We start from the raw sequence: 57,671 nt of genomic DNA, 5'->3' as shown, positions 1-57,671 counted from the left end.
GATAAAAACGTAACAGAAACCTGTTACGAATGCGGATTTGAAAGCGTATCGTATTTCAATCGCATCTTCAAAAAAGTCGTTGGCGAAAATCCTTTGGAGTTTAAAAAGAAGTAGATTTTTAGTTCGTACTATCCAATCCTGCTACATAATAATTAGCATCAATGGTCAATTTTGAGTTGGTAGTAGCTACAGTGATTACTTTCCATTCCTTTGTAGGCTGAATTCGCAATGATTCTCCATTTAAGTCAACTTGAACTGGCATAGTAAATCCATCCACACAATTAATCCATCGGTAGGTCAATTGCTTTTCTTTGAAATAATACTCCAAGGTAGGCACTCGTGTATCTCTCAAATATTGATTAAAAACGGGTGCTAAGTCAATACCTGCTTGTTCGCTAATGTAGTTTTCAATTTGTTGGGTAGTAACCGTTTGATGGTAAAACGTACTATTCAAACCTCTTAGAATTTGTCTCCATTTCTCGTCATTATTAATGATTTGACGAATGGTATGCAACATATTCCCTCCTTTGTAATACATATCGCCAGAACCTTCGTTATTCACATCATATTGACCAATAATAGGTTGGTCATTTTGAATATTTTTTCGGGTACCACGAACGTACGCCGCTCCGGCTTCCTTGCCATAATAGTATTCTACAAACAAACTTTCAGAATAGTTGGTAAAACTTTCATGAATCCACATATCGGCAATGTCTTTGTACGTGATATTATTGGCAAACCACTCGTGTCCCGATTCATGAATAATGATAAAATCGAATTTTAATCCCCAACCGGTACCGCTCAAATCACGTCCGCGATAGCCATTTTTATAGCCATTCCCATAGGTAACACTACTTTGATGTTCCATACCTAAATACGGCACTTCAACGAGTTTATAACTATCTTCATAGAAAGGATAAGGACCAAACCAATGTTCGAAAGCTTTGAGCATTTTAGGAACATCTTGAAATTGTTTTTTGGCTTTAGCCAAATTATTTCGCAACACATAATATTGACAATCTAAATCCCCTTTTTCACCTTTGTATTTTTCTAAAAAAGCTACATAATCACCAATATTAATATTTACCCCGTAGTTATTAATCGGATTGGTGACTTGCCAAGTGTAAGTTGTCGTATTGTCTTTTAATTGTTTGGTACTAATTAAACGACCATTAGAAATATCCATTAGGCCTTTTGGAACATTCACACTAATCAACATGGATTCGGCTTCATCGTACATGTGGTCTTTGTTAGGCCACCAAACACTAGCTCCCAAACCTTGACAAGAAGAGGCTATAAACGATTTTCCATTTTCATCTTTCTTCCAACTGATTCCTCCATCCCAAGGCGGATTAACGGCTATTTTTGGCTTTCCTCCATAAAAAATAACAAGCTGCTTCTTTTCTCCTTTACTTTGATTGGCTACCAAATACACATGATAGACATTACCTTCCCTTTGGTACTTTAGGTTAATGCCGTCTTGTACAATTTTGGTAATTTGCATCGGCTCTTGCAAGTCAATTTGCATTACATTGTATTTTTCGACTACTTGATAATCAATCGTATTAGAACCAATAATGGTACTATCCGAAGGATTCACTTTGATGTCTAAATGGTATTTTTTTAAGTCCCACCAACTTCTTTCTTTGGTAATACTACCACGTAAACTGTCTTGTCTAGTGAATTTTTGAGCTAAAATGGTATTGGTAACTAAAAATACTACGAAAAGACATATTGTTTTCTTATTCATAATTCAGGATTTAATATTGTTGAATATGTTCGCCTAATAGTTTATTTTCTAGTCCGCGAATTTGCATGATGACACGATTGTTGGTAAAATCAAATTGTAATAATCCAAAATTTTTCTCTGCTACAACTTTACCTATTTGGTAGGGATTTTCTTCTCCCGAAAAACTTGAATACACGTGAGTCAATCCGCTAGAAGTAAAGTCAACTAAAGGATAATTTAAATTCGGAATTTTTTTAGAAGAAAAAGTGGCTATATGACGATCGCCTGAAATAATGAAAGTCCCTTTTGCTTTCGATGCGACAATCATTTTTTCTAGTTTATCAATCTCATGCGGAAAATTACCCCAACATTCAAAGCCGTGTTGGTCTGATAGCAACTGAACACTACTCACAATTACATTGAATTGAGCGTCAGAAGAGTTCAACTCTTCTGCTAACCATTTCCACTGCGCTTCTCCTAAAATAGTTCCTTGTCCATATAAATTGGGTTGAAAACGCTTTTTTGAATTTTTAGCTTTAGTTAATGATGTTCTAAAAAAACGGGTGTCTAATACGATAATTTTGACTTTATTACCGTCTTTATCTAATATTCTAGAATTATAAACACCATCTCTAAAACGTTCAGGCGCCTTTTTTGGAGTTCCTAAAAAATCCAACAATAGTTGTTGACTGGCTCTTTTATAAGGATATTCTTCTCCTCCATCATTTCTTCCAAAGTCATGATCGTCCCAAGTTCCTATAATCTGTTTGTTAGCTATGAATTGTAAATAATCGCTATTATTTTTTTGAATGGCGTAATTTTCTTTAAGCTCATTCATGTTTTCGGTATCTGAATAGACATCATCTCCTCCCCAAATCCAAGCTACAGGATGATTTTCATCAATAGATTTCCATAACTCATTTTTGAGTCTTTGATTGTCACAAGAACCAAAAGCAATAGAAAAATTTTTAGTTTGGGAATACGTGGAAATAGCAATTAGGTAGAAAATCAACCCTAGTTGGTATGTGAATTTAGGAAGTATAAACATCTTTTTCTTCAATTGAGATATCAGAAGTAAATGTAAATGAATTTATTTATAATAAAAACAAAACCCAACAGAATTGAATCTATTGGGTTTGCTCTTGGAAGATTTTTTGTATTCTTACGAAATACATTTCATCCCTATGGGACTTTTGTATTCCAAGCCTACTTTTTTACCAGTATATTGTCCCTACGGGACGGATTGAAAATGAAGAAATATATTTGTCAAACTATTATTAGTTGGAATTGTCCCGTTAGGGACTACATTTTGGTAATAAACAAAGAGGCTCCACCTCTCAAAATGTCCCGTAGGGACTATATTTATTGAGATTATTTTTATTTTATAGTATCACAATGATTTCAATTAGAATGAATTTATTTCTGTCTTTTCTTCAAAACTTCAATTACATCATTCATTTGAAAACCTTTGGCTTGAAGTAAAATAAGGTAGTGAAAAAGTAAATCAGCGCTTTCGCTCAAGAACAAATCATCGTTAGCATCTTTGGCTTCAATCACTACTTCTACCGCTTCCTCTCCTACTTTTTGAGCAATTTTATTGATCCCTTTTTCGAATAAAGAGGCAACATAACTTTTTTCGGCATCCGCATTTTCACGACGGGTATTGATGGTTTGTTCCAAAGTTGAAATAAAACCATAATTCGGTTGATTCTCTTCAGCCCAACAGGTATCGGTGCCATTATGACAAGTTGGTCCCTGCGGACGTACTTGAATCAATAAGGTATCATTATCACAATCGTTCTTGATACTTACTAGATGTAAGAAGTTACCACTTTCTTCTCCTTTTGTCCAAAGACGCTGTTTGGAACGACTATAGAAAGTTACTTTTTGAGTAGCTTGTGTTTTGGCGAAAGCCTCTTCGTTCATGTAGCCCAACATTAATACGGCTTTGGTTTCACTATCTTGAATAATGGCTGGAATTAATCCGTGAGCGCTTTTTGAAAAATCGATGTTCATGTTTGTAATGATGAATTATGAGTTTTGAATTATTTAAATTCTAACTTCAATATGATTATTTTTTAATTCTTTTTTTAAGGTCTTAATTTCAATCTCTTTGAAATGAAAAACACTGGCTGCTAAAGCGGCATCTGATTTTCCTTCGACAAAGGTATCAATAAAATGTTGCATATTCCCTGCTCCTCCTGATGCAATAATAGGAATGTTTACCAATTGCGAAAGTGTTGCCAAAGCTTCGTTAGCAAATCCATTTTTAGTTCCGTCATGATCCATAGACGTAAACAAGATTTCTCCTGCTCCACGTGTTGCTACTTCTTTGGCCCAATCGAAAAGTTGGATATCTGTAGGTACTTTACCTCCTACTAAATGCACCATCCATTCGCCATCAATTTGTTTGGCATCAATAGCAACGACCACACATTGGCTTCCAAATTTCTGAGCCAAATCTGTAATCAATTGCGGATTTTTTACCGCCGAAGAGTTGATAGATACTTTGTCCGCGCCGTTTTGCAATAAGATTTCTACATCTTCTACCGATGCAATTCCACCACCCACAGTAAACGGAATATTAATCGTTGCAGCAACTTTGCGAACTAAATCAACCAAAGTTTTGCGGCGTTCTTCTGTGGCAGAAATATCTAAAAAAACGAGTTCGTCAGCACCTTCATCGGAATAGATTTTTGCCAATTCTACAGGATCTCCAGCATCACGTAAGTCAACAAAATTGACACCTTTGACCGTTCTTCCGTTTTTGATATCCAAACAAGGAATGATTCTTTTTGTAAGCATAGTGTTAATGTAGCAATTGATTAATTTGTAAATTGATCAATTGTTTAATTATGTATTTAAAATGTAGTTTTCTAGTTGTTTCAACGAGATTCTTCCTTCGTAAATCGCTTTTCCAATGATTGTTCCTTCGCAACCTAATTCGGCTAATTGCGGCAATTCATCAAATGTAGAAATACCACCTGAGGCAATTAATTTGATTCCTTTGGCTGCTGCCAAAATTTTAGCATACAAATCAAAACTAGGCCCAGCCAACATGCCGTCTTTGGCAATATCGGTACAAATAACATACTGAATTCCTTTGCTTTGATAGTCTTGAATGAATGGCACTAAGTCTTCATTAGAGTCTTCTAACCAACCCGAAACCGCCACTTTTTCATTATTGGCATCGGCTCCCAAAATGATTTTATCCGAACCATATTCGGCAATCCATTGCTCAAAAATAGCTCTGTTTTTTACAGCAATACTTCCGCCTGTGATTTGGTTAGCCCCCGATTCGAAAGCAATTTTTAAATCGGCATCGGATTTTAAGCCACCTCCAAAATCAATTTTTAATTTTGTTTGTGTAGCAATCTGTTCTAGAATTTTGTAATTCACGATTTTGCTTGATTTAGCACCATCTAAATCAACCAAGTGTAAATACTCAATTCCGTGTGCTTCAAACGATTTGGCCACTTCAAGCGGATTCTCATTATAAATAATTTTAGTGTCGTAATCTCCTTTGGACAAACGAACACATTTTCCGTCTATGATATCTATTGCTGGTATTATTCTCATTCTATTTACGATTTACGATAGTTGAAATTTATAATTTCAAGAAATTAGCTAAAATTTGTTCACCCACATCGCCACTTTTTTCTGGGTGAAATTGGGTTCCATAAAAATTATTTTTTTGCAAAGCCGACGCATATTCTACATCATAATTGGTATTGGCAATGGCTTCACTGCAATTGGGAACATAATAACTATGTACTAAATACATGTATTCATTATTGTTAATTCCTTCAAATAAAGGTGATTTCAAATTGTAAATCTGATTCCACCCCATTTGAGGTACTTTCACCTGAGTAGAAAACCGAATAACATTCGCATCAAAAATTCCTAATCCGTCTGTATTTCCTTCTTCAGAATGTTGGCACATTAACTGCATCCCTAAACAGATTCCTAATACGGGTTGTTTCAAGGTTGGAATCAAACTATCCAAACCACTTTCTTTTAGTTTTTGCATAGCATAACTCGCTTCTCCAACTCCCGGAAAAATGACTTTATCCGCTTGCTGAATCTCGGCTGGATTATTAGTTAACACGGCTGTATATCCCAAACGTTCTATAGCAAACAGAATACTTTGAATATTTCCCGCGCCGTAATTGATGATGGCAATTTTCATTTATTTTTTAACCATTAAGAAATTAAGATTCGTTAAGATTTTTATACTTAACCATTCATAATTTACAATTCATAATTATTAAAGCATTCCTTTGGTACTTGGTAAAATCATTTTTTCGGTATCCCGTTTTACAGCTACTTTAATCGCTTTGGCAAAAGCCTTAAAAATAGCTTCAATCTTGTGATGTTCGTTAGTTCCTTCTGCTTTGATGTTAATATTTGCTTTGGCACCATCAGAGAATGATTTGAAAAAGTGGTAGAACATCTCTGTTGGCATTTTACCTACCATTTCGCGTTTGAATTCGGTTTCCCAAACCAACCAGTTTCTTCCTCCAAAATCAATGGCTACTTGGGATAAGCAATCATCCATTGGCAAACAGAAACCGTAGCGTTCAATCCCTAATTTATTGCCTAATGCTTTCGCAAAGACTTCTCCTAAAGCAATCGCTGTATCTTCAATAGTATGGTGTTCATCTACCTCTAAATCGCCTTTTACACTGATTTCTAAGTCCATTTGACCGTGACGTGCAATTTGGTCTAACATGTGGTCAAAAAAGGCAATACCGGTATCGATTTTGCTTTTCCCAGTTCCATCTAAATTGAGGTTGATAAAAATATCCGTTTCGTGCGTTTTTCTTTCGATAGTAGCGGAACGGGCTTCTAATTTTAAAAACTCATAGATGGTTTTCCAATCGGTGGTTTGTAATGAAATAACATCGCTAAAATCTTCGTTTTCCTTGATTTCGTCACTTCCTAAACCTTCTTGTTGTTTTAGATAAATGGCTTTGGCTCCTAAGTTTTTTGCTAAGGCAACATCGGTAATTCGGTCACCTAATACAAATGAATTGGCTAAATCATACTTCGGATTATCAATATATTTAGTCAACATTCCGGTACGAGGTTTGCGTGTAGGTGCATTATCTGCTGGAAACGAACGATCTATGAATATATCGTCAAATAGAACCCCTTCGTTTTCAAACGCTCTTAAAATAAAGTTTTGTGTAGGCCAAAACGTATCTTCAGGAAAACTATCCGTTCCCAAACCATCTTGGTTGGTCACCATTGCCAATTCGTAATCCAATTCGTTAGCAATTTTAGCCAAGTACTGAAACGCTTTTGGGTAAAATTCTAATTTGTCTAAACTGTCTAATTGAAAATCGGTAGGCTCAATAACGATGGTCCCATCACGATCTATAAATAATACTTTTTTCATTTATTTTTTGTCAAAAAGTTAATTTTAATATTCCATTCCTTTGCCTTGTTTGATAGTAGGAATCCATTTTTCTACGCGAGACAGCCTAGTTTTTGACTGTTTAGCTTGTGAAAAGAAAAGCAAATAGGCTTTCTTTCTACCTGGTGTTAATCCCTCAAAGGCAATTCTTAATGCTTCGTCTTCATTTAATTTTTGTTGAAACTCCTCAGGAATTACCATTTCATCAGGTGTTTTGTATTGAATTTTAATCCCCGATTTTTCTATTTCAATGGCTTCAAAAATATAAGATCTAATACTCATTTCTATACTTGCAATTTGATCAATACTTGTAAATTGTAATTGTCTTGTTGCTTGCATATTTTCGGTTTGTGTTACTAAAATTTGTTGGGTGTCTGCAAGTAAAGCGCCTTTGAAAAAACTAATCGCACAAAAAGCTTTAGTAGTGCCTAACATAATAATATTCTTATTTTGAAAGGTATAACACGGGTGACTCCACTTCAACTCTTCTACTAGCCCACATTCTAGAATAATACTTCTTAACAATTGTAATTCTTTTTCCCAAGTTCGCACACGGCACAACGGAGTCGCCATTTTTGAACAGCGTCCGCAACCTTCATTAAAATACGTTTCTACATTAGGAATCATAATTATCTACAACTTAATCCAAGGTTTTTAAAGCAGCCATTAATTTCTTGTTTTCCTCTTCCGTTCCAATAGTCAAGCGCAAAGTATTTTCGCATAAAGGTTGTGAAGTTCTATTGCGAATCACAATTCCTTTGGCGATTAATTCATCATAACGTTGATTAGCATTGTCAACTTTAATTAAGATAAAATTGGCCTCAGTTGGATATATTTTTGTTACAAAATTTACTTCATTTAATACTTTAAGTAATAACTCTCTTTGTGCTATTATTAAGTTAATCTCTTCTTTTATTTGAGTTGGGTTAGCCAAACGATGTAACGCTCTTTGCTGTGTTAATTCATTCACATTATACGGTGGCTTAATTTTGTTTAAAACCCCAATAATTGCAGTAGATGCATAACAAATTCCTAATCGAATTCCAGCCAAACCATACGCTTTAGACAAGGTTTGGGTAATAATTAAATTAGGATATGTATTGATTTTTTGAATCCACGACGCTTTATCTGAAAAATCAATATAGGCTTCGTCAATCACCACTAATCCATTGAAATTATCTAGTAGATATTGTACGCTTTCTTCAGAAAACGAATTCCCTGTTGGATTGTTGGGCGAACAAAGGAAAATCATTTTGGTGTTATTATCTACCGCTTTCATTATTACTTCTAATTGCGGTTGAAAATCCTCCGAAAGTAAAATTTCTCTGTTTTCAATGGCATTCAGATTCGCCAAAACACCATACATTCCGTAAGTTGGTGGCAAAGTAATGACATTATCTATTTTTGGTTCGCAAAAAGCACGAAACAATAAATCCAACACTTCATCACTTCCATTTCCTAAAAGAATTTGATTTTTTTCAACACCATTTTGTTGGGCTAACACCGATTTAACCGTCGCTTGTTGCGGGTCTGGATAGCGATTCACACCGTTCTCAAAAGGATTTTCATTGGCATCCAAAAAAATCATATCGGCTGTATCAAAATCTTCAAATTCATCACGTGCCGAAGAATAGGGCTTCATGGCTTTGACGTTTTCTCGAACTAAATTGTTGATGTTAAATTTATTTTCCATTTTCAATCGCTTTTAAACGTAATGTAACCGCATTTTTGTGTGCTTGTAAACCTTCTTTCTCTGCCATAATTTCAATGGCTTTACCAATGTTTTGAATGCCTCTTTCTGAAATCTTTTGAAATGTCATTGATTTCATAAAACTATCCAAGTTGACTCCGCTATAATTTTTAGCGTATCCATTCGTTGGTAAAGTATGATTGGTTCCAGACGCGTAATCTCCAGCACTTTCTGGTGTATAATTGCCTATAAAAACCGATCCTGCATTTTCAATATTATCTACATAAAAATCGTCATTTTCAGTACAAATAATAAAGTGTTCAGGGCCGTATTCATTGATTAAATCTAAGGCAATTGCTGCATTTTCAACAAAAATCAATTTGGAATTAGCAATGGCTTTTTCGGCAATTTCTTTTCTTGGTAAAACTGCTAATTGTGATTGTACTTCTTGCTCAACCGCGGCTATCATCGCTTTAGAAGTCGAAACCAAAATTACCTGACTATCTGTTCCGTGTTCGGCTTGACTTAATAAATCAGAAGCTACAAAAGCAGGTACAGCACTATCATCGGCTACAACCAACAATTCAGAGGGACCTGCTGGCATATCAATAGCAACACCAAATTGAGTCGCTAATTGTTTGGCTACCGTTACGTATTGATTTCCTGGTCCAAATATTTTATAGACTTTAGGAATGGTGGTAGTACCAAAAGTCATTCCAGCAATCGCTTGGATTCCGCCTACTTTTATAATTTTGGTTACACCACATAAATTCGCAGCGTACAAAATAGCAGGGTTTAAATTGCCATTTTTATCGGGTGGCGAACATAGAACCACTTCTTTGCATCCCGCTATTGTAGCAGGAATAGCCAACATCAACACGGTTGAAAATAAAGGAGCGGTTCCTCCAGGAATATACAACCCTATCTTTTGAATAGGTCTTTTTTCTTGCCAACATTGTACCCCTTCTGCAGTTTCAACACTAACACGAGTTGTTTTTTGGGCTGCGTGGAATTTTTCGATATTTGATTTGGCTAATTGAATCGCTGCTTTCAATTCGTCAGAAACAGCAGCAATAGCTAGTTCTATTTCGGTATTGGAAACCAAATTATTTTCCAAAGCAATTCCGTCAAACTGAGTGGTATATTGTTGTACCGCTTCGTCTCCTTTGGATTGTACTGCTGCAAAGATTTCTTTTACCGTTGCTTCAATATCGTCCACAGTTTTAGTGGGTCTTTCTAATAAAGAAGCCCAATTTTCCTGTTTTGGATTGTATATTTTGTTCATTTTTTAGATTTAAAGATTGAAAAATTGAAAGATTCAATTGTACTTCAATTTAGCTATTTAGTCTTTCCCCCTTTGGGGGTTAGGGGGTTTACAACACCATTTTTTCAATTGGGCAAACCAAAATACCTTCGGCACCAGCTGCTTTTAACTCGTCAATTACTTCCCAAAAACGATCTTCTTCGATAACGGTGTGCACACTTGACCAACCTTCTTGTGCCAATGGCATTACCGTTGGGCTTTTTAATACAGGCAAAATCGAACTAATTAATTCAATTTTATCGTTAGGTACGTTCATCAAAATGTATTTTGATTTGCGCGCTCTTAAAACCGATTGGATTCGGAACTGCAATTTGTCTAAAATTACTTTGTTTTCTGGAGTCATTTTAGGTGAAACAGCTAAAACGGCCTCGCTCTTAAAAATAACTTCTACTTCTTTTAAATTGTTTTTAAACAAAGTACTTCCACTGGAAACTATATCTACAATGGCATCGGCCAAACCAATGTTAGGTGCAATTTCTACCGAACCTGAGATTTGGTGCAAATCAACATTTACATTTTTGGAATTGAAGAAATCTAAAACAGTATTGGGATACGAAGTGGCAATTCGCAATCCGTCCAAATCTTTCACCGAATTATAGTTAAAACTTTTAGGTACAGCGACTGAAACTTTACATTTTGAAAATCCTAATTTTTCTGCAACTTGAATGTTTTTCCCTTTTTCGACCAAAAGATTATCACCTACAATCGCTGCATCTACTACTCCATCGATCAAATATTGAGGAATGTCAGAATTTCGTAGGTACAAAACTTCTAACGGGAAATTAGATGCGGTTGCCTTTAATTGGTCATTTCCATTGTTAATAGAAATTCCGCAGTCTTTTAAGATTTGGATACTGTCTTCGTTTAAGCGTCCTGATTTTTGAATTGCAATTTTTAAAGTACTCATTGTTTTGTTGTTTTTGTTTGTTGTGATTTGAGTACAACAGATTTTTAATAAAAAACCCGCTTGATGTACTCAAACGGGTTTTTAAATATGTGACTTACACGCATACCATTAACACATCGCTTGAGAGCAATTTTGTAAATGATGATGATGCAATTGATTTGATAACATAATTATTAATTAGAAATTTTCTTCTATTTCGAGTGCAAATATAAAGCAAAATATAGTTACAACCCAATTATTATTTTAACTTAAAGCTATATTATTGTTAAAATACAAATTACATTAACTCAGTTTAGGTCCTGCACTTACTAATCGTTTTCCTTCTTCAGTATTGGTATATTGTTCAAAGTTTTTGATATAACGAGTGGCTAGATCTTTAGCTCTACGTTCCCATTCTGCTTTGTCCTCATACGTATCTCTTGGGTCTAAAATACCGTCACTTACATTAGGCAAAACGGTTGGTATAGTTAAATTTAAGTAAGGAATAGCTCTAGTTTCCGCCTCTTCAATTTCGCCACTAATAATGGCATCAATAATGGCTCTGGTATTTTTTAATGAAATTCGTTTACCCGTTCCATTCCATCCCGTATTTACTAAATAAGCTTTGGCACCGTGTTCTTTCATTTTTCCAATTAAGGTTTGAGAATAACGTGTTGGATGTAATGTCAAGAAAGCCTCTCCAAAAGCGGGTGAAAACGAAGGTACAGGTTCTGTAATTCCTCTTTCGGTACCTGCTAATTTTGAGGTATATCCACATAAAAAATGGTATTGTGCTTGGTCATCATCTAAGATAGAAACGGGAGGTAACACCCCGAAAGCATCTGCCGATAAATAAATGATTTTTTTAGCATGTCCCGCTTTTGATGGCAAGACAATCTTATTAATATGATAAATTGGATACGAAACTCTTGAGTTTTCAGTGATAGAATGGTCATAGTAATTAATTTCACCGTATTCATCAACAATTACATTTTCTAAAAGCGCATCTCTTTTGATAGCTCTCCAAATGTCTGGTTCGTTTTTCTCTGATAAATCAATTACTTTGGCATAACATCCACCTTCAAAATTGAAGACTCCATTATCGTCCCAACCGTGTTCGTCATCACCGATTAAATATCGTTTTGGATCTGCTGAAAGTGTGGTTTTTCCAGTACCCGAAAGACCAAAAAATATGGCTACATCTCCTTCTTCACCCACATTAGCAGAACAGTGCATTGAAGCCATTCCTTTTAGCGGTAAATAGTAGTTCATCATAGAGAACATCCCTTTTTTCATTTCGCCACCATACCAAGTTCCACCTATGATTTGAATTTTTTCAGTAAGATTAAATACTACAAAATTTTCTGAATTTAACCCTTGTTTTTGCCAATCTGGATTAGTGGTTTTAGACCCATTCATGACCACAAAGTCTGGTTCACCAAAATTTTCTAATTCATATCCTGATGGTCTAATAAACATATTAGTTACAAAATGTGCCTGCCATGCCACTTCCATAACAAAACGCACTTTCAATCTTGTATCGGGATTGGTACCGCAAAAAGCATCTACTACATATAATTTAGGAGAAGTTGATAATTGTTTTAATACTAATTTTTTTAAATCACGCCAAACCGATTGCGTGGTTGGAAAGTTGACTTTATCGTCCCAATAAATCGTATCTTTAGTTACATCATCCTTTACAATATAACGGTCTTTTGGAGAACGCCCTGTAAAAATTCCTGTCTTTACTGCAACGGCACCTGTATCTGTCAATGCGCCTTTTTCAAATCCTTTTCTACGGTGTGACATTTCTGCCTGATACAATTCTTCATAAGAAGGGTTGTATGATACTTCGTGATATCCTGTAATTCCTAAATCGTGTAATTCTTGAATGATTTTGATGTTTCTCATCTTGTCTGTAATTAAAAAAATATACTATTTAATGGTATTCAAAAGTAAGTTATTTTGATTAGTTAGAAACTGATAAAAATCATAAATACAACATTTTTAAGCAAAAATGTTATTTTTAACAAAATAGCTTCCATTCATTTTATTTAAAATGAATGGAAGCTATTTATTTATCAAAGAATAAGGACTTAATCTTCGTGTTCTTCACTAAACTTTTCTGTTTTTGCAGGAATTGCTATTGTTGAATCTGTTCTAATCTCAGTATGACGAATTTCACCCCCAGAGGTTCCTACTTTTTGAACAACAAAAAGACTCGCAATACCTATCCCTAAAATAAAAAAGGAAACTAATTTTTCTTTGGTATTCTTTTTAAAATTTAGATACAAAGCTACTACCGAAAGTAATCCTAAGATATACAATAACAAGGCTAATTTTTCGGCGATTTCTTCGTGTTCGTGAATAATTTCCCAACCTACATTGGGCATATCTTTTACTAATTCTTCTGCGCCTTCTCCAGTCCCCATGCTGAATGCACCAAAAATAGCTGCAATAATGAATACGAAATAAGAGGTATTTCTTATTGTACTATTTTTCAAAACTAATCCTGCAATTAAAATTCCAATTGCTAAAATGGTTCCAATGATTGGAAAATGGTTGACTACCATGTGTAAATGCGCTTCGTTCATAATTGTTTGTTTTTTATGGTTGTTAATTTGACTTTTAGTTCACTAAATCAAAAGCCCCTTTGGTTAATATCTTTGAAGAAACTTTAATTTCACTATTAGGAATTATTTCAACAAAATCTTTATTCTTTTCTCCAATTCCAACGGCCACTTTTTTAAATGAATAGTTATTGTTTTTATTACTGTCTAATAAAAGTACGAAATTTTTATTGTTTTCAGTAACTAAAGCTTCAGAAGGAATAGCAAGTCCTTTTTTTGAATTTGTCACAATCTTGGCTTCGACAAACATACCAGTTAATAGTTTTTGTTTGATAGATTCATCTAAGTGTCCGTGAACATTGATAGTTCTATCATTTCCTTCGATAGATTTTCCAACCAAATGCACTTCGGCAGGAAACACTTCTTTAGAAGCTTCAGGAACCGTAAAGTCTATTTTCTGACCTACTTTCACTTTTAAAATATCTTTTTCAAAAACGGCTAATTCCAGATGTAAATGTTGGGTATCCACAATTTCTAAAATCACAGCCGATGGAGCAATATACATTCCAACATTGGCATTCATTACTACAATATCTCCAGAAATAGGTGACGAAATAGTAACGGTAGAAGTTAATTTACCTTTTTCTACATTGGCTGGATTAATTTTCAATAGCAGTAATTTTTCTCTTAAACTCTGGTACATCCCTTTCGTTTTTCGGTAATCACTTTCTGCTTTTAAGTAATTTTTTTGCGAACTGATTTTTTCGTCAAATAAGGTTTTTTGACGTTCGTATTCTGATTTCAAATACTTGATTTGTTCTGCCACTTCTAAATATTCTTTTTGAATATCTAAAAATTCGGTGCTCTCTAAAGTAACTAAAGCTTGACCTTTACGAACCTTATCCCCCACCAAAAGTGTTGTAGATTTTACATAACCTCCAATAAAAGTAGTGACCTGTGCTCTATTTTGAGGTGGAACATCAATTGTACCAGATGTTTTTATACTAACATCAAAGTCTTGTTCTGTCGGATTACCAATACCCATTCCTCCTGATTGAAATTGAGTTTGAGTCAGATGAATTAATCCATCTTCCTTTGGTGTTTTTTCTTCGGTTTTGGTTTCTTTGCAGCCCACTAAAATAGTAGTTAGAGCAAGTGTATATACTATTTTCTTCATCGTAAACGGATTAAAAATTAGGGTAATATAATTCCAATTGAGTGTTGTTGTATTGCAATAAGGTATCTAAATAATCGACTTGAATAGCTGTAGCATTTTCTAAACTTTGAATGTATTGAAAGAAATCAATTTCACCATTTTTATAACTCAAATTGGCCACTTTACTAATTTCTTCAGATAGTTTTTTGCCATACTGGTTATAATAATCAATAGCTTCTTGATATTTAGTCAATTCATTTTCTTTTTGACTTAAGTAGCGTGCTATTTTTTGTTCTTCATTTTGTTTTTGTTGTTCCCAACTTTTTAAATCCAATTGCGCTACTTTAATTTTAGAAGTTGTTCCTGAAAATAAAATAGGAATAGCTAACCCCACTTGAAAACCATACAATGATTGTGATAATCCATTATTTCTACCTTGGAAATAATCAACATTAATATCAGGTAACCAATGTTGTTTTTGTAACGCTAATTGTTTTTTATATGTTTCTGTAATTTGTTCTAAATAAGTGGAATGAAGTTCTTTTCCTGAACTACTCAATGAAATAGTAAGCGGACTCATTTGAGTATTCAATACTATAATTTTCTCTTCGGATTGCACTAAAGAATTCAACAATTCATATTGCGCAAGTTTGTCTTTTTCAATTTGAGATTTCTTGGTTTGAATTTGCCCTGCTTTGGCTTGAGCCATAATCTTTTCTAAATAATTAGTTTCTCCCAATTCAAAACGACGGTTACTTGCTTTAGAAAAATTTTGGTACAAACTATCCAAATAAGCGTAACGCTTTTCTTGATTTTGCAAATAAACAATGTGTTCATAGACTTTAGAAACAGTCAAAGTCAATTTGTTTTTTTGCAACTCGAACCGAGCTTTTTCTTTCTCATATTCTGAAGCAAGAACGTTTTTCTTGGCTCCATAAACAGTAGGAAATTCAAATTTCTGCTGAATACCAAAAACGCGTAAAGGCTCATTGTTTAAGGCTAAATTGTTTTGGTCGTAACTATAATACACATTGGTTTTATCAAACGAATAGGCAGTTTGTATTGTAGCATTGGTCTTCTCCAATTGCAGCTGAGACGCCTTAATTTCTTTGTTGTTTTCTAATGCTAAATTAATAATGCGTTCGCGTTCTGAAGTCGTATTTTGTGCCATTACAACGGTAGTACTCAATAAAAACAATACTAAATACGTAGATTTATGATGCATTTTAAATTTTGGTTTTTTTAATTCTTTTTCAGCCAACACTTTAAAAAGAATAGGTAATACAATCATAGTTAAGATGGTTGCTGTGAATAAACCACCTATTACTACTGTAGCTAATGGACGCTGTACTTCGGCTCCTGCAGAAGAAGAAATAGCCATAGGTAAAAACCCTAAAGCAGCTGCAGCAGCTGTCAATAATACAGGACGCAAACGATCTGTAGTTCCTTTTAAAATTAATTCGTCCATATCTTTCATTCCGTGGTGTTTGAGTTCTTTAAAATGCTCAATCAACACAATTCCATTTAAAACTGCAATTCCAAAAAGTGCAATAAATCCAACTCCTGCAGAAATACTAAAAGGGAGGTCACGTATCCATAAAAATAGGATGCCACCCACGGCAGAAAGCGGTATTGCTGAATACACCATCAAAGCCTCTTTAATAGAGCCAAAAGCAAAATACAATAGGATGAAAATTAAAAATAAAGCAATTGGTACTGCAATCAATAAACGAGCTTTGGCAGATTGAAGATTTTCAAATTGACCTCCATATTTTACGGAATAGCCTGCAGGAAGTTTAATTTTAGTATCCACTATTTTCTGGATATCGGTTACAACACTTTGTAAATCGCGATTTCTTACATTAATTCCAACTACAATTCTACGATTGGTATTGTCTCTCGAAATTTTTGCCGGTCCTTGGGTGTATTCAATAGTTGCTAACTCACTTAACGGAATTTGTTGACCATTGGGAGTCGAAACATATAAGTTTTTTAAGTCTTCAATATCATGACGATTACCTTCATTTAAGCGCACTACCATATCAAAACGTTTTTCTCCTTCAAAGACATTACCTACTGTTTTTCCTGCAAAACTTAAAGCAATCATCTCGTTCAAATCAGTAATATTCAATCCATAACGAGCAATTTTAGAACGATCATATTGCACAAACATTTGTGGTAAACCTTCTGTTTTTTCGATAATAATGTCTGATGCTCCTTCTACATTTTTGATAGCTTTCTCAATTTCGTGTGCTTTTTGTGCCAAAACATCTAAGTTTTCTCCAAATATTTTTACTGCCACATCCGAACGTGTACCTGAAACTAATTCGTTAAAACGCATTTCGATAGGTTGTGTAAATTCAATTTCCATATTCGGAATTTGAGCTTCTAATGCCAATTTGATTTTATCGGCTAATTCGTCTTTGGTGGTAGCCGAAACCCATTCTGATTTGGGTTTTAATTTTACAATGACATCACTTTCTTCCATGGACATTGGGTCGGTTGGAACTTCGGCAGCCCCTATCCTACTGACAACTTGATTTACTTCGGGGAAATTTTTCAAGATAATTTTTTCAATCTTAGTCGTGGTGGCAATTGTTTTTGTCAAAGAAGTTCCTGTTTTTAAAACGGGTTGAATCACAAAATCGCCTTCGTCTAGTGTTGGAATAAACTCGCCTCCCATAGTACTGAATAATACGATAGCAAAAACCAAAAGCCCAAAAGCACCGTACAAGACTTTTTTGGTATTGGCCAAAGCCCAAGTGATTATAGGCGTATACCACGAATTCAATTTCTGAATCAGTCTGTGCGAAAATGAATTTGGATTTTCTTCCTTTGGTTTCAAAAATAAAGAAGAAACCACTGGCACATAGGTAAAACAGAATAACATCGCGCCAAGCAAAGCAAAACTAAATGTCATTGCCATAGGCTTGAACATTTTACCTTCAATTCCGGATAAAGACAAAATCGGGATAAAAACGATTAGAATAATCAATTGGCCAAAAACAGCCGAATTCATCATTTTAGAAGCACTTTTGAAAGTGATTTGGTCAATTTCAATCTGCTGTTCTTCTTTTGGAAGCAAAGCTAAATGAGCCGACTTGTGTGCTATTTGAAATGCAATAAATTCTACAATAATTACAGCTCCATCAATGATAATTCCAAAATCAATGGCTCCTAAACTCATTAAATTGGCATCAATGCCAAAAATATTCATAAAAGAAATGGCAAATAATAAACAAAGCGGAATAACGGATGCCACCACTAAGCCAGAACGCCAGTTTCCTAATAACAAGACTACTACAAAAATTACAATAAGACAGCCTAAAATGAGGTTTTCAGCTACAGTAAAAGTAGTTTTACCAACCAATTCGCTTCGTTCCAAGAATCCATTAATATAGACCCCTTCAGGTAAATGCTTTTGAATTTCGGTTACTCGATTTTTAACATCTGTAATGACTTGTTTGGAGTTCCCTCCTTTTAGCATCATTACTTGTCCTAACACCTTCTCTCCTTCTCCATTGCCAGTAATAGCGCCAAATCGGTTAGCGTGACCAAAGTTTACTGCAGCAATGTTTTTAACATAGACAGGCATTCCATTGGTATTCTTCACCACAATGTTTTCAATATCTTCTAAAGATTTTACCTTTCCTTCTCCACGAATGAAATAACTTTGGTTCACTTTTTCGATATAAGCTCCTCCCGCAATACTATTGTTTTTTTCCAAAGCAGTAAAAACCTCCGTCATACTAATATTCATCGCTTTTAGACTAGCTGGACTAATGGCAATTTCATATTGTTTCAAATAACCACCCCAAGTATTGATTTCAACTACTCCTTTAATTCCAGATAATTGACGTTTTACTAACCAATCTTGAATGGTTCTTAAATCGGCAACAGTATAATTGTGCTTGAATTCAGGTTTAACTTCTAATGTATATTGGTAAATCTCTCCTAAGCCCGTTGTAATAGGTCCCATTTCTGGTGTTCCAAAACCTTCAGGGATTTTCTCAGAAGCTGTTTTTATTTTTTCAGCAATTAATTGTCTTGGTAAATAAGTACCTAAATTATCCTCAAAAACAATCGTTACTACTGATAAACCAAATTTTGAAATCGAACGAATTTCTTTCACGCCAGGTAAATTGGCCATTTCAATCTCTACTGGATAAGTAATGAATTGTTCAATATCTTGTGTGGAAAGATTGCGCGAAGTGGTAATAACTTGAACTTGATTATTGGTTACATCAGGAACAGCTCCAATTGAAATTTGGAATACAGAATAGATTCCAAAACCAAATACTCCAAGAGTAAATAGCAAAATAATGAGTTTGTTTTTTAAGCTAAAGGCTATGATTTTTTCGAGCATCTTGCAGTTCTATTTATAATCTTCAAAAATAGAACATAAATAGTTGTCTTTTCTTAAGAATTACTTAAGTCTTTATTTGACATAGTTAGGATAACTTTTGTACCAATACCTTCTTCGCTGGTTATTTTTACCACTATAGAAAGTAAAGAGCATAAACGTTGCACAATAGACAAACCGATTCCAATTCCTTTAATTTCAGGATGGTGTATGGCTTTTGAACGAAAGAAAGGTTGGAATACTTTTTCTAAATCAGCTTTTGGAATCCCAATTCCAGAGTCTGAAACAATACATTCTATTTGATTGTCTCTTTTTTTCAACTGAATTTCTGTCTTGCTATTTTCTTTAGAATATTTCAGTGCATTGGAAATCAAATTATCAATAATTATAGAGAATAAATGAAGGTCTGTATCAAAATAAATATCTCCTTCAAATGAAGGGATGATTTGAATTCCCTTCGATTCGATTAACACCAATTGTCTGGCTATAGCATCTTCCAACACTCTATTCAAATGAACAGATTCTATTTTTAACGATTGATTTTCATTTTCATAGCGAGCTAACAACAATAATTGGTCTACTAAATGATTCAAGCGATCTACTTCGGTCACACAGAAATTAATTTTTTCTTCGTATTCTACTGTAGTTCTTGGTTTTCTAACTAAGACTTCTAAAGTTCCTTTTATCACTGTTAAAGGTGTTCGTAGTTCATGAGACGCATCAGAAGTAAATTGTTTTTCACGTTCAATAGCAGTTTCTAATCGATTCAATAAGTTATTGATTGTTTTAGAAAGAACATATAATTCATCTTTTGTTTTTGGCAAAGGAATTCGGGACTTCAAATTATCTTTTGTAATGGCATTAGAAGTAGTTATTATTGAGTTAATAGGCTTTATACTTCTACCCGCAATTAATCGTGCTATGATAAATAAGATGGCTAATATCGATGGGTAAGCAATTAGTAACACTTCTAATAGATCATTCAATACCATGTATGAGTTTTCTAATGACATGGCTACCATTAAATATCCTACAATCTTTTGCTCTTGATAGATAGGTAATTGAATTTGGCGAATCGATTTTCCTTCTAATTTATAATCAAATAATTGGCTAAAAGGGATTTGCGAGTTGAATTGAAGATTACTTCGCTTTAAATTAGGTGACTTTTCGACTAATTGTTTGTTCTCATCAATAAATTGTACAAAAACAGGATTCACATCTATGGTATTGTGTTCTCTTTCCATCCACTCCTCTTTATGAATTAAGTGGAAATTAGTATCACTTACCGCTATTTCTGTTAAGTGCTTTGCCGATTCTGATTGAATATCATCATTTACGTGACTATATACGCTAAAACTTACACTAAAATAAATCACAAAAAAGACCACTGCGATTAACAAGGCAGTTGTAATGATATAAAGTGAAGCAATTCTATTTTTGAAAGAAAGTTGTTGCATGAATTAGTCGTTTGCTATATACCCTACACCACGAATAGTCTTGATATAATCGTCTTCTTTTTTTAAATTTAATTTTTTGCGAATGGAATTCATAAAAACATCAATTACCCCTGTGTCATAATCAAAATGAATGTCCCAAACATCTTCTATTATTTGAGTTCGGGTACAAACTGTCCCTTTATTTTTAACTAGATAACACAATAATTCAAATTCACGATGTGTTAGAGTCACCTCATTATTATAAGAAGATACTAGGTGTTTATTCAGGTTAATTTCAATTGGACCTAATGATAAAATTTGAGTTGCTTCACTATTTCGAAAATGAATTTTAATTCTTTCTACCAATTCGTCAAAACTAAATGGCTTTTTGATGTAGTCATTGGCTCCTGCTTGAAGACCTTCAATGGTTTCTTGAACGGTGTCTTTAGCGGTCAAAAAAATGACAGGTGTTGTTTTATCTATTTCCCGAAAGCTTTTACAAATTTCTATTCCTGTTATTTTTGGTAACATCCAATCCAATAAAACCAAATCAAAATCTTCGTTCAAAAGTAATTTTAAACCCAATTCTCCATCAGATGCAGTAGTAATAGAATAGCCTTCTTCTTCCAATCCTTGTTGTAAGAATTGAACAATCCCGGCTTCGTCTTCTACTAGTAGTATGCGCATTAGTTAAAATAGATTTATTGCATAATAAATTTAAAAGCAATTGTGGCTATACTCGCCTTGAGTCTATCAGTCCGTTCGTATTGATGGAATCTAAAATCGATATTTTTAAGTCCGAATTGCCAAATTTTAGCTGAAGCAAAAATATCAGTATAATTAATTCCAAATCCGAATTGCTTGGTATCAAAGGTAGCTAAATCTGGGTCAGATGTATAATATTGTTCTGTAGAAAAGTGTTTTTCGTATGGAGCATAAAACTTGGAAGCCGTTTGTTTATAATAGCGAAATGTTGGAAACACAGTAAATTTGTCGGATAATTTGATTGGTAATTCTACACTTGCTGTATGGGCTTGTATATCCCAATCATCTGAATAATATCTGTAATACGTACGTAATACTAAATATTCATTAATATAATAATTAAGACGAGCTCCAATAGGCAATTTAAAACGGGTATCTGGCAATCGTTCTATATCGTCGGCTAATTTAAATACGCCGGTATTAGTAGTGTTTTCATAATTCGCTATATACTGTGATTGACCAATAAAAAAATTGGTTTTATCGGCAAAATAAATTCGGTGGTAAGGTGTTGACAATAATCCTTGTTGTTGCAAAACATCAAAGAAAACTGAAAACTGGAATCGTGTAGTTAGGATTTGAGAAAAGCCAATAGAAGCCGAATAGGAATTTCTATTGGTCAAAGCTAAATCCTTAAATTTAGTAGGAAGATACGTTTCTGTGGCTGAAATCCCGTTTTCATTGTAGACAGTTACTCCGCTAAAATAACCTTGATTTAAAAAGTTAGTGCCATATTTTGAATACTCGTGAAGTTCTGTTGGATAAATGGGGCGCCATTGGTCTAAATATACATTCGCTTTTATATTTATCTCTGTATTTTTTTCATTAAAAAGCGCTGCAATTCCTCCACCAAATCCAGCAGAGGTATAATCGTATTCATTTGAAAATGAAACGTCAGCATTCCAAATAAAATTCCTTGAATCACTACTATGACTATAATTTGCCATGACAGAAACTAATTGATCACTTTTAGAAGCTCCTGAAGATGCTTGCCATGGTGTGCCATAAGGTCCTGTAGCTGACGTTGCTTTAGTATTAGCTCTTTTGTCGTCATCGTCGTCATTTCCTGAGGCACCGGAATTATTACTATTTCCAGAAGCACCTGAAGCATTGAACGGATTTATATTGCTTGATGACGCTGAAGAATAGGCTGAAATTCCAGCATCAATGGTCAAAACATCGTCATCATTCAAAGGCATTGCTACAGTAATATTAGATGCAACATCAGTTAGCTTTTCTGTTCCAATTCCTCCTGTAACAGATGATTTTGAACCGTCCTGTTTATAATAACTAGCCAAGAAATCTACTTCCGTACTTTCTAACACCCTTTTTTTGAATGTGGGTTGCTTACTTCCTTGCGAATAAATACAAGTGATAAAAAACAGAAACAAAATTGTAGTATATTTTTTCATTGATAAAGTCATACCAAAATTAATAATTAGTTGCAACCGCATCCTCCACCCGACTTTCCTCCATTAGCTCCAGCTGCAGCTTCTCTATAGACTTGAAAAGTAGTTTCATATTTTTCTGCGGTTCGAGCGGCTAATTTCATATCGACATCGTTGATTTTTTCTTTTTCATATTCTTTAACAATAGTACAAGACTGCATTAATAAAAGAATAAACAAGGCCAAGCTTATATTTTTCATTTCTTATTTGTTGTATTTTTTAATATCAATTCCTTTTGACGAATGAATTTTTCCTTTATCATCGACAATGATACATTCAATTCCTTTTAATTGGTTTACTAAATTTAATCCAACTTCGACTCCTAAGACAAAGATCCCTGTGGCTAAAGCATCAGCAATTTCAGTTTGTTTGGCAAATACAGAAACGCTCACCACTCCTTGTGCTGGATAACCCGTTCTTGGATCAATAATGTGCGAATAACGAATTCCGTTGAACATTACATATTTTTCATAATTCCCTGAAGTTTCTACAGAACTGTTTTCTAAAGGAAAAGTGGAAAACACTTTATTTTTGTTCATTGGATTAATGATTCCAATTGTCCAGGGTTTTCCATTGATTTGTTTTCCCCAGGCATTAATATCGCCTGATACATTTACAATACCAGACTTACAACCATTAGTCACTAATAAATCTCTAACTTTATCGGCAATATAACCCTGTCCAATTCCGCCAAGGCCTAATTTCATTCCTGCTAGTTGTAAGAAAATTGTTTGATTGGATTTATCCAAAATGATGTTTTTATACCCAATTTTAGCCACCGATTTTTTAATCATTTCCTCTGTAGGCATAGTGGTCATACTTCCATCAAATTTCCAAATTTTATCCATTGAGGCATACGAAATATCAAAAGCTCCATCAGTTAGTTGTGAAATTTTAATGGCTCTTTCTACTAAATCAAATACTTCTGAATCTACTTTTATAGCTTGTATTCCAGCATTTTTGTTTACCAATGAAATTGGGGTAGTTGGAATCCAATCGGATATTTGGTTTTCAATACGTTTCACTTCAGCTATGGCTAAATCTGTGAATTGTTTACCTTCTACAGAGTCTTTGGATACCACTGTAATCTCAAAAGGGCTTCCTAACATAGACACCTTTCGTTTGTATTCTATTTGTCCAAAAGAATAGAAACTGACAATTAAGAAAGCTAATACAATACTATTTTTCATTATTTTTCGAATGAATGAATTAATTTGATGTATTCTGAAGCAGTATAATTTTTATAGCCTTCAACTCCTAAAACGGCTCCTGTTTTATCTAATAACATTACCAACGGAAAATTACCCGATGCATTGTATTTTTCAGCTAACTTTTTATTTGTTTCGGTTAAAGTTGGGCTTAATTGGTTTGCTTTTTTCTTTGGAAAATCGGCTTTATAAATTACCCAATTAGTTTCTGATTCTTTTTTAAACTCGGCAGATTGCCAAACGGTTTTTTCTAATTTTATACAAGGCGCACACCAATCAGATCCCGAAAAAACTAAAACGATATTCTTATTTTCAGCTAAAGCTTGGTTTTTGGCTTCTTCAAAAGAACTTTTCCAATTTTGAGAATATCCTAAGGCAGTAAAAAATAATAGAAATAAAACTGTTTTTTTCATTTGATATACGATAGATTATGAAACAATTACACAAAAGTAACTCAAAATCAACTGTTTTATTTTTGTTGCAATTTAATTTAAGCGAACCTTAAGTTTTAATTTCTTGAAATTGGCACAGTCAATACAATTATTAAGTATAAATTAAGCCTGCGTATTTTACACCAGTTTGTATTCCTTTCAAATTGCTTATTTTTGCAAAAAATAAATTAATTATGTCTTTTCTAAAAAAACTATCTCCTTTTTATACCCTTACTTTATTTTATATCATTGTAAGCTTTGTTTTAAGAGTTACATTATTATTTCATCCTATCACACAAGCTACTTTTTCTTGGATAGATACAATTAAAATTTTTACTCTAGGAATTATTTCAGACAGTTTAGTTTTTACAGTATTAAGTGGTTTTTTATGGTTGTATTTGATTTTTATTTCCAATTCAAAATACCTAAAACCAACAGGATATATCATTTTTGGACTACTCGTTTGTTTGTTTTTGTATGTGGCTTTTGGAAATACTATTTTGAATGAATACGGAGGTGCTTTACCTGAAATAGGAATGGCATTTATTGGTATAAAAACACTTCTTTTTGGATTGCTGTTATTTCTGCCAAAATATAGAAACACCATTCGTTTTTGGTTGTTCTCATTTGTTATATTTCTTTTTGTCACTTTGATTCTTCAAAATGCGATTAGTGAATTTTTCTTTTGGAATGAATTTGGAGTAAAATACAATTTTATTGCTGTAAATTATTTGGTTTACACCAATGAAGTGATTGGAAACATCATGCAGTCTTATCCTGTTATTCCAATCTTTACGACACTTTTTTTAATATCAGGAACAATAACTTATTTCATTATAAAGCGTTCTAAAAACTACATTGAATCCATTCCTTCTTTTGCTGAAAAAATAAAAATTTCAGGATTGTATTTGGTTATGTTATCGCTTTCATTGGCTACAATTCCTTATTTGGCGGCTAAAGAAAATTCTCAAAACATCTTTACCAATGAATTGCAGTCGAACGGAATTTATAAATTCTATTTAGCATTCATTCATAGCGAATTGGATTACTTTAAGTTTTACAAAACGATGCCAAGTCAAGAAGCGTATGCTACTTTGAAAGAGCAAATACCTGGCATTACTGATGAATCAACGTCTAGACAAATTATTGGAAAAGGCCAAGAAAATCATAAAAATGTAGTACTGATTACAATTGAAAGTTACAGTGCTGATTTTATGAAAGCCTACGGAAACGAAAATAACATCACGCCGTTTTTAGATGAGTTAGCGAACCAAAGTTTACAGTTTACCAATTTGTATGCCGTTGGAAACCGAACGGTTCGTGGACTAGAAGCCGTAACGCTTTGCTTTCCTCCTACGGCGGGTGAAAGTGTGGTAAAACGAAAAGACAATAAGAATAAATTCTCTACGGGGAATGTCTTCAAACAAAAAGGATACAATGTAAAATACTTGTACGGTGGAGATGCTTTCTTTGATAATATGGAGGACTTCTTCTCAGGAAATGGGTATGCTATAGTCGATAAAAAATCATTGAATCCAAGCGAAATTACCTTTGCTAATGTTTGGGGTGTTTGCGATGAAGATATGGCAAACAAAGCCATTCAGGTTATGAATACCGAGGCACAATCAGGTAAGCCTTTCTTTAATCATTGGATGACGGTAAGTAATCACAGACCTTTTACTTATCCAAACAATAAAATCGATATTCCAGGTGATGCCAAATCAAGAGACGGCGGAGTTAAATATACTGATTATGCTTTGAGACAATTTTTTGAAATGGCAAAAAAACAGCCTTGGTTTAAGAATACGGTTTTCGTAATTGTAGCAGACCATTGTGCATCTAGTGCCGGAAAAACAGAACTGCCATTAGACAAATACAGAATTCCAGCTATGGTATATAGCCCTGGTTTTATTGTACCTCAAAAATACAACCAGTTGATGTCTCAAATTGATCTAATGCCAACGGTAATGGGATTATTGAACTTCAACTACCAAAGTAAATTTTACGGACAAGACGTACTTCAATCTGATTATAAACCAAGAGCTTTGATTGCTACTTACCAAGATTTAGGTTTAATAAAAGACAATGTGTTGACTATTATTTCGCCAAAACAACAAGTCAAACAATTCCAATTAAGTTTGAAACCCGACCAAAAAATGACTCCTGAATACCAACTCTATTATGACCAAGTCTTGTTGAAAAAAGAAAGAACCGATTTAGTTAAAGAAACCGTTTCGTATTATCAAACGGCTTCGGATATGTTGAAGAAAAAGAAATACCAAAAAAACTAAATAAAAAAGGTGCGATTTAAATCGCACCTTTTTTATATTTAATCGAAATCTTTTTCACTTTCTAAACCAAATAATTTTCCTTGGCTCCAAAGCTTTAAATCAGCTTTTAAATTTTCTTTATTGCGTTCTGTTTGTTCTGGAGTATCTAAACTGGACAAATCCGGTTTTCCAGCATTTACCCATGCCGTATACCAATAACTAGACGTCATTACTATTGCTTTTCGCAATTGTTTTTCCACCATTCCATTCAAGGCTTGATTGTATCTTTTAACATAGTCATCTGTGTGAATTACATCATTAAATTTATTTTTCGCAATCGCTCCTTTCACATCTAAATTATACATCTTATCAACTCCAATAGCGTCTCTTAAATTTTTATCGGCTAATAATAAAGGTGCAATCAAGCTATGAGAATCATTGATGATAGACCAAGTTGTTGCTTCAATATTGGTAATATATTTTGCATCTTCAGTATGAAAATTATAATCCTTCCCAAACATTTCAGGGATACGCGCTTCCCATAAAGCATGAATTCCTTTTTGATTGGTCAATAAACCATCATGATTTACTGCAGTGTGCAAAGGCATGTGGGCATCTCCAATATAATGACCTAAATCAGCTGCTAAGAATAGAATTTCTGTTTTACGTTTATCTTTAAATGCTTTGGTTAATTTTACCATTACATCTTGAATGTACCATGGTAAAATTCCATTACTGGATAAGAATTTTTCATCGTATTTTTTCTTAGCTAATTCTAATGTTTTTGGAATCGTATCAGAAGCACCATAATTCTCTAAATCAATGAAATGTCTGGGTTTTTCTGCATTATCTCTCAGAGTATATTTTCTCAAATCTGGAACTGTTGATTCTTGTGTAACAAAATCAATATGATTGTAAAAAAAGGTACGAACAGGATCCGGAAGTGCCAAGACGGCAGCTTTATTAATGTGTTCGTGACCAAAAGGTCCCCATGAGATAGCCAGAAAAGTCACCCCTGCTACAGTTAGAGATACAACAACTGTTTTAATAGATTTTAATTTCATAATAGTGAATTTAGAGTGTAAATATATTCATAAAAAATAGAAACGTATATTATAACAAACCATTATATTTTCTAACAAACCACTCTGTAGCAAGTATAGAAACTATAATAACTAATAACCAAATCCAATCAATCAAGGGAGTGTTTTTAATTACATTTTTTTGTACCGCTTTGTACTCTTTATTTTTTAAAAGTTCTTGTATCAAATCGTCAACTTGATTGGGTAAATATACTTTCCCATTTGTATGAGTAGCTAATTGACTTAATTTATCAAAATTGGGATTTACAAATTGCTTTTCGATATCAAAATCTAAGACTTCAAAATGATTCCAATAACGCTCTTTTGAATTTAATTCAGTGATCGTAAAATTATATTTCCCCGCTGGAAGTCCGTCAAGATTGACTTTGTATGAATTACTTCCTTTTAGTAAATCATAATTTTTAACTACTTTACTTTGTGTGTTTTCAATAGTAATACTCAGTTTTGCTTTCTCATCAAATTCATAATTCTTATTAAAATACTGGGCGCTAATTTCTATTTTATCTCCCGAATTATAAAATAACTCATGTGCAACGACTAACGATTTTTTAGAAGTATTAGATGCTAAAAACTGAATAATCTTGTCTATAAAAACATCATATTTTTCAAAAGACTGATTGTCTATAAAGCTTTGTAAACGCCATTTCCAGCTATTTTCACCTAAAAGAAAAGCAGTTCGTTTCCCTTGATTTTCTGTAAAAGCAAGCAAAGGTGATTGCGTATCGATATTTCTAATTTTTGAAGAAAGTAAGACAGCAACATTTCCTTTAAGACTGATGTTTCCAAAACTATTTTGCAAGGGAGGAAAAGATTCAAATCCCATATTGTTTATTACAAACAAGTTAAATTGAGTATTGAAACCGGCAAAATAATCTTCGATTTGACTTCCCATTTTAAATGTTAAATCATTTTGTTGTTGGTTCAAAAATGTAAAATCAGTTGAAGTTCCTGTAATAATAAAAGAATTGATCCCCGCTGATTTTATCGTATCAAAAGCAGCTTTAAAACTAGAATTAGGTTGATATAAAACAACAACATTGTATTTTTTTAATTCATTGATTTCATTAGAGTTAACTAAAGTAGCTTTACGTTGTACATTAGACTCAATAGCGCGTTTTAAAGAGCCAATATCCGGATGGTTAATTGCTGAAACTAAAGCAATATTGGTCTTTTGATCCATTACTTCAATAGCAAATTTTTTAATATTGTTGAATTGATTTTTTTCTTTTTTAGAAGATGATATAGTAGCTTGATACAACTGTAACCCAATTTTATTTGCTGGTAATACCAAATTAACAACAGCGGTTTTCTTTTCAGGTAAAAAAGAAAGGACTTGTTGAGAAATTGTAACTTTTCCTTGTTGAATACTGAAGTTAGCAGTTGTTTTTTTGTTTCCAGAATAGTGAACGAACACTTCTACAGGAAACTTATTTTTGTAAAAAGCATATTTATTGACATTGATCTGATTGATTTTTAAATCAAAGACTTTTGTCGTATCCCCTAAAGCAATGGGATATACTTTGTTTTGGGTATTAAAGCTATATTCATAATCATTCCCAGTAGTCTGATTTCCATCAGTAAGAATAATGGTGGGATAGGTTTTGTGCTTAAACGTATTTTGTAAACCTTGTGCAACCACATCTAAATTGGTTTGTTTACCCTTAAAATTAAACGTTTTTGATAGTTGTATATCGGTATCAAATTGATACGATTGAATATCAAATTTTTCTTTTAAGGCAGTATTATCAACTAATTTTAGATAGGTTTCTTTAGCGTCTTTATTAGAATTAAAAAAAGGAATTGAACTGGAATTATCCATTGCTACCACTAAAGGTGTTTTTTCTACTTCAAGCGTATTTCTGGTAATCGTAGGATTAATTAACAAAAGAAAAATTCCTAAAAAAGATAAAAAACGTAAAAAAGCCAAAAACAAATTCAATCTAAATTTGTTTTTGGCTTTGTATACGTATTGAAAAAAGGCTAAACCAGCGGCAATCAAAACAGAAAGAATCAGTAATAGGATTGAGTTGGTGTCCATTTTATATAAAAATTACAGTTTGAATAATCAAACTATTGGCAAACGATTATGTTAGCATTCCACCACAAACGTTAAGTACTTGACCAGTTACGAAAGCACTCATATCTGAAGCGAAGAAAAGACAAGCATTAGCTACATCATCAGTAGTTCCACCACGTTTCAACGGAATTCCATCTCTCCATCCTTGGACTACTTCGGGACTTAATTTGGCCGTCATTTCTGTTTCAATGAAACCTGGAGCAATAGCATTACAACGAATATTTCTTGAACCTAATTCCAAAGCAATTGATTTAGTAAAACCAATAACTCCTGCTTTAGAAGCTGCATAATTGGCTTGACCTGCATTTCCCTTCACTCCTACTACACTACTCATATTGATGATAGAACCTGAGCGTTGTTTTAAGAAAGTTTTTTGAGTGGCTTTAGTCATATTAAAAACCGATTTCAAATTCACATCAATTACTTGATCATAATCGGCTTCTGACATACGCATTAACAAATTATCTTTTGTGATTCCAGCATTATTGATTAAAATATCAACCGTTCCAAATTCTTCAATCACAGCATCTACAAAAGCCTGAGCTTCGTTAAAATCAGCTGCGTTGGATTGGTATCCTTTGGCTTTGATTCCCATTGCATTTAGTTCATTTTCTAAAGCCAAAGCTGATTCTACAGATGAGCTATAGGTAAATGCGATATTAGCACCGTGTTGAGCAAAAACTTCTGCTACTCCTTTACCGATTCCACGGCTTGCGCCAGTAATAATGGCTACTTTTCCTTCTAATAATTTCATAGTATACACTAAATAGTATTTAATTCAAATTGGTCTTGATAGAATATTATCCTTCATCTTTGATGATAACTAACAGACACCAAATATAGGAATAAATGTGGATTGAAAAAAAGTGGCAATTAAATTTAAAGTTAAACTATTTTGAAAAAATAATTTATATCAAATCATAATGATTTATTAAAGTTTCATTTTGCCCAAAGACTAATCACAATTTTTTTTATTTATTTACGTTTTAAATCAATCTCAAATCTTAAAAATCCAAATCTATGAAGAAATCAACTTCTCTTTTATTTCTAGGAAGTATTATGACTCTTTTTTCTTGTAGCAATACAAGTGAGAGTGTATCAACAGAAACTTATCCCAATGTTGTAGCAACTTTTGCAGGAAAAATTGATCTCAATAATTTAAGTAATTATGCTAATCAAACCAAACCTGCCTACATTACAAAAGATAACACTGCTGATAATCCAATAACAGATAAAGGAGCTACTTTAGGAAGAGTGTTATTTTATGATAAAAATTTATCTTCAAATAATACTATTTCGTGTGCTTCTTGTCATATTCAAGCTAATGCTTTTGGTGATGATACTGATGCAAGTGATGGAGTTAATGGTACAACTACTCGACATGCTATGCGATTAATCAACTCCAGATTTTCAAATGAGCGAAAATTCTTTTGGGATGAAAGAGCCACTACTTTAGAAAATCAAACCTCCCAACCTATTCAAAATCATATTGAAATGGGATTTAGTGGAACAAGTGGTGATGGTTCAATAACTACTTTAATTACAAAATTGCAGAGTATTGGATATTACAAGGAGTTGTTCAAATATGTGTATGGTTCAGAAGAAATAACCGAAAATAAATTGCAATTAGCTTTAGCTCAATTCATAAGAAGTATTCAATCTTTTGATTCTAAATACGATGCTGGACGTAGCACTGTACAAAATGACAATCAAGCCTTTCCTAATTTTACAGCTCAAGAGAATCTAGGAAAAAATTTATTTTTAACACCGCCTGTTTTTGATACTAATGGTGTTAGAACTTCAGGAGGTTTTGGTTGTGCAGGATGTCACGCAGCACCTGAATTTGATATTGATCCTAATACTAAAAATAATGGGATAATTGGCATTTTAAACGGAACCGGAATTGATATTACAAATACTAGAGCTCCTTCTTTACGAGATTTAGTAAATACCAACGGTATTCCAAATGGTCCCATGATGCATACCGGAAGTTTTGCTACTCTACAAAATGTTATTGGCCATTACGGAAATATAACTATAGCACCAAGAAATACAAATCTTGATCCTCGATTAACTCCGGGAGGGATTGGACAACAATTGAATTTTCAGCCAGGAGAAGTAAATGCACTAATTGCTTTTATAAAAACACTATCAGGAACAAATGTATATATAGACCCTAAATGGTCTAGCCCGTTTAAATAATAAAATAAGCGCCAATTAGGCGCTTTTTTTATTTTATATGTAAGTATTAGAATGCTACATTCCATCTAGGTAAACTTCCATTTTCATCTAAGAAATTTTGTAAAACCTGACCTTCTATAAAAGTAGGGATCACTTTTACCTTATCGTTGAAAGTATCGTACCAAGCCACTTCTAAGCGTGCTATGTTTTCTAATTTCATTTGTGCTGGCCAAGAATATTTTCTACCTGTTTTGGCAAATTGATGACCATTCACAATTTTGTCATATAAACCCCCATTCTTGCTTTTTAAAGTTCCGTTATTTTGAACAGTTCCTGTAGAACCTACCATAATCAATTCTTTTTCTTCACCATCAATAGCATAGACCAAGAAAATTCCACTAGCGCTTTCTGGAGCATTACACACTTCTTCTAAACTATCTTCTTGACCAAAAGTAAAACTCTTTGTTACTTTAAACTTTTTTAATTCTTTGTACATTCTTATTACTGTATTTATTAAACAAAATACCCCACGAAACCGTGAGGTATTTTACATGCTATATTGAATTTAGGACTAACCTAAAACTTCTTTTACTTTTTTACCAATTTCTGCTGGAGAGTCAACCACGTGAATTCCGTTTTCTCTCATAATTTGTTTTTTAGCTTCAGCGGTATCATCAGAACCTCCTACAATTGCACCTGCGTGACCCATTGTACGTCCTGCTGGAGCAGTAACTCCTGCAATAAATCCAACTACTGGTTTGCGGTTTCCATCAGCTTTAATCCATTTAGCAGCATCAGCTTCTAATTGACCACCAATTTCACCAATCATAACGATACAATTTGTTTCAGGATCATTCATCAATAATTCAACAGCTTCTTTTGTTGTTGTTCCAATAATTGGATCTCCACCAATTCCAATTGCAGTAGTAATTCCTAATCCTTGTTTCGCTACTTGATCAGCTGCTTCATACGTTAAAGTTCCTGATTTAGAAACAATACCTACAGTTCCCTTTTTGAAAACAAAACCTGGCATAATACCCACTTTAGCTTCATCTGCAGTAATGACACCTGGACAGTTTGGCCCAATTAATCGTGCATTTCTATCTTTAACATAACTATTGGCTTTAATCATATCTGCTACAGGAATTCCTTCTGTAATAGCAATAATTACTTTGATTCCTGCATCTGCAGCTTCCATAATTGCATCAGCTGCAAAAGCTGGTGGTACAAAAATAATTGAAGTATCAGCACCTGCTTGTTCAACAGCATCTTTTACTGTATTGAAAACAGGACGATCTAAATGCGTGGTTCCTCCTTTTCCTGGAGTTACACCACCTACAACATTTGTACCATATTCAATCATTTGAGAAGCGTGAAACGTTCCTTCGCTTCCTGTAAATCCTTGAACAATTATTTTGGAATTTTTATTAACTAAAACACTCATGATATATTTTTTATATGATTTTAAAAATTGTTATGCAAAAGTAAGGTTTTGAAATTATTTTTGAACTTTTTAATTGAAAATAAATTAAGAAATTTGACTCATTTGATACCCTCTGTATAATTTATTGTCCTTTAGTTGCCAAATTACTATAAAATTTGCTAAAAACATTTCTTCTCTTGGATTTTCGATAGTCTTCACATAGTGAGAATAACGAACTGAAACTAAATCATTTTCAGTAAGAATATGACTAATTCTAACTTTAGAACGAACATACGCTTTACTTAATTCATTCGCTAAATTAAGAATGGATTCATAATTCATTTGAACAAATCCTTTGCTGCTGTTCCAATCTAAAATAATTTCAGGATGCAGGAAATCTTTCATGACTTCGACATCGATTAAAGCATCCGATTTGTAAAAATTTTGCACTAATTTTTTCGCAGACATTATTTCAATTTATTTAATAGTTCAGGTATTTTTTTGATATTGGCTAATTGTTTCAATTTCTCTCTAGATTCTTCTATTGGTGTGCCAAAATACGATTTTCCACCTTCAATAGATTTGGTTACACCAGTTTGCCCCATTACAACAGCTTTGGTACCAATAGTAATTCCGCTAGTGGTTCCAACTTGTCCCCACAGTGTTACTTCATCTTCAATAATCACACACCCTGCAATTCCTGTTTGAGAAGCAATTAAACATTTTTTCCCAATTACGGTATCGTGACCAACATGCACTTGGTTGTCTAATTTACTTCCTTCTCCAATAGTAGTATCTCCTGTAACTCCTTTGTCAATCGTGCAAAGTGCTCCAATACCAACATTGTTTTCAATAACCACTCTTCCTCCCGAAAGTAATTGATCAAAACCTTCTGGACGTTTTTTGTAATAAAAAGCATCTCCTCCAATCACTGTCCCAGCATGAATAATCACATCGTCACCAATTATGGTATGATCATAAATGGCTACATTAGAATGAATTAAACAATTATTTCCAATAACCACATTATTTCCAATGAAAGTATTGGGCTGAATTATCGTTCCGTGACCAATTTTTGCCGAAGGCGAAATAGACACATTTGAGGATTGAAAAGGCATAAAATGTCTTGTCAATAGATTAAAATCTCTGAACGGATCATCCGAAATTAATAAAGCTTTGCCTTCTGGACAATCCACTTCTTTATTAATTAAAATAATAGTGGCATTGGATTGTAATGCTTTATCGTAATATTTAGGATGGTCTACAAAGACAATATCTCCTGGCTCAACTACATGGATTTCATTCATACCCAAAACAGGAAAATTCGCTTCACCCACAAAATTACAGTGAATTAAGTCGGCAATTTTTTTTAGAGTTTGAGTGGTAGAAAATTTCATGTAGTATTAATTTAAAAAAAATAAAGGTTGATAGTCCAGAGACAACCAACCTTTTGTAATTAATTTATTTATTCTTTTACACGTTCCATATAAGAACCTGTAGCCGTATCGATTTTAATTTTGTCTCCTTCGTTAATAAACAAAGGTACGTTTACTGAAGCTCCAGTTTCAACTGTCGCTGATTTAGTAGCATTAGTTGCTGTATTTCCTTTTACACCTGGCTCAGCATAAGTCACTTCTAAAATGATAGAAGCCGGCATATCTACAGAAAGCGGCGCTTCAGTTTCAGCATTAATCTGGATCATTACATTCGTTCCTTCTTTCAATAAATCTGGATTATCTAATACATTTTTATTTAAGGTAATTTGTTCAAAAGACTCATTATTCATGAAATGAAAATCGTCTCCTTCTGCATAAAGATATTGAAATGTATGCGTTTCTACACGAACTTCATCAATTTTATGACCTGCAGAAAAGGTATTGTCCAATACTTTCCCGTTAGTTAAAGACTTTAATTTTGTTCTCACGAAAGCAGGACCTTTACCTGGTTTAACGTGAAGGAATTCAATAATTTTATAAATATCGTTATTGTATTTGATACATAATCCGTTTCTAATATCTGATGTACTTGCCATTTTAAATTGTATTTGTTGTTTTATCTAATTTTTATTAATAATTGCCACTATAGCCTTTCATTACCCCTCTAGAAGAATTTCGAATAAAATCTAAGATTTCATCACGTTCTGGAGTAGCTTCCATTTCAGCCTCAATAATACCAATAGCTTGAGTAGTGTTGTAATTTTTTTGATATAGAATACGGTAAATATCCTGAATTTCTCTAATTTTTTCAGTTGTAAAGCCTCTTCGTCTTAATCCAATAGAATTAATTCCAACATAAGACAAAGGCTCTTTTGCGGCTTTTGTAAAAGGTGGAACATCTTTTCTTACCAATGAACCTCCAGAAATCATAGCGTGGTCACCAATGTGTATAAATTGATGTACCGCAGCTAATCCACCAATTACTGCATAATTACCTACAATAACATGTCCTGCCAAAGCCACTCCATTTACAATGATGGCATTGTTTCCTACAACGCAATCGTGAGCAATATGTGCATAAGCCATTACTAAACAATTATCGCCAATGACTGTTTGCCCAGAAGCAACAGTTCCTCTATTGATGGTAACACATTCTCTAATGGTACAATTGTCTCCTATAATTGCTAAAGAATCTTCACCTCCAAATTTCAAATCTTGAGGTACAGCTGAGATAACTGCTCCGGGGAAAATATTACAATTTTTTCCAATTCTGGCACCTTCCATAATGGTTACATTGGAACCAATCCAAGTACCATCACCAATCACTACATTATTATGAATAGTTGTAAAGGGTTCAATAACCACATTTTTGGCAATTTTTGCGCCAGGATGAACGTATGCTAACGGTTGATTCATCTGTTTTGTTTTATAATTTCTATTAATTAGAAAATTCGCAGTAAAACTACTGCGAATTTTCTAAATTTTATTGTTTTCTAGCAATTTGCGCCATTAATTCTGCTTCTGCTACTAATTTACCATTAGCATAAGCATTGGCTTGCATATGACAAATTCCTCTTCTTATAGGAGTAATCAAGTCACATTTAAATATCAAAGTATCTCCTGGAAGTACTTTATGTTTGAATTTGACATTATCCATTTTCATGAAATAAGTCAAATAATTTTCTGGATCTGGAACAGTACTTAATACTAAAACCCCACCTGTTTGTGCCATAGCTTCTACAATTAAAACACCCGGCATAACTGGTGCTTCTGGAAAATGTCCTACGAAGAAATTTTCGTTCATAGTTACATTTTTCATTCCTACCACATGATTTTCAGACATTTCGATAATTCTATCAATCAATAAAAAAGGAGGCCTATGGGGTAATGTTTCCATAATTTTATGAATATCCATCAATGGTTCTTGATGTAAATCATACGTTGGAACAAAATTACGTTGTTCAATTTTTATAATCTTAGCTAATTTTTTAGCAAACTGCGTATTGACATAATGACCTGGTTTATTCGCAATTACTTTTCCTTGGATTCTAGTCCCAATTAAAGATAAATCACCAACAACATCTAATAATTTATGTCTTGCCGCCTCGTTAGGATAATGCAATGTAAGATTGTCTAAAATTCCATTTGGTTTCACGGTTAATTCCTCTTTTCCAAATGCTTTTTTTAGATTTTCCATTGTAGTTGCTGATATTTCTTTATCAACATATACAATAGCATTATTCAAATCGCCACCTTTAATTAGTCCGTTATTTAAAAGAGATTCTAATTCGTGTAAAAAGCTAAAGGTTCTTGAATCTGAAAATTCCTTTTTAAATTCAGAAAGACATTTCATTGTAGCATTTTGAGTTCCTAAAATTTTAGTTCCAAAATCTACCATGGTAGTAATGCAATAATTATCACTAGGCATTACTAAAATTTCACTCCCTGTAGCTTCATCTGTGAAAGAAATAACTTCTTTTACTACATAAACATTACGTTTAGCCTGTTGTTCCTCAACTCCTGCTTTTTCGATAGCTTCAACAAAATATTTAGAAGAACCATCCATAATTGGTAATTCAGACGCGTTTAATTCAATAATAACGTTATCTAAATCACAACCTGTCAAGGCAGCTAAAACGTGTTCTGGAGTTTGGATTTGAACTCCTAATTTTTCTAAATTGGTGCCACGTTGTGTATTGACTACATAATTAGCATCAGCCTCAATTACTGGTTGTCCTTCCAGATCTACTCTAACAAAAGTAAAGCCATTATTTACTGGTGCAGGTTTAAAAGTCATAGTAACTTCTTTACCTGTGTGTAGTCCAACTCCTGTTAGCGAAATTTCTGTTTTGATGGTTTTCTGTTTAACCATTTTGTTTGTTTTTTTGGTTTAGTATTTCTTTTTTTAACTCTTCTAGTTCAGCGACAATTTTAGGTAAATTTTTAAAATGAACATAGGATTTCGAAAAATCAGAATAGCCAAAAGCAAGACTTCCTTGCATGATTTGCCCCTCTTTTACATTTTTAGTAATCCCCGATTTGGCTTTGATACCAACATTATCTCCCACCGTAATATGTCCTGCGAAACCTACTTGCCCTCCTATCATTCCATTTTTACCTATTTTGGTAGATCCTGCAATTCCAGTTTGAGCTGCAATTACCGTATTTTCTCCAATTTCAACATTGTGAGCAATTTGAATTTGGTTATCTAATTTAACCCCTTTTCGAATAATTGTTGAACCCATAGTGGCTCTGTCAATCGTGGTACAGGCGCCTATTTCAACATCATCTTCAATAACTACATTCCCTATTTGAGGAATTTTTTTGTAGGTTCCATCAGCATTAGGAGCAAACCCAAAACCATCAGATCCAATGATTGCTCCAGAATGAATGGTACAATTATTTCCAATTACTGTTTCTGAATAAATTTTTCCTCCTGCAAAAATGGTCACATTGTCACCAATCACAGCATTATCACCAACAAATGAATTGGGATATATTTTGACATTATTCCCTAAAACTACATTTTTTCCGATGTAACTAAAACTTCCTAAGTACAAATCAGCACCATATTGAGCACTTTCGTCAATAAATGAAAGTGGTTCAATTCCGGTTTTATTCAATTTAACTTGATTGTAAAACTCTAATAATTTGGTAAAAGCGCCATAAGCATCCTTTACTTTTATTAAAGTTGTTGTTACAGCTGATTCTGGTACAAATGTATTATTTACAATAGTAACAGACGCTTTTGTTGTATAGATGAAATTTTGGTATTTTGGATTGGATAAAAAAGTCAAAGACCCTTCTTGTCCTTCCTCTATTTTGGATAATGTAGACACTTCGGCATTAGGATTCCCTACGACCTCACCTTCTAAAATTTCCGCTATTTGCTCTGCTGTAAACTTCATTCTAGAGGATCGTTTTTGAGATAGGCATACAATGAAACGCACTTAATAAAGTGATTTGAGTATATAATAAAGATAACTTTGTTTGTTTCATTCCGACAAAAATATAAAAAATAGATTTTATTACAGCGTTTTTACACCAGTTGTTTTGGAAAACATATGTAATATTTAGTTACTAATTTTGATAATGATTTCAAATTCAATTGGTCTGATGCTTCTACTACATCTTCAATAGTTTTGTCTTTTTTCAGAATTCGAATTGGTTCGGCTTCTTTGCTGTAGGCTTGATTCTTAATTTTTCCTTTAAAAATAAAATAATTCGTATCTGAAACCGATATGTTATTTTCGGCTGCAAAACGTTCTTGTAAAGGCGCTATTTCGTCCAAAAGTATTTTTTCGGAAGCCACTTTAATCTTTGGTAAATCGCGATTGATAATCATTTTGCTCAATGAAGACAAAATAAAATCATCCTGTCGTTGCCATGATTTTAAAGCACTAATGATATCAAAATCGTCTAACTGTGAAAATAAATCGAGTGTATTAGCATCAAAATCTTCAAGAGCAATTCGATTTTGCATAAAAAACAATAACGGTTCACTACAAGGTAATTCAACACCTTTCAATGTTAGTTCTTTGGCTCGCTTTAGCACTTTGGTCAAAATTAATTCAGCCACCAAACTAGTTTTGTGTAAATACGCCTGCCAATACATTAAACGTCGTGACATCAAGAATTTCTCTACGGAATAAATTCCTTTTTCTTCAATCACCAAAACATCATCCACCACGTTCATCATTTGAATCAAACGTTCTGAATTGACGTTCCCTTCTGCTACTCCCGAATAAAAACTATCGCGTTTTAAATAATCCATACGATCCATATCCAATTGACTTGAAATCAATTGCAACATGAATTTACGATGGTATTCTCCTTTAAAAACTTGAATAGCCAAACTCAATTGTCCGTTGAATTCTTCGTTCAATTGATTCATGAAAAGTAATGAGATAGCTTCGTGATGCACATTTTCAACAATACTTTTTTCCATAGCATGTGAAAATGGTCCATGACCAATATCATGAAGTAATATGGCTATATACAAAGCATTTTCCTCTTCTTCAGAAACAGAAACGCCTTTAAATCTCAACACATCAACGGCTTTTTGCATCAAATGCATACAACCTAAAGCATGATGAAAGCGAGTGTGATTGGCACCTGGATAGACTAAATACGACAATCCCATTTGAGAAATACGTCGCAAACGTTGAAAATAAGGATGCTGAATTAAATCGTAGATTAAAGCGTTAGGAATAGTAATGAATCCATAGATAGGATCATTGAATATTTTAAGTTTATTGATTTGGCTCACATTATAGTGCTTTAGGGCAACAAATATAAGGAAAATTGATTTATGTTTTGAATCCGTTTTTTTCTTAAATTTGTTAGAAAGGGTATTAATTTAGAACTAAATTAGAAAAGAGATGGACAATCAAAAATTACAGAACGACAAGCTACATTTGATTAACTGGATTACTCAAATTCAAGATCATGCTTTAATAGAAAAGATTAAATCGTTGATGAGTGCTTCTAATCAAAATTTAGAACTTACCAAAGAACAAGAATTAATTTTAGCCTTAGAAAAAGGAAAAGAAATTGGCACTCAAAAAAATGTTGATGAACTAAGCATTAACTCTAAAACCGATTATGAATTGTAAATCAACCTTAATAAAAAAGGAGAGCAATTGCTCTCCTTTTAGTTTTTATAATCTTCTCAGCCAAATGTTTCTGAATTGTGTTTTGCAACCATGGTCTTGAAGTGAGATAACGTCTTCTCCATGAGATTCAGGATAATTATGCAATCCCATATACAATGTCAAACCATTGATAGTAGTGTTATTTTGAACCACAACACCATTATGAAAAACGGTAATTCTTGCTGGAGCATCAATCAATCCATTCGCTTTGAAACGAGGTGCTGTATAAATTACATCGTATACATTCCACTCTAATGGAGATTTCATTGCATTTACTAATGGTGGATGATCTTTATAAATACTTCCCGCTTGTCCATTGTTGTAGGTTCTGTTGTTGTATGAATCTAACACTTGTAATTCATAACGGTTTTGCAAAAATACACCGCTATTTCCTCTCATTTGACCACCATCAACTACTTCATCTGGAGCGCTCCATTCGATGTGCAATTGACAATCTCCAAATTTCATTATAGTTTGAATATCCCCTGAATCTGGAACTACTTCAAAATAATCATTATTGACAATTTTCCATCCTGCAGGCTTGCTATTGTCTTTTTTATTTACCCATTGGTTTAAGTTTTTACCATCAAATAAGACAATCGCATCCGAAGGTGCATCACCTATTTTTTTAGCTGGAGTAATTACTCTTACTTCTGGATTCCAAATTTCAGTCATTTCTGGTTTCATTGGCATTGGCGAAACCTCAGGAGGTGTGTTTACAAAAGCGTGTTGTGCAAAAGACGCTGTAACTGAAAATACAGTCACTAATAAAGCGTTTTTAATTGTTTTAGTTTTCATAGTTTTTAGTTAATTTGATAAAGTATAAAAGTAGTAAATTCGTCTTGACAAGCAAGTTAAAGCGAACTATTTTTTTTAAGTAGTGGAAAATTCTGTTTGTCACTATTTTAGCTTCGGTAATTTCAAAAAATTATATTTATTTTAGCAAAGCAACGTTTTAAAAACTGTAAATTGCCCTTCGGTAATAGATAACGCACTATGGAAGATACAATAAAGATCCTTTGGGTAGACGATGAAATAGACCTTTTAAAGCCTCATATTTTATTTTTAGAAAAGAAAAATTACAGTGTAACTACTTGTAATAATGGCTTGGACGCTATTGGTATTTTTGAAAGCAATAACTTTGACATTGTCTTTCTTGACGAAAATATGCCGGGTATGAGTGGTTTAGAAACGCTTTCAGAAATGAAAGAAAAAAAATCGTCTGTTCCAATGATTATGATTACCAAAAGCGAGGAAGAATACATCATGGAAGAAGCGATTGGTTCCAAAATTGCCGATTATCTCATTAAACCCGTAAACCCCAATCAGATTTTACTAAGCTTAAAAAAGAATCTAGACCATTCGCGTTTAATTTCTCAAAAAACAACCTTAGATTATCAAAAGGAATTTAGGAAAATCACCTTAGAAATGGCATCCGTCAATTCTTTTGAAGATTGGATTGAATTGTATAAAAAATTGATTTTTTGGGAATTACAACTCGAGAATATCAACGATGCTGGGATGAGTTCTATTTTGGAATCCCAAAAAACAGAAGCCAATTCTCAATTTGGAAAATTCATAGAACGCAATTACGAAAATTGGTTTGAACCCAAAGCCAATCGTCCTGTATTATCACACACTTTATTTAAAGAATTAGTCGTTCCTGAAATTATAAAAAAAGACAAACCCGTACTTTTTGTTGTAATTGATAATTTGCGTTATGATCAATGGGAAGTGTTGGAAAACGTAGTAAGCAATCATTATAAATTAGAAAAAGAAGTGCCTTACTACGCTATTTTACCTACTGCTACACAATATGCTCGAAATGCTATTTTCTCTGGTTTATTACCCGTAGAAATGGAAAAGCAATTTCCGGAATATTGGAAAAATGATACCGATGAAGGTGGGAAAAATATGTTTGAAGCCGAATTTTTAACTTCACAGCTAAAGCGTCTTGGGTTGAATATCAAACAAGATTATTTCAAAATTACTAATCTAGCTAGCGGACGTAAATTAGTAGAGAATTTCAAATCGTTAAAAAACAACGATTTGGTTACGGTAGTTTATAATTTTGTCGATATGTTATCTCATGCTAAAACTGAAATGGAAGTAATTAAAGAATTAGCTCCTGACGATAAAGCATACCGTTCTCTAACCTTAAGTTGGTTTAAAAATTCGCCACTTTTAGGGATAATTCAACAAGCGCAAAAAATGGGATTCAAGTTAATTATCACCACAGATCATGGTACTATTAATGTTAAAAATCCTTCAAAAGTAGTGGGTGATAAAAATACGAGTTTGAATTTACGTTATAAAACGGGTCGAAGTCTATCGTATGAAAACAAAGAGGTATATGCCGTAAAAGATCCTAAAAAAATAGGATTACCTAGTATCAATATGAGTAGTTCTTATATTTTTGCAAAAAATGATTTATTTTTGGCGTATGTCAATAACTTCAATCATTATGTTAGTTATTATAAAAATACGTACCAACATGGAGGTATTTCATTAGAAGAAATGATTGTCCCATTTTTGGTTTTTAATCCAAGATAAATGGAAATAGTATTTACCATAGACGAACTTGAATCGGTTGCTCAACAAATCATTGCTCAGCAACCTGCCAGAGTAATTCTTTTTCACGGAGAAATGGGTGTAGGAAAGACTACTTTAATTAAACAATTATGTAAAAAACTCGGTGTTACCGAAGCAACAAGTAGTCCAACCTTTTCTTTAGTTAATGAATACGAAACAATTACTAATCAAATAGTTTACCATTTTGATTTTTATCGATTAAAGAATGAAATGGAAGCTTTAGATATGGGAGCCGATGATTATTTTTATTCGGGAAATTGGTGTTTTATTGAATGGGCAGAAAAGATTCCCAATCTCATTCCAGAAGAACATGCTATTATTACAATTGAGTTAGTCGACGACGGAAAACGCCATCTTACACTGACTAATTCGCAATAATTAAAAAGGGTAAAAAAAAATACGTAAATTGTACCTCTTAATTTGAATACACATGTCATTATCGCCATTCACTAAAGAACAGCTATTACCTCAAGAGGAAAAATTAGAAATAGCCAAACAAAAAAGCGAACTTTTTATTGGTATCCCAAAAGAAACCAGTCATCAAGAACGCCGAATTTGTTTGACTCCTGATGCTGTGAATTCATTGACTTGTCATGGACATCGCGTCATGGTTGAATCGGGTGCGGGTGAAAGTTCAAGTTATTCTGACAAAGAATATTCCGATGCTGGAGCCGAAGTAACTCAAGATCCAAAAAGAGTATTTGGTTGCCCGATGATTCTAAAAGTAGAACCAGCGAGTTTATCAGAGATTGAAATGATGAATCAAAATACCATTGTCATTTCGGCTATTCAGATTAAGACAAGAAAAAAAGAGTATTTTGAAGCTTTGGCAAAGAAAAAAATAACCGCCTTAGCTTTTGAATACATTAAAGATGAAGATGGTACATATCCTGCAGTCAAATCCTTAAGCGAAATTGCTGGAACAGCATCGGTATTAATTGCAGCTGAATTGATGATTACCAATCAATTTGGAAAAGGCTTACTGTTTGGCAATATAACTGGTGTCCCTCCTACTGATGTGGTTATTTTGGGTGCTGGAACAGTAGGTGAATTTGCTGCCAAAACGGCTATTGGGCTGGGTGCCAATGTCAAAGTTTTTGACAATTCAATTACCAAATTACGCCGCTTACAAAACAATTTAAACCAACGTATTTTCACTTCTACTATTCAGCCTAAATCATTGCTAAAAGCGCTGAGACGTTGCGATGTAGCCATTGGTGCCATGCGCGGAATAGAACGTTGTCCCGTTGTAGTAACCGAAACAATGGTAGAACACATGAAAAAAGGTGCTGTAATTGTTGATGTTAGTATTGATACGGGCGGCTGTTTTGAAACCTCAGAAGTTACCACACACGAGAAACCAACGTTTATCAAAAACAATGTGGTGCATTATTGTGTTCCCAACATTCCTTCTCGCTATTCAAAAACCGCTTCACTATCCATCAGTAATATTATTACGCCTTATTTGATGCAAATTGCAGAAGATGGTGGTATCGAAAGTGCCATTCGCTGTAACAAAGGACTAAAAAACGGAGTTTATATGTACCACGGAATCCTTACCAATAAAGCTATTGGTGACTGGTTTGGTTTATCTGACAACGATATTAATTTAATTGTTTTTTAAATTAAGTTTCCTTTACCTTTGCCAAAAATTTAGTGTATGAAATTCTTTCAACGTTTTGCGTATTATTTTATAGGGCTTATTATGGGGCTATTCTTTGTTTCAATGGTTTTTAGTGGAAAAGACACCCGTTGCAATTATTTTCCAAATGCCCGAGTTCTAAATGATTTGAGAAACAAACCTTTTAACTATTCGCCAAAGGCAACCCAAATTTTAGCACAACCTTGGATAGATACTACTGATATTAGAAACACATTACAATATGGCGATGTCGATTTTGACCAAAGTAATATTGCTGTGGGAAAAGGAAAAAAATATATTATTGAAGGAAAAACAGTAAAAAATCAAGAAATCATACTTACTATAACCAACTATTCTGATAAAGCTGTTTTAGAGGATATAGCTAAAAAGTAATTTAATCATTTAATTTAAACTTTTGAACCATTAAGGTATTAAGTCTCATTAAGCCTTAAATTATCTTAATTTCTTAATGGTTTAGATTTTTATAAATTCAACCAATTTATTGGTTTCAGGCCTTTAGATTCTAAATACGAATTGGTTTTACTAAAATGCTTATTTCCAAACCATTTTCCTTGATTGGCACTCATGGGTGATGGATGTACGGATTCTAAAACCAAATGTTTTTCTCGGTTAATCTTACCTCCTTTTTTGTGTGCAAAACTGCCCCAAAGTAAAAAAACGACATGTTCTTTTTCATCCGATATTTTTTGAATCACGGCATCTGTAAATTGACCCCATTGCAAATGTTTATGACTATTCGGTAAGTCCTCTCTAACGGTCAATCCTGCATTCAATAACAAAACGCCTTGATTAGCCCACGACTCTAAATTCCCAGAATTAGGTATAAATATACTACCCAAATCATCTACTAATTCCCTGTAAATATTGCGCAAAGAGGGCGGAATTTTTATACCATCATTGACCGAAAAACACAAGCCATTCGCCTCTCCTTTTCCGTGATAAGGATCTTGACCAATGATCACTACTTTGATATCCAAAAAACTACAATGGTCAAAAGCAGAAAAAATCAAATCTTTGGGAGGGTAACAGGTATGATTTTGATACTCCAAATCCACCATTTCTAGTAATTCACTGAAATACGGTTTCTGGATTTCTTCTGCCAAAATGGATTGCCATTCTGAATTCAATTGGAGTTGCATAGTATTTAATATAAGTCGGGTATAAAATTATACATTTTCTTCAAGAATCTCCTTTTAAACTTTGTAACTTTGCTTCTTTCCAATAGCACTATAAATGATATCCATTACCGAAAAGACTTTACAAGATTTACAATTCCCAACAGTTTTAGAAACGTTGTCTGCTATTTGTAATACCGATATTGGAAAACAAAAAGCACTTGAAATAACGCCTTTCAAAGACAAGGAAAGCCTGATGGAAGCCTTGTTGCAGACTTCGGAATATGTGTCGTCTTTTCAAAATAATAATGCGATACCCAATCATGGATTTGATGCCATCACTCACGAAATTAAATTTTTAGGTATTGAAGATAGTTTTTTGGAAGTAGGGAGTTTTAGAAAAATTGCCAACTTATCCAGTACTGTTAATTTCTTGCTGGATTTCTTGAGAAAATTCCACGATTATTACCCTAACTTAAACAATAGAGCCTCAAGAGTAGAATTGACCAAAGACATCATCACTATGGTCGATGAAGTGGTCGATAAATATGGCGAAATTAAAGACAATGCTTCACCTGATTTATTGAATATCCGACGTGACATGAATGTGGTTCGCGGCAAAGTCAATCAAAGTTTTGGAGTGGCTTTAACGCAATACAATTCACTAGGTTATTTGGATGACATTAGAGAAAGTTTTGTTCAAAATCGCCGTGTTCTGGCTGTTTTAGCAATGTATCGCCGTAAAGTAAAAGGATCAATTTTAGGGAGTTCCAAAACAGGAAGTATTGCCTATATCGAACCCGAAACTACTTTAAAATACTCTCGAGAATTAAGCAATTTAGAATACGAAGAAAAGGAAGAAATTACTCGAATTTTAAAACAATTATCGAATAAAATTCGTCCTTTTTTGGATTTGCTTATCGAATACCAAAATTTCTTAAGCGATGTTGATGTTATTGCTGCCAAAGCAAAATATGCCAATAAAATCAATGCGATTTTACCAACGATAACAGAAGAACGTCGCTTGTATTTTAGAGATGCCTTCCATCCTATTTTGTATTTGACCAATGCAGAAAAAAACGAAGTTACGCATCCACAAACTATTGAATTAGAACAAGAAAACCGAATCATTGTCATTTCGGGTCCGAATGCGGGAGGGAAAACTATTTCGTTAAAAACCGTTGGTTTATTACAATTAATGCTGCAATCGGGAATGCTGATTCCAGTGCACGAACGCAGCGAAACTTTCTTGTTTGATCGAATTTTAACTGACATTGGTGACAACCAATCGATAGAAAATCATTTAAGCACGTACAGCTATCGCTTGAAAAACATGAATTATTTCTTGAAAAAGTGCAACAAGAAAACGATGTTTTTGATAGACGAATTTGGTACAGGTTCGGATCCAGAATTAGGAGGTGCGTTGGCTGAAATTTTCTTAGAAGAATTCTACCATCGTGAGGCTTTTGGAATCATTACGACTCACTATTCCAATTTAAAAATTCTAGCTAACGAATTGCCTTTTGCTACCAATGCCAACATGCTTTTTGACGAAAAATCGTTAGAGCCTATGTATAAATTGGTTTTAGGTCAAGCGGGAAGTTCGTTTACTTTTGAAGTAGCTCAAAAAAATGGAATTCCGTATGGTTTAATTAATCGTGCTAAAAAGAAAATTGAAGTAGGTAAAGTGCGTTTTGATAAAACCATTGCCACACTTCAAAAAGAACGCTCTAAATTAGAAAAAACTTCCTTAACGCTAAAAGAAGAAGAAACCAAAGCGCGTGAGGAAAGTAAAAAAATGGAGACCATCAATGTCAAAATCAAACAAAAATTAGAGAGTTATCAGGAATTGTATGATAGCAATCAAAAGACGATTTACATTGGGCAAAAAATTGAAGATATAGCCGAGAAGTATTTCAATAATAAAAACAAAAAAGAGCTGATAGGTGAATTTTTAAAGATTGTTGAAATAGAAAACTCCAAACGTAAAAAAGCTTCTGCAAAAGAAACTAAGGTAATTGCTGAAAAGAAAAAAGAAATTATTAAAGAAGTGACAGTTCAAGTAGAGGAAATTCGTGCCGAGAAAAAAGCTAAAAAAGTAAAAGTCGTAATCGAAAAACCACGGCCAATTCTTAAAGTGGGCGATCGTGTCCGAATGATTGACGGAAAAGCTGTGGGAAGTATTGATAGTATTGAGAAAAACAAAGCCACTGTGAATTACGGTTTATTTACTTCAAAAGTAAGTTTAGATGAATTGGAATTAGTTGAAGCTGTGAAAAAGTAGTATGTTTTAGTGAATATTAAGATTGTGAAAAAAAATTAATAATAAAACTTTTCTCTCAAAAAAAAATTATATTTTAGCTTTTTTTAATATAGATTCCAAATACCTTAATATAACTATCTGAATAGTAATCTAACAAATATAAATATGAAATTAGACAAATGCCCCAGCTGTGGAAAAGCACTAACAGGTTTTTTTAGTACAGTTAATTTAATTCCAACAACAAAAACTGAATTTATAAATAAACATTTAAATTTAAATTACGATGCTTATTGTAATGTTTGTTCGATACCATACATAAATAAAATTGCAAAAGAATTTGAACAACAAAAAAACGATATTGAAAATCGTCTTAAACAAATCATACATTTTATTCCTGTTCTTTCTTCTCCTGCTCCAAATGATTGGAAATATGAAGCTATTGACATGATAACTGCTCAAACAACTTCAGGAACAGGCTTTGCAACAGAATTATCACGATCATTTAACGATTTTTTTGGTGGTGCATCAAATACAACCAATAAAAAAATATTGAATGCTACAAATCTTTGTAAATCTGATTTAAGGATCCAATGTGTAAAAATGGGTGGAAATGCATTAATTTCAACAGATATAGATTATAGCGAAATTGGTTCTGGAAGTACTAATATGCTTATGGTTTGTATGTCTGGAACTGCAATTAAAGTTTCTGATATAAAAATGTTTAATGAAAAAAATCAACAATATATTTTAGAAATTATTGAACTAACAGAGAAACTTGAAGCAATCGCTGAAATGCCAAAATAATTAATTTATGCAAAACCTCCCTCAACATAAAAAAATCATTTTATTTGACGGACTTTGTAACTTGTGTGCTGCCTCGGTACAATTCATTATTAAAAGAGATAAAAACGATGTTTTTCGGTTCGTCTCTTTGCAATCGGATTTGGGACAAGAATTACTTCAACAGCTTCCAATTTACACACAAAAAATAGATAGTATTATTCTATACGAATCGAATAAAGCCTATTATTACAAATCAAAAGCCGTTTTTGAAATTGCAAAAAGTATTGGAGGAGTTTTTTATTGTTTACTCATTTTCAAATGGCTTCCAATAGCTGTAACGAATACCATTTATGATTACGTAGCCGAAAATCGCTATCGATGGTTGGGTAAAAAAGAGCATTGTTTAGTTCCTACAAAAGACTTGCAATCTAAATTTTTAGAATAAATTGGCTTACATGACAAATGTCATAAAATAACACCTTGTTTCGGATTAAATTTGGCTCATCTTAAAAGTCTTAATTATGAGAAATTTACCATTATATTCTTGGGCAAACGGTTCCTTTATTATGATAGTTGTTTTTGGTTTGGTAATAGTAGCTTTAGTAGGTGCCGTGCTAATAATGATGAATTCTGGTAAGAAGAAATAAGAAAATAAAAAAAGAGGATATCACACGATATCCTCTTTTTATTTATTAAAATTGAACAGCTTAACTTCGTATCAATTTTCTGTATTTCAATCGTTTTGGAGTTAAATCTCCTCCTAAACGTTTCTTTTTATTTTCTTCATAATCAGAGAAACTTCCTTCAAAGAAATACACTTCAGAATTTCCTTCAAAAGCCAAGATATGGGTACAAATTCTATCCAAGAACCATCTGTCGTGTGAAATTACCACAGCACATCCTGCAAAATTCTCTAACCCTTCTTCTAAGGCACGTAGCGTGTTTACATCCAAGTCATTGGTTGGCTCATCCAAAAGTAAAACGTTTCCTTCTTCTTTCAAAGTCATAGCCAAGTGCAAACGGTTTCTTTCTCCACCAGAAAGCATCGATACTTTTTTATTTTGATCGCTTCCTCCAAAGTTAAAACGAGATAGATACGCTCTAGAATTGACTTGTCTTCCGCCCATCATGATTAATTCTTGACCATCGCAAAAGTTTTCCCAAATGGTTTTATCCGGATTGATATTAGAATGCGATTGATCTACGTAAGCAATTTTAACGGTTTCGCCAATAGTAAAGGCTCCAGCATCTGGTTTTTCTTCTCCCATTATCATTCGGAAAATAGTCGATTTACCAGCACCATTAGGCCCAATAATACCCACAATTCCGGCTTGTGGTAAAGTAAAGTTCAAATTATCATACAATAACTTATCTCCAAAAGCTTTGGCAACATTTTTAGCTTCAATTACATTGGTTCCCAAACGAGGGCCATTTGGAATATAAATCTCTAATTTTTCATCCAATTGTTTTTGGTCTTCATTTAACAATTTATCATAATTCTGTAAACGCGCTTTTTGTTTGGTTTGACGACCTTTGGCACCTTGACGAACCCAATCCAACTCACGTTCTAATGTTTTTCTACGTTTGGACGCTACTTTTTCTTCTTGAGCTAAACGATTTGATTTTTGGTCCAACCAAGAAGAATAATTTCCTTTCCATGGAATCCCTTCTCCTCTATCCAATTCCAAAATCCAACCCGCTACATTATCTAAGAAATAACGGTCGTGCGTTACTGCAATTACAGTTCCGGCATATTGTGCTAAGTGTTGTTCTAACCAAAGTACACTTTCAGCATCCAAGTGATTCGTTGGCTCATCCAAAAGCAATACGTCAGGCTGTTGCAATAACAAACGGCATAAAGCCACACGACGGCGTTCCCCTCCTGACAAATTCTTGATTGGAGTATCGCCTTCTGGAGTACGCAACGCATCCATGGCTATTTCTAATTTGGTATCGATTTCCCAAGCACCTAAAGCATCTATTTTGTCTTGTAAAGCTGCTTGACGATCCATCAATTTATCCATTTTGTCTTGATCTTCATAATTTTCTGGAAGACCAAATAAATCATTGATTTGATTGTATTCTTCTAAAACGGCCATCGTTTCAGCAACACCTTCTCGAACAATCTCGATTACTGTTTTAGAATCGTCTAATTGTGGTTCTTGTTCCAAATAACCAACTGTATATCCAGGAGCAAAAACAACATCTCCTTGGTAATTTTTATCAACTCCTGCAATAATTTTTAACAGCGAAGATTTACCAGAACCATTCAATCCTAGAATACCAATTTTAGCTCCATAAAAGAAACTTAGATAAATATCTTTTAATACTTGTTTGTTGCTGCTTGAATACGTCTTACTCAATTTAGACATTGAGAATATTACTTTCTTATCGTCTGACATATAGTTTGTTTTTGTAATTAAAATTCATGTAGCTACAAAGATAGTTTTAAATAAAAACAATACAATAATTGGGATTGAATTTATTAGCCTTTAAAGCCAAAAGATACCGATTATCGACTATTTAGGTCAATCAAAGAGAAAGTATACAGCACTTTTTGATTGTTTGTAGTTTTAATCACATCTAAAATTCTTGAGCTATGAAAAACATTAGAACCATTGACTTATTTAATTTCGATTTAGAAAAAGGAAATCAACAAGAGCATATTGCGCTATCGTATGAAGTAGCTGGGCAACCCATCGGTACTGCTCCGGTGATTGTTGTAAATCATTCAATTACTGGAAATTCAACCGTTTGTGGTAGAAATGGATGGTGGAATGGATTGATAGGAGACAACAAAACAATCGACACTAACACCTACACCATTATTACTTTTAATATTCCCGGAAATGGATATGACAATAATTTTGAGGATTTAATTCCAAATTATCGTGATTTTACTATCAGAGATATTGCCGCAATTTTTTGGGAAGGACTTTTTTACCTAAAAATTAAAAATGTGTTTGCAGTAATTGGAGGGAGTTTAGGAGGTGCAATCGCTTGGGAAATGGCCGCATTACAACCTAAAAGAATTGAAAATCTTATTCCAATTGCAACAGATTGGAAAACCACCGATAAAATTATTGCCAATGTTTTAATTCAGGATCAAATTTTAAACAACTCTGAAGATCCTATAGTTGAAGCTCGATGTTTTGCCAACCTGCATTATAGAAATTTAGAATATGTCAACCAAGTCTTTAAACGAACCAATTTTGAAATTAGTTCTATCTCACCAATTGAAAAATGTGTTTTAGCCAATAATAAATGTCAAATTTCAGGATATAGGCTAATGAACTTCCTTCTTAAATCGAATGATCTAACTCGAAAAAGAAGAGATTTTTCATCGATAGCTAATACCATAAAAGCCAATATTCATCTCATCGGAATCCATACTGATGGTTTATTTCCTGCCGATGAAAATCGCATCACATTTCTTAAATTAAGAAAGATTAAACCCAATGTTTTTTATCACGAAATTGATTCTGATTTTGGTCACGATGCCTATTTAAAAGAAACAGAGCGCATCTCCTATTTGCTCAAACCTATTTTCAAATCGAAAAAAATCATCATTCGAAATAAGTTCAATTATACCATGGGAAATTATTTCATGAATACTTAAAAAAGATAATCTCACTATTATATTCTAGGTGTTACGATCATTTTATTACAACTAATTGTGCCCCCAATTTTGTTTGTACAACTTACTTTTCACCCAAAATTCAACAAGAATTAGAAATACCAATTTGTTACAAATAAATATTAATCAATTAAATCTCAAAAAAATGAAGAAAGTAGTAAGAATTGCATCATTTGCAATAGTTTTGTTTACTGGATTAGTGTCTCAAGCACAAACCACAACAGGAAAATCAGCCGCAACAACATTGAATGTCAATCTAGATAATGCCTATGACATCCAAGTGGGGCAAAGTAGTGTTTCAATAGACATGAAAACCCCAGACCATTTCCAGCAAGGTAACGACTCTGGAAAACAAACTGGACATGTTATCGTTAGTTCAAACACAGGTTATGAAGTAAAAGTGGCTGCTGAGACCGAACTTTTAAATAATGGTATATCTATCCCTGTAAGTACAGTGACCGTTACCCCTACCTTAGGAGCATATAAAGGCACTGGTACTGCTCCCTCTGTTGCTGATGTAACCCTAACTCAAAATGCCTTAGCTGTGGGTACCGAAAAAACAATTATTACTAAAAATTCAGGAGAAACAAAAAGAGAATATGATGTAGTATATGCTATTTCTGCACAACAAGCCAATGAATATTTGAATAAAAATACTGGGGTTTATTCTACCAAAGTAACTTATTCTTTATATGCCAAATAGCTTTAATTTTAGTCTCTAAGAGCATCAACTGCGGTTGATGCTTTTTTTAGCACTATTAAATTCATCTTTTTACGATTCGCTATGAAATTAAAAAGTCACTTTATATTAGTTGTATTAATGATGCCAATAGTAATAATTGGACAAGTTAAGACTGCTCAAACACAAGTCAATGTTACCATTGCCCAAGCACAAAGCATTACTATTACCCAATCAGCGGTAGATATTCAATTGACTCAGATGGCGCACTATATATCTGGTAATAGTTCTGCAATCCAAACCAATCATATCAATGTAGGTTCTACAACTAATTATCAAGTAAGTGTCAAAGCTGAATCTGATTTTTTATCTTTTAATGGTAGCAGTAGTACCATTCCTGTGAATACTATTGCCTTGCAAACAACTATGGGGTCTGATCTCACAGGAAGTAATACTCCAGCATCGGCAACAACAATAATAACTCCTTCTGTCACATTAGGGAGTACCGATACTATCGTAATAAAAAATGCGGTAGCCGAGGGAGCTAGAGGTTATAATGTAACGTATGCTATTCCGGCTACTAAAACAAGTTTCTATTTGAATAAACCCATAGGAACCTATACAGCAACGGTTATCTACACTCTTGCCTCACAATAACTTCAAAATGGAAACCATGAAACAACTCTATTTAACGCTGTTTGTAATTCTGTCTATTCCATTAGCTTGGTCTCAGGCAGGAATTTCAGTTACACCTGGGCGGTTGTATTATAAATTAGGCCTTGGCGAAAGCAGTTCGCAAATAATAAAATTAATGAACCCAAACGATAAGGAATTAGAAATCGGGGTTTCTTTTAGCGATTGGAATTACGAAAATTCAGGAGCCAATCACATCTTGGAATCCAATAGTCTGCCTAATTCTTGTGTGAATTGGATTCAGGTTTTACCCTCATCCTATTTTGTCATTCAACCTGGTGAAACCAAAGAAATCGAAATTCTTTTTAAAGTTCCTACTGATGCCAATACGGCTATTCCAGTACATAATGCAATGGTTTTCTTTACCCAATTGAATCCTGGTCAAGCCAAAGATGAGAGTGGTGCTGCAATCCAAGTTACCGTACGAATGGGGGTTAAAATCTATCATAGTTTTAGTCAAAAAACAGAACCCGTAATAGAAATTGCCGATTTCAAAAATTATATTGATACTGACAAAGCCAAATTTGTCAAGCTACAAATAGCCAACAATAGTACTATTTGGGCAGATGGAAAGGTAAAATGGGAATTATTCAATAATAATACGGGGAAAAAAAGTCATTTGAATGAAACTGATTTTTTTACTCTTCCCAACGATTTACGAGAACTCCATTTTCAATTACCAAAAAATTTAGAAAAAGGCAAATACACTATTTCTGCTCAATTATCTTTTGGAGAAACAGATGTCATAAAAGTCGCCGAATTAGAATTTGAAATATGAAAAAACTACTAATGATAGTATTTCTAACTAATGGAATGTGGTGTATGGCTCAAAATAGTATTTCGGCCTATTGCAATCAACAACCCGTATTCAATACTTACAACGAACTAAATGTGGGTAAATCACAAGTCAATCAAGTAGATATTAATGTCCAAAGACAAACAGGACAAAACAGTTTAAGTAATTGGAAATTAACTGTTCGATTGGTTCAAGATTATACGTATTTAAGCAACAGTATTGGCGCTCAATATTCAGCATTACAATACAATACACAATCTAACTCAAGTGATAATACAAGTTTAATTACAATCAACTCAGGGCCGTTTGCATTAAATAAATTCAGTGAAACTACTTTGATAAATAGTGCCATCCCATTGAAGGGAACTGTTAATCGTGTGTTTAGTTTCAATTTGAATATTCAAGGAGGAAACCAACTTTTAACAGTTCCCAATGGTTCGTACCAATCGGCTTACGAATTTAAATTGTACGAAGTCAAAGGAAATAGTGATGTGCTTGTGAGTTCTTATATGACATCTATAGGAAACAGTGCTGGCTTTACAATTAATTACAGCGGTAACATTGCGAACAATAGTATTGTGCTTCAAAATGGTGCAGACCAATTCAATTTGATTTTCGCAAATGCTGCTGATTTTGCAACAGGAAAGACCAATACCGTCCTAAAAGGTTTAAAAGTTACTTCAGATTCAAATTATCAGCTTTCGGTAAAAGCGGCTAATTCAGTGCTAACTTCTGCTACAACAGCTGCCACATTACCCGTTTCAGTTTTAAAAGTGGGATTGGCTACAAGTGCCGCAATAAATGGAATGACCATTACTTCACCACTAACTTTAAGTGCTGCTGATCAAATTATTGCTATTCGGACAAGTTGGATTCCTAGTATTGAGTACGATTTAACTTTTTCAATATTACCCAATACTCCCGGAATGAATGTACCATCAGCGACCTACTCTACTTTCGTCTATTTTGTCTTGACCCCCAATTAAAATTGATACAATGCGTTGCTATTTAGCTAAAATTACAATCTCTATACTCATTTGTTTTTCGATATTTTCTGTTCAGGCACAAACCAATATGGTACGTATTTCATTGGCCGAAAACAAAGATAAATCGATAGACCGTGCTATGATAGATGCTACTGTAGCGCTAAAAAATCCGACTAATACTACCATTGAAGGTCATTTGGAAATATTGAGTACAACAGAGAGCTTGTATGTTTTACAAAATAAATCCAAAACAATTATTTTGAATCCAAACGAAACTCTCTTCATAGCCGTAAAAGCTATGATTTCTGCTACTGCTTCTCCAGAAAATTTAGCCCAATTAGAAGCTCATTTTACACTTTCTAATTCAAAAGAAAAAATCAGTGCTTTGTTACCTATTGTTATTAAAGAAATACGATTGGTTAAAATGATAGTACAACAAACCAATTTACTCTATGAACAAGTGGGTGATAGTTTACGAATTCCTATTCGCCTTCTAAACGAAGGTAACTCAACTCAAACTATTACTATTCTAGCCAATTATCCCGAATTTGTTGCTAAAAATCGAATAGAAAACAACACAATAACTATAAAGGCCCACACTGATTCTTTACTTATTTTAAAAAAGGAAATCACTCGAGAAATATTGAAACAAGAAGAATTTGCAATTGCAATTCGGTCTTTATATCAAAATGGAGATATTATTGGCTTTGCCACTATTCGAGCAAATCCAATCAAACAAAGTCGGCGCTATATACCTGAATTTGTAACCGACTATTCCAATCCGTTTAGTCCAATCAATCAAATCACTACAAGTCAGCAAACAAGTAACAGCCATCAAAACGTAATGGCATTTTATGGAAATGTACAAGCGGAAATCAACAAAGGAACTGTGTATACCAATCTTGATTTTAATTGGTGGGAACAATCCAATCAAACATTCATGAGAAACACCTGGATTGGTTACAAAGAAAAAACAGTTGGACTACAAATTGGGAATATATCCAAGTTCAATGATTTAAACTTAATAGGGAGAGGTATTGAAACGTTCTTCAAAACATCGACTAATAACAAAATAGAAGCTGGATTTTTAGAAAAATCATATTCTGTTATTGATTTCTCTACTCCTTCTTCAGGACAGTCGGCTTGGGTAAGTTTTACTAATAAAGACGGATGGGATAAAGGCTATAAAACGGCTGTTTTATTTGATAACGATAGTAATGAGGGTATCCAAAAAGCACTTGTTAGTACTCAATTTTCGATTATACAAAAACCTAATTTTTCCTTGCAAACAGGTACTGCAATGAGTACTCTATATTCCAATGAAAATTCAAATCAAAAACTGGGTGCTGCTGCAGAAGTAAATCTTCATGGTAAAACCGCAAAATTATTTTACAATAGTTTGAATTATTTTAGTTCGGGATATTTTGCAGGAATAAGAAGTGGTGCATTGAACTTGAACGAAAGTATTCATTTCAATTTGGAAAAATATTCTTTTTGGTTGTCTGCGAATCATTTTTCATTTGCTCCCAAAACGATTAAAACCACCGCATATTTTCCTTCAGAATTTTCAAATACACAACTGAGTACGGGGATTTCTAAACGATTGGGAGCGTTATTTTTTTCATTCTCACTAACTTCTATTGCTGAAATGCGAAAAGAACCTGCATTGGTTAGTCCTTTATTCCAAGAATATAAAATGAATGCGAATCGAGTTACGATTGGAGGCAACTATTTTAAAAATAATCATAGCTTTAACCTTTCTTTAGAAGGAGGGTTTTTTACGACCAATTTGAATTCGAAACAGCAACTTCAATTGAAAACTAATTTCAACTATACTTGGAAGTTTTTCAATTTAACGGCATATTATCAACACAATAATTTTTATCTCGGTGAAATTA

General features: G+C 33.5%; 54 protein-coding genes (2 of these 54 running past the window's edge). 18 read left to right on the top strand and 36 right to left on the bottom strand.

The genetic code is table 11. The features are described from left to right. Window positions 1-114, top strand: partial view of an AraC family transcriptional regulator gene (locus Q0L65_RS01085; protein ID WP_296682491.1) — the final stretch only. Its footprint begins 723 nt before the window's first position; 114 of the gene's 837 nt are visible here — the last part of the coding sequence; the start codon falls outside the window, past its left edge; its stop codon occupies window positions 112-114. 4 nt (window positions 115-118) lie between these two features. On the opposite strand, the gene Q0L65_RS01080 is transcribed toward Q0L65_RS01085, so the two are convergent. The 21 genes from Q0L65_RS01080 to Q0L65_RS00980 form a co-directional block, all read right to left on the bottom strand. Next, complete coding sequence (locus Q0L65_RS01080) at window positions 119-1,750, bottom strand: M1 family metallopeptidase (protein ID WP_296682489.1); 1,632 nt, start codon at window positions 1,748-1,750, stop codon at window positions 119-121. Between the two features lie 10 nt (window positions 1,751-1,760). Further along, window positions 1,761-2,777: an alkaline phosphatase D family protein gene (locus tag Q0L65_RS01075; protein ID WP_296682487.1), complete on the bottom strand. Its 1,017-nt coding sequence runs from the start codon at window positions 2,775-2,777 to the stop codon at window positions 1,761-1,763. A gap of 368 nt (window positions 2,778-3,145) precedes the next feature. Then, window positions 3,146-3,745 (bottom strand): bifunctional phosphoribosyl-AMP cyclohydrolase/phosphoribosyl-ATP diphosphatase HisIE, encoded by a 600-nt coding sequence (gene hisIE, locus Q0L65_RS01070; protein WP_296682485.1) that lies wholly within the window; start codon window positions 3,743-3,745, stop codon window positions 3,146-3,148. A gap of 33 nt (window positions 3,746-3,778) precedes the next feature. Beyond that, on the bottom strand, window positions 3,779-4,534 hold the full coding sequence (gene hisF / locus Q0L65_RS01065) for an imidazole glycerol phosphate synthase subunit HisF (RefSeq protein WP_296682483.1): 756 nt from the start codon (window positions 4,532-4,534) through the stop codon (window positions 3,779-3,781). A gap of 48 nt (window positions 4,535-4,582) precedes the next feature. Continuing rightward, on the bottom strand, window positions 4,583-5,308 hold the full coding sequence (gene hisA, locus Q0L65_RS01060) for a 1-(5-phosphoribosyl)-5-[(5-phosphoribosylamino)methylideneamino]imidazole-4-carboxamide isomerase (protein ID WP_296682481.1): 726 nt from the start codon (window positions 5,306-5,308) through the stop codon (window positions 4,583-4,585). A 28-nt stretch (window positions 5,309-5,336) separates the two neighbouring features. Further along, complete coding sequence (gene hisH / locus Q0L65_RS01055; RefSeq protein WP_296682478.1) at window positions 5,337-5,918, bottom strand: imidazole glycerol phosphate synthase subunit HisH; 582 nt, start codon at window positions 5,916-5,918, stop codon at window positions 5,337-5,339. Between the two features lie 78 nt (window positions 5,919-5,996). Next, a complete protein-coding gene (gene hisB / locus Q0L65_RS01050) occupies window positions 5,997-7,130 on the bottom strand; it encodes a bifunctional histidinol-phosphatase/imidazoleglycerol-phosphate dehydratase HisB (protein WP_296682477.1) in 1,134 nt (377 codons plus the stop codon). A 24-nt stretch (window positions 7,131-7,154) separates the two neighbouring features. Next, on the bottom strand, window positions 7,155-7,775 hold the full coding sequence (locus tag Q0L65_RS01045; RefSeq protein WP_296682475.1) for a YdeI/OmpD-associated family protein: 621 nt from the start codon (window positions 7,773-7,775) through the stop codon (window positions 7,155-7,157). Window positions 7,776-7,788: 13 nt separating this feature from the next. Beyond that, the gene (hisC, locus tag Q0L65_RS01040; protein WP_296682474.1) at window positions 7,789-8,841 is read right to left on the bottom strand and encodes a histidinol-phosphate transaminase; all 1,053 of its coding nucleotides are present in this window, start codon (window positions 8,839-8,841) and stop codon (window positions 7,789-7,791) included. Next, window positions 8,831-10,123, bottom strand: coding sequence for a histidinol dehydrogenase (gene hisD, locus Q0L65_RS01035; protein WP_296682472.1), 1,293 nt, complete (start codon window positions 10,121-10,123; stop codon window positions 8,831-8,833). The genes hisC and hisD overlap by 11 nt, the downstream gene beginning before the upstream one ends. 88 nt (window positions 10,124-10,211) lie before the next feature. Next, window positions 10,212-11,069 carry an ATP phosphoribosyltransferase gene (gene hisG, locus Q0L65_RS01030; RefSeq protein WP_296682470.1) on the bottom strand — a complete coding sequence of 286 codons (858 nt, stop codon included), beginning with the start codon at window positions 11,067-11,069 and terminating at the stop codon, window positions 10,212-10,214. A 282-nt stretch (window positions 11,070-11,351) separates the two neighbouring features. Further along, window positions 11,352-12,959 (bottom strand): phosphoenolpyruvate carboxykinase (ATP), encoded by a 1,608-nt coding sequence (gene pckA, locus Q0L65_RS01025; protein WP_296682469.1) that lies wholly within the window; start codon window positions 12,957-12,959, stop codon window positions 11,352-11,354. Window positions 12,960-13,144: 185 nt separating this feature from the next. Beyond that, entirely contained in the window at window positions 13,145-13,642 is a 498-nt protein-coding gene (locus tag Q0L65_RS01020; RefSeq protein ID WP_296682467.1) for a DUF2231 domain-containing protein, read from the bottom strand. A 34-nt stretch (window positions 13,643-13,676) separates the two neighbouring features. Then, entirely contained in the window at window positions 13,677-14,795 is a 1,119-nt protein-coding gene (locus Q0L65_RS01015; RefSeq protein ID WP_296682465.1) for an efflux RND transporter periplasmic adaptor subunit, read from the bottom strand. A 10-nt stretch (window positions 14,796-14,805) separates the two neighbouring features. After that, window positions 14,806-19,140 carry a CusA/CzcA family heavy metal efflux RND transporter gene (locus tag Q0L65_RS01010; RefSeq protein WP_296682464.1) on the bottom strand — a complete coding sequence of 1,445 codons (4,335 nt, stop codon included), beginning with the start codon at window positions 19,138-19,140 and terminating at the stop codon, window positions 14,806-14,808. 53 nt (window positions 19,141-19,193) lie between these two features. Then, a complete protein-coding gene (locus tag Q0L65_RS01005) occupies window positions 19,194-20,594 on the bottom strand; it encodes a HAMP domain-containing sensor histidine kinase (protein ID WP_296682462.1) in 1,401 nt (466 codons plus the stop codon). Between the two features lie 3 nt (window positions 20,595-20,597). Continuing rightward, on the bottom strand, window positions 20,598-21,260 hold the full coding sequence (locus tag Q0L65_RS01000) for a response regulator transcription factor (protein WP_296682460.1): 663 nt from the start codon (window positions 21,258-21,260) through the stop codon (window positions 20,598-20,600). A 14-nt stretch (window positions 21,261-21,274) separates the two neighbouring features. Beyond that, a complete protein-coding gene (locus Q0L65_RS00995) occupies window positions 21,275-22,747 on the bottom strand; it encodes a DUF3570 domain-containing protein (protein WP_296682459.1) in 1,473 nt (490 codons plus the stop codon). Window positions 22,748-22,773: 26 nt separating this feature from the next. Next, entirely contained in the window at window positions 22,774-22,983 is a 210-nt protein-coding gene (locus Q0L65_RS00990; RefSeq protein ID WP_264533114.1) for a DUF4266 domain-containing protein, read from the bottom strand. Between the two features lie 3 nt (window positions 22,984-22,986). Then, window positions 22,987-23,973, bottom strand: coding sequence for an FAD:protein FMN transferase (locus Q0L65_RS00985; RefSeq protein WP_296682456.1), 987 nt, complete (start codon window positions 23,971-23,973; stop codon window positions 22,987-22,989). After that, window positions 23,973-24,404 carry a thioredoxin family protein gene (locus Q0L65_RS00980; RefSeq protein WP_296682454.1) on the bottom strand — a complete coding sequence of 144 codons (432 nt, stop codon included), beginning with the start codon at window positions 24,402-24,404 and terminating at the stop codon, window positions 23,973-23,975. Before Q0L65_RS00980 ends, Q0L65_RS00985 begins: the two co-directional genes overlap by 1 nt. A 212-nt stretch (window positions 24,405-24,616) precedes the next feature. On the opposite strand from Q0L65_RS00980, the gene Q0L65_RS00975 reads away from it, so the two are divergent. Beyond that, window positions 24,617-26,713 (top strand): alkaline phosphatase family protein, encoded by a 2,097-nt coding sequence (locus tag Q0L65_RS00975; RefSeq protein ID WP_296682452.1) that lies wholly within the window; start codon window positions 24,617-24,619, stop codon window positions 26,711-26,713. Between the two features lie 38 nt (window positions 26,714-26,751). Here Q0L65_RS00975 and Q0L65_RS00970 read toward each other — a convergent pair whose 3' ends face one another. From Q0L65_RS00970 to fabG, 3 genes are read right to left on the bottom strand one after another with little or no spacing between them, the layout of a single operon-like run. Beyond that, window positions 26,752-27,756 (bottom strand): zinc dependent phospholipase C family protein, encoded by a 1,005-nt coding sequence (locus Q0L65_RS00970; RefSeq protein ID WP_296682450.1) that lies wholly within the window; start codon window positions 27,754-27,756, stop codon window positions 26,752-26,754. 49 nt (window positions 27,757-27,805) lie between these two features. Further along, window positions 27,806-29,833 (bottom strand): hypothetical protein, encoded by a 2,028-nt coding sequence (locus Q0L65_RS00965; RefSeq protein ID WP_296682448.1) that lies wholly within the window; start codon window positions 29,831-29,833, stop codon window positions 27,806-27,808. A gap of 46 nt (window positions 29,834-29,879) precedes the next feature. Continuing rightward, a complete protein-coding gene (gene fabG / locus Q0L65_RS00960) occupies window positions 29,880-30,626 on the bottom strand; it encodes a 3-oxoacyl-[acyl-carrier-protein] reductase (protein WP_296682447.1) in 747 nt (248 codons plus the stop codon). A gap of 266 nt (window positions 30,627-30,892) precedes the next feature. On the opposite strand from fabG, the gene Q0L65_RS00955 reads away from it, so the two are divergent. Then, complete coding sequence (locus Q0L65_RS00955; RefSeq protein ID WP_296682445.1) at window positions 30,893-32,074, top strand: cytochrome c peroxidase; 1,182 nt, start codon at window positions 30,893-30,895, stop codon at window positions 32,072-32,074. Window positions 32,075-32,120: 46 nt separating this feature from the next. On the opposite strand, the gene Q0L65_RS00950 is transcribed toward Q0L65_RS00955, so the two are convergent. The 9 genes from Q0L65_RS00950 to Q0L65_RS00910 all read right to left on the bottom strand — a co-directional run bounded on the left by Q0L65_RS00950 (window position 32,121) and on the right by Q0L65_RS00910 (window position 40,181). Further along, complete coding sequence (locus Q0L65_RS00950; RefSeq protein ID WP_296682443.1) at window positions 32,121-32,549, bottom strand: hypothetical protein; 429 nt, start codon at window positions 32,547-32,549, stop codon at window positions 32,121-32,123. 75 nt (window positions 32,550-32,624) lie between these two features. After that, entirely contained in the window at window positions 32,625-33,497 is an 873-nt protein-coding gene (gene sucD / locus Q0L65_RS00945; protein WP_296682441.1) for a succinate--CoA ligase subunit alpha, read from the bottom strand. 84 nt (window positions 33,498-33,581) lie between these two features. After that, a complete protein-coding gene (locus Q0L65_RS00940; protein ID WP_296682439.1) occupies window positions 33,582-33,944 on the bottom strand; it encodes a nuclear transport factor 2 family protein in 363 nt (120 codons plus the stop codon). After that, on the bottom strand, window positions 33,944-34,873 hold the full coding sequence (locus tag Q0L65_RS00935; protein ID WP_296682437.1) for a UDP-3-O-(3-hydroxymyristoyl)glucosamine N-acyltransferase: 930 nt from the start codon (window positions 34,871-34,873) through the stop codon (window positions 33,944-33,946). The genes Q0L65_RS00940 and Q0L65_RS00935 overlap by 1 nt, the downstream gene beginning before the upstream one ends. A 68-nt stretch (window positions 34,874-34,941) precedes the next feature. Next, window positions 34,942-35,508 carry an elongation factor P gene (gene efp, locus Q0L65_RS00930; protein ID WP_296682436.1) on the bottom strand — a complete coding sequence of 189 codons (567 nt, stop codon included), beginning with the start codon at window positions 35,506-35,508 and terminating at the stop codon, window positions 34,942-34,944. 34 nt (window positions 35,509-35,542) lie between these two features. Continuing rightward, on the bottom strand, window positions 35,543-36,328 hold the full coding sequence (gene lpxA / locus Q0L65_RS00925; RefSeq protein ID WP_264533100.1) for an acyl-ACP--UDP-N-acetylglucosamine O-acyltransferase: 786 nt from the start codon (window positions 36,326-36,328) through the stop codon (window positions 35,543-35,545). Between the two features lie 67 nt (window positions 36,329-36,395). Further along, window positions 36,396-37,784: a bifunctional UDP-3-O-[3-hydroxymyristoyl] N-acetylglucosamine deacetylase/3-hydroxyacyl-ACP dehydratase gene (locus Q0L65_RS00920; RefSeq protein ID WP_296682433.1), complete on the bottom strand. Its 1,389-nt coding sequence runs from the start codon at window positions 37,782-37,784 to the stop codon at window positions 36,396-36,398. Further along, window positions 37,777-38,820, bottom strand: a complete 1,044-nt coding sequence (lpxD, locus tag Q0L65_RS00915; protein ID WP_296682431.1) for a UDP-3-O-(3-hydroxymyristoyl)glucosamine N-acyltransferase — start codon at window positions 38,818-38,820, stop codon at window positions 37,777-37,779. The genes Q0L65_RS00920 and lpxD overlap by 8 nt, the downstream gene beginning before the upstream one ends. A 131-nt stretch (window positions 38,821-38,951) precedes the next feature. Continuing rightward, a complete protein-coding gene (locus tag Q0L65_RS00910) occupies window positions 38,952-40,181 on the bottom strand; it encodes an HD domain-containing protein (RefSeq protein ID WP_296682429.1) in 1,230 nt (409 codons plus the stop codon). 112 nt (window positions 40,182-40,293) lie between these two features. On the opposite strand from Q0L65_RS00910, the gene Q0L65_RS00905 reads away from it, so the two are divergent. Continuing rightward, window positions 40,294-40,527, top strand: coding sequence for a hypothetical protein (locus tag Q0L65_RS00905; RefSeq protein WP_296682428.1), 234 nt, complete (start codon window positions 40,294-40,296; stop codon window positions 40,525-40,527). Window positions 40,528-40,572: 45 nt separating this feature from the next. Here the strand turns inward: Q0L65_RS00905 and Q0L65_RS00900 are convergent, their stop codons facing one another. Continuing rightward, on the bottom strand, window positions 40,573-41,364 hold the full coding sequence (locus tag Q0L65_RS00900) for a DUF1080 domain-containing protein (RefSeq protein ID WP_296682426.1): 792 nt from the start codon (window positions 41,362-41,364) through the stop codon (window positions 40,573-40,575). Window positions 41,365-41,562: 198 nt separating this feature from the next. Here Q0L65_RS00900 and Q0L65_RS00895 point away from each other — a divergent pair, with 198 nt between their 5' ends. Genes Q0L65_RS00895 through Q0L65_RS00880 form a run of 4 tightly spaced genes read left to right on the top strand, consistent with a single transcriptional unit; the run spans window position 41,563 to window position 45,193 of the window. Beyond that, window positions 41,563-43,119 (top strand): bifunctional response regulator/alkaline phosphatase family protein, encoded by a 1,557-nt coding sequence (locus Q0L65_RS00895; RefSeq protein ID WP_296682425.1) that lies wholly within the window; start codon window positions 41,563-41,565, stop codon window positions 43,117-43,119. Further along, window positions 43,120-43,536: a tRNA (adenosine(37)-N6)-threonylcarbamoyltransferase complex ATPase subunit type 1 TsaE gene (tsaE, locus tag Q0L65_RS00890; protein ID WP_296682423.1), complete on the top strand. Its 417-nt coding sequence runs from the start codon at window positions 43,120-43,122 to the stop codon at window positions 43,534-43,536. A 46-nt stretch (window positions 43,537-43,582) separates the two neighbouring features. Next, window positions 43,583-44,782 carry an alanine dehydrogenase gene (locus Q0L65_RS00885; RefSeq protein ID WP_296682521.1) on the top strand — a complete coding sequence of 400 codons (1,200 nt, stop codon included), beginning with the start codon at window positions 43,583-43,585 and terminating at the stop codon, window positions 44,780-44,782. Window positions 44,783-44,818: 36 nt separating this feature from the next. Further along, complete coding sequence (locus Q0L65_RS00880; RefSeq protein ID WP_296682422.1) at window positions 44,819-45,193, top strand: DUF4258 domain-containing protein; 375 nt, start codon at window positions 44,819-44,821, stop codon at window positions 45,191-45,193. An 89-nt stretch (window positions 45,194-45,282) separates the two neighbouring features. On the opposite strand, the gene ung is transcribed toward Q0L65_RS00880, so the two are convergent. Continuing rightward, window positions 45,283-45,960: a uracil-DNA glycosylase gene (ung, locus tag Q0L65_RS00875; protein ID WP_296682419.1), complete on the bottom strand. Its 678-nt coding sequence runs from the start codon at window positions 45,958-45,960 to the stop codon at window positions 45,283-45,285. A gap of 94 nt (window positions 45,961-46,054) precedes the next feature. On the opposite strand from ung, the gene Q0L65_RS00870 reads away from it, so the two are divergent. The 4 genes from Q0L65_RS00870 (at window position 46,055) to Q0L65_RS00855 (ending at window position 49,629) form a co-directional block, all read left to right on the top strand. Then, the gene (locus tag Q0L65_RS00870) at window positions 46,055-48,220 is read left to right on the top strand and encodes a DNA mismatch repair protein MutS (protein WP_296682417.1); all 2,166 of its coding nucleotides are present in this window, start codon (window positions 46,055-46,057) and stop codon (window positions 48,218-48,220) included. Between the two features lie 144 nt (window positions 48,221-48,364). Then, complete coding sequence (locus Q0L65_RS00865) at window positions 48,365-49,003, top strand: heavy metal-binding domain-containing protein (protein WP_296682415.1); 639 nt, start codon at window positions 48,365-48,367, stop codon at window positions 49,001-49,003. A 7-nt stretch (window positions 49,004-49,010) separates the two neighbouring features. Continuing rightward, on the top strand, window positions 49,011-49,427 hold the full coding sequence (locus Q0L65_RS00860) for a DUF393 domain-containing protein (RefSeq protein ID WP_296682413.1): 417 nt from the start codon (window positions 49,011-49,013) through the stop codon (window positions 49,425-49,427). 76 nt (window positions 49,428-49,503) lie between these two features. Further along, entirely contained in the window at window positions 49,504-49,629 is a 126-nt protein-coding gene (locus Q0L65_RS00855) for a hypothetical protein (protein WP_296682410.1), read from the top strand. Window positions 49,630-49,689: 60 nt separating this feature from the next. Here the strand turns inward: Q0L65_RS00855 and ettA are convergent, their stop codons facing one another. Next, on the bottom strand, window positions 49,690-51,384 hold the full coding sequence (ettA, locus tag Q0L65_RS00850) for an energy-dependent translational throttle protein EttA (RefSeq protein WP_296682408.1): 1,695 nt from the start codon (window positions 51,382-51,384) through the stop codon (window positions 49,690-49,692). Between the two features lie 197 nt (window positions 51,385-51,581). Here ettA and Q0L65_RS00845 point away from each other — a divergent pair, with 197 nt between their 5' ends. From Q0L65_RS00845 to Q0L65_RS00820, 6 genes are all read left to right on the top strand, one after another. Beyond that, entirely contained in the window at window positions 51,582-52,601 is a 1,020-nt protein-coding gene (locus Q0L65_RS00845) for an alpha/beta fold hydrolase (protein ID WP_296682406.1), read from the top strand. A 163-nt stretch (window positions 52,602-52,764) separates the two neighbouring features. Continuing rightward, window positions 52,765-53,322 (top strand): hypothetical protein, encoded by a 558-nt coding sequence (locus Q0L65_RS00840; RefSeq protein ID WP_296682404.1) that lies wholly within the window; start codon window positions 52,765-52,767, stop codon window positions 53,320-53,322. Window positions 53,323-53,439: 117 nt separating this feature from the next. Beyond that, the gene (locus Q0L65_RS00835; protein WP_296682402.1) at window positions 53,440-53,955 is read left to right on the top strand and encodes a hypothetical protein; all 516 of its coding nucleotides are present in this window, start codon (window positions 53,440-53,442) and stop codon (window positions 53,953-53,955) included. A gap of 16 nt (window positions 53,956-53,971) precedes the next feature. Further along, entirely contained in the window at window positions 53,972-54,769 is a 798-nt protein-coding gene (locus tag Q0L65_RS00830; RefSeq protein WP_296682400.1) for a hypothetical protein, read from the top strand. Window positions 54,770-54,780: 11 nt separating this feature from the next. Continuing rightward, on the top strand, window positions 54,781-55,773 hold the full coding sequence (locus Q0L65_RS00825; protein WP_296682399.1) for a hypothetical protein: 993 nt from the start codon (window positions 54,781-54,783) through the stop codon (window positions 55,771-55,773). Window positions 55,774-55,783: 10 nt separating this feature from the next. After that, a protein-coding gene (locus Q0L65_RS00820) for a carboxypeptidase-like regulatory domain-containing protein (protein ID WP_296682397.1) crosses the window boundary here: on the top strand, window positions 55,784-57,671 show its 5' portion. 884 nt of this gene lie beyond the right edge of the window; 1,888 of the gene's 2,772 nt are visible here — the first part of the coding sequence; it begins with the start codon at window positions 55,784-55,786; its stop codon lies beyond the right edge, outside the window.

Source organism: Flavobacterium sp., from assembly GCF_024642105.1.
Taxonomy (GTDB): domain Bacteria; phylum Bacteroidota; class Bacteroidia; order Flavobacteriales; family Flavobacteriaceae; genus Flavobacterium.
This window is presented reverse-complemented; position numbering and strand designations above follow the sequence as displayed.

What these genes read in the sequence shown, in the direction of transcription:
- Q0L65_RS00870 (WP_296682417.1), top strand. Translation starts at nt 46,055, where the DNA reads ATGATATCCATTACCGAAAAGACTTTACAAGATTTACAATTCCCAACA.
- Q0L65_RS00955 (WP_296682445.1), top strand. Translation starts at nt 30,893, where the DNA reads ATGAAGAAATCAACTTCTCTTTTATTTCTAGGAAGTATTATGACTCTT.
- Q0L65_RS00905 (WP_296682428.1), top strand. Translation starts at nt 40,294, where the DNA reads ATGGACAATCAAAAATTACAGAACGACAAGCTACATTTGATTAACTGG.
- hisA (WP_296682481.1), bottom strand. Translation starts at nt 5,308, where the DNA reads ATGAGAATAATACCAGCAATAGATATCATAGACGGAAAATGTGTTCGT.
- ung (WP_296682419.1), bottom strand. Translation starts at nt 45,960, where the DNA reads ATGCAACTCCAATTGAATTCAGAATGGCAATCCATTTTGGCAGAAGAA.
- Q0L65_RS01000 (WP_296682460.1), bottom strand. Translation starts at nt 21,260, where the DNA reads ATGCGCATACTACTAGTAGAAGACGAAGCCGGGATTGTTCAATTCTTA.
- Q0L65_RS00995 (WP_296682459.1), bottom strand. Translation starts at nt 22,747, where the DNA reads ATGAAAAAATATACTACAATTTTGTTTCTGTTTTTTATCACTTGTATT.
- Q0L65_RS01020 (WP_296682467.1), bottom strand. Translation starts at nt 13,642, where the DNA reads ATGAACGAAGCGCATTTACACATGGTAGTCAACCATTTTCCAATCATT.
- Q0L65_RS01045 (WP_296682475.1), bottom strand. Translation starts at nt 7,775, where the DNA reads ATGATTCCTAATGTAGAAACGTATTTTAATGAAGGTTGCGGACGCTGT.
- Q0L65_RS01010 (WP_296682464.1), bottom strand. Translation starts at nt 19,140, where the DNA reads ATGCTCGAAAAAATCATAGCCTTTAGCTTAAAAAACAAACTCATTATT.
- Q0L65_RS00865 (WP_296682415.1), top strand. Translation starts at nt 48,365, where the DNA reads ATGAAATTAGACAAATGCCCCAGCTGTGGAAAAGCACTAACAGGTTTT.
- Q0L65_RS00985 (WP_296682456.1), bottom strand. Translation starts at nt 23,973, where the DNA reads ATGAAAAATAGTATTGTATTAGCTTTCTTAATTGTCAGTTTCTATTCT.
- Q0L65_RS00965 (WP_296682448.1), bottom strand. Translation starts at nt 29,833, where the DNA reads ATGGACACCAACTCAATCCTATTACTGATTCTTTCTGTTTTGATTGCC.
- hisB (WP_296682477.1), bottom strand. Translation starts at nt 7,130, where the DNA reads ATGAAAAAAGTATTATTTATAGATCGTGATGGGACCATCGTTATTGAG.
- Q0L65_RS01080 (WP_296682489.1), bottom strand. Translation starts at nt 1,750, where the DNA reads ATGAATAAGAAAACAATATGTCTTTTCGTAGTATTTTTAGTTACCAAT.
- lpxD (WP_296682431.1), bottom strand. Translation starts at nt 38,820, where the DNA reads ATGAAGTTTACAGCAGAGCAAATAGCGGAAATTTTAGAAGGTGAGGTC.
- Q0L65_RS00980 (WP_296682454.1), bottom strand. Translation starts at nt 24,404, where the DNA reads ATGAAAAAAACAGTTTTATTTCTATTATTTTTTACTGCCTTAGGATAT.
- lpxA (WP_264533100.1), bottom strand. Translation starts at nt 36,328, where the DNA reads ATGAATCAACCGTTAGCATACGTTCATCCTGGCGCAAAAATTGCCAAA.
- Q0L65_RS00855 (WP_296682410.1), top strand. Translation starts at nt 49,504, where the DNA reads ATGAGAAATTTACCATTATATTCTTGGGCAAACGGTTCCTTTATTATG.
- Q0L65_RS00825 (WP_296682399.1), top strand. Translation starts at nt 54,781, where the DNA reads ATGATAGTATTTCTAACTAATGGAATGTGGTGTATGGCTCAAAATAGT.
- Q0L65_RS00990 (WP_264533114.1), bottom strand. Translation starts at nt 22,983, where the DNA reads ATGAAAAATATAAGCTTGGCCTTGTTTATTCTTTTATTAATGCAGTCT.
- ettA (WP_296682408.1), bottom strand. Translation starts at nt 51,384, where the DNA reads ATGTCAGACGATAAGAAAGTAATATTCTCAATGTCTAAATTGAGTAAG.
- Q0L65_RS00935 (WP_296682437.1), bottom strand. Translation starts at nt 34,873, where the DNA reads ATGAAATTTTCTACCACTCAAACTCTAAAAAAAATTGCCGACTTAATT.
- Q0L65_RS01075 (WP_296682487.1), bottom strand. Translation starts at nt 2,777, where the DNA reads ATGTTTATACTTCCTAAATTCACATACCAACTAGGGTTGATTTTCTAC.
- Q0L65_RS00840 (WP_296682404.1), top strand. Translation starts at nt 52,765, where the DNA reads ATGAAGAAAGTAGTAAGAATTGCATCATTTGCAATAGTTTTGTTTACT.
- Q0L65_RS00835 (WP_296682402.1), top strand. Translation starts at nt 53,440, where the DNA reads ATGATGCCAATAGTAATAATTGGACAAGTTAAGACTGCTCAAACACAA.
- Q0L65_RS00845 (WP_296682406.1), top strand. Translation starts at nt 51,582, where the DNA reads ATGAAAAACATTAGAACCATTGACTTATTTAATTTCGATTTAGAAAAA.
- sucD (WP_296682441.1), bottom strand. Translation starts at nt 33,497, where the DNA reads ATGAGTGTTTTAGTTAATAAAAATTCCAAAATAATTGTTCAAGGATTT.
- Q0L65_RS01015 (WP_296682465.1), bottom strand. Translation starts at nt 14,795, where the DNA reads ATGAAGAAAATAGTATATACACTTGCTCTAACTACTATTTTAGTGGGC.
- Q0L65_RS01005 (WP_296682462.1), bottom strand. Translation starts at nt 20,594, where the DNA reads ATGCAACAACTTTCTTTCAAAAATAGAATTGCTTCACTTTATATCATT.
- tsaE (WP_296682423.1), top strand. Translation starts at nt 43,120, where the DNA reads ATGGAAATAGTATTTACCATAGACGAACTTGAATCGGTTGCTCAACAA.
- Q0L65_RS00895 (WP_296682425.1), top strand. Translation starts at nt 41,563, where the DNA reads ATGGAAGATACAATAAAGATCCTTTGGGTAGACGATGAAATAGACCTT.
- Q0L65_RS00920 (WP_296682433.1), bottom strand. Translation starts at nt 37,784, where the DNA reads ATGGTTAAACAGAAAACCATCAAAACAGAAATTTCGCTAACAGGAGTT.
- hisF (WP_296682483.1), bottom strand. Translation starts at nt 4,534, where the DNA reads ATGCTTACAAAAAGAATCATTCCTTGTTTGGATATCAAAAACGGAAGA.
- Q0L65_RS00900 (WP_296682426.1), bottom strand. Translation starts at nt 41,364, where the DNA reads ATGAAAACTAAAACAATTAAAAACGCTTTATTAGTGACTGTATTTTCA.
- hisH (WP_296682478.1), bottom strand. Translation starts at nt 5,918, where the DNA reads ATGAAAATTGCCATCATCAATTACGGCGCGGGAAATATTCAAAGTATT.
- hisIE (WP_296682485.1), bottom strand. Translation starts at nt 3,745, where the DNA reads ATGAACATCGATTTTTCAAAAAGCGCTCACGGATTAATTCCAGCCATT.
- Q0L65_RS00975 (WP_296682452.1), top strand. Translation starts at nt 24,617, where the DNA reads ATGTCTTTTCTAAAAAAACTATCTCCTTTTTATACCCTTACTTTATTT.
- hisG (WP_296682470.1), bottom strand. Translation starts at nt 11,069, where the DNA reads ATGAGTACTTTAAAAATTGCAATTCAAAAATCAGGACGCTTAAACGAA.
- pckA (WP_296682469.1), bottom strand. Translation starts at nt 12,959, where the DNA reads ATGAGAAACATCAAAATCATTCAAGAATTACACGATTTAGGAATTACA.
- fabG (WP_296682447.1), bottom strand. Translation starts at nt 30,626, where the DNA reads ATGAAATTATTAGAAGGAAAAGTAGCCATTATTACTGGCGCAAGCCGT.
- Q0L65_RS00950 (WP_296682443.1), bottom strand. Translation starts at nt 32,549, where the DNA reads ATGTACAAAGAATTAAAAAAGTTTAAAGTAACAAAGAGTTTTACTTTT.
- Q0L65_RS00860 (WP_296682413.1), top strand. Translation starts at nt 49,011, where the DNA reads ATGCAAAACCTCCCTCAACATAAAAAAATCATTTTATTTGACGGACTT.
- hisC (WP_296682474.1), bottom strand. Translation starts at nt 8,841, where the DNA reads ATGGAAAATAAATTTAACATCAACAATTTAGTTCGAGAAAACGTCAAA.
- hisD (WP_296682472.1), bottom strand. Translation starts at nt 10,123, where the DNA reads ATGAACAAAATATACAATCCAAAACAGGAAAATTGGGCTTCTTTATTA.
- Q0L65_RS00880 (WP_296682422.1), top strand. Translation starts at nt 44,819, where the DNA reads ATGAAATTCTTTCAACGTTTTGCGTATTATTTTATAGGGCTTATTATG.
- Q0L65_RS00830 (WP_296682400.1), top strand. Translation starts at nt 53,972, where the DNA reads ATGAAACAACTCTATTTAACGCTGTTTGTAATTCTGTCTATTCCATTA.
- Q0L65_RS00970 (WP_296682450.1), bottom strand. Translation starts at nt 27,756, where the DNA reads ATGAAATTAAAATCTATTAAAACAGTTGTTGTATCTCTAACTGTAGCA.
- Q0L65_RS00940 (WP_296682439.1), bottom strand. Translation starts at nt 33,944, where the DNA reads ATGTCTGCGAAAAAATTAGTGCAAAATTTTTACAAATCGGATGCTTTA.
- efp (WP_296682436.1), bottom strand. Translation starts at nt 35,508, where the DNA reads ATGGCAAGTACATCAGATATTAGAAACGGATTATGTATCAAATACAAT.